This window comes from Streptomyces sp. CB02058 (genome assembly GCF_001905505.1).
Taxonomy (GTDB): Bacteria; Actinomycetota; Actinomycetes; order Streptomycetales; family Streptomycetaceae; genus Streptomyces.
In genome coordinates this window covers 1,129,903-1,186,512 of the sequence record NZ_LIPG01000001.1, presented here as the reverse complement: position 1 = coordinate 1,186,512, position 56,610 = coordinate 1,129,903, and the positions used below count along the sequence as shown (strand labels likewise).

The following is a 56,610-nucleotide window of genomic DNA, read 5'->3' as shown; positions in this document are numbered from 1 at the left end:
TCGGGAAGCGAGATGAGGCGCAGCCGGTGCAGGGCGGAAGCGGTCTTGATGTCCACGAGGGCACCTTCGATGGGAGGGGCGTGTCGGCTTGTGAACGCAGGCACAAGCACAGCCATTGTGGCATCGCGCCCGGCTCCTCCGGCCGGGGGGTCCGCGTCGGGCCCCCGTGGCACGTATCGGCGCATATCAGGGTCGTATCAGGGCCGGGATCGGCCGCCGGGCCCTGTCCGCGGGGCGGCGCTGCGGCTAACGTCGCACCGTGGCGATGTTCCGACTCCAAGGCAGCAAGACGCTCGCCGTCGACCTGACAGGCGATGCCGTCAAGGCGAAGAACGGCTCGATGGTCGCGTACGACGGCCAGATGGCCTTCAAGAAGATGTCCGGCGGCGGTGAGGGCCTGCGCGGCATGGTGACCCGCCGGCTGACCGGCGAGCAGATGGTGATGATGGAGGTGAAGGGGCAGGGCACCTGCTATTTCGCCGACCGTGCGAGCGAGATCAACCTCGTCTCGCTGCGCGGCGAGACGCTGTACGTCGAGGCCAGCAATCTGCTGGCCACCGACGCCGGGCTGCGCACCGGCACCTCCTTCACCGGCCTGCGCGGCGGGGCGAGCGGCAACGGCCTGTTCACCACGACCGTCGAGGGCACCGGCCAGGCGGCGATCATGTCGGACGGCTCGGCCGTGGTGCTGCGGGTGACACCCCAGTACCCGCTGAACGTCGACCCCGGCGCCTACATAGCCCACCAGGGCAGGCTTCAGCAGCACTTCCAGTCCGGGGTGAACTTCCGGACCCTCATGGGCGAGGGCTCCGGCGAGTCCTTCCAGATCCGCTTCGAGGGCGACGGGCTCGTCTATGTGCAGCCCAGCGAGCGGAACACCGTCGGGGGCGATGTCTGATGCCGTTCCGTGAGATCAACTCGAAGATGGTCGAGGCCCAGGTCGGGCCGGGCCAGAAGATGTACAGCCAGCGCGGCGCGATGCTCGCGTACCGCGGCGACGTCTCGTTCACCCCGAACATCCAGGGCGGACAGGGCGGCCTGGGGTCGATGATCGGGCGGCGGGTGGCCAACGAGGCGACCCCGCTGATGACGGTCGAAGGCAGCGGCACCGTGATGTTCGGCCACGGGGGCCACCACATCCAGGTGATCAACCTGGCCGGCGACACCCTCTACGTGGAGGCCGACCGGCTGCTCGCCTTCGACGGGACGCTCACCCAGGGCACGATGTTCATGGGCTCGCAGGGCGGGGTGATGGGCATGGTGCGCGGCCAGGTGACCGGGCAGGGCCTGTTCACGACGACGCTCAAGGGCCACGGCGCGGTGGCCGTGATGGCGCACGGCGGGGTGATCGAGCTCCCGATCACACCCGGCAGGCCGGTCCATGTGGACCCGCAGGCGTACGTCGCCCACCACGGCGAGGTGACCAACAAGCTGTCCACCGCGCTCGGCTGGCGCGACATGGTGGGGCGCGGTTCCGGCGAGGCGTTCCAGCTGGAGCTCAGCGGCAACGGAGCGGTGTACGTCCAGGCGTCGGAGGAGAAGCTGTGAGCACGCCGGTGATTTTCGACCCGATGACGCTGCCGTCGGACGACAACGTCAACGCGTACACCTTCTGCGTGGAGCTCAAGGGGAGCCAGTGGTTCCTCCAGAAGGGCAAGATGATCGCCTACTACGGGCAGATCGACTTCAACGGCATCGGGCACGGCCGCTTCGAGCGGCTGATCCGCACGAGCTTCCACTCCCCGCTGCACGCGAGCGACTGGGTGGTGGCCGAGGGCAGCGGGAAGATGCTCCTCGCGGACCGGGCCTTCGATGTGAACTCCTTCGACCTGGAGGAGGGCAATCTGACGATCCGGTCCGGCAATCTGCTGGCCTACCAGCCGACGCTGGCGCTGAAGCAGTCGATCGTGCCGGGCTTCCTGACCCTGATCGGTACGGGGAAGTTCGTCGCCGCGTCCAACGGCCCGGTGGTCTTCATGGAGCCGCCGCTGCGGGTGGACCCGCAGGCGCTGGTGGGCTGGGCGGACTGCCCCTCCCCGTGCCACCACTACGACCACGGCTACATGACGGGCGTGATGGGCGGGCTGCGCTCGCTGACCGGGATCGGCGGCACCTCCGGCGAGGAGCACCAGTTCGAGTTCGCCGGAGCCGGCACGGTGCTGCTCCAGTCGACCGAGCTGCTCATGCCGGAGCAGGCGACGGGCGCCGTCCCGAACCAGCCGGGGGTGCCCGGAGGCGGTCCCGGGGCCGGGGGTCAACACGGCTCCACACCCCGCATGCCTGGTCAGCTGGGGGACCTCCAACGACGCTTCGGACTGTGAACGGTAGTCTGCGGAGTGTGACACCCGGCCGTACGTGCGGGGTGTCACACTCCCTCACTTCGTCCGTCTTTCAACTTCTTAGGTAGAATTCATACATGGAGACCGAGACGGCCACCCGCTGGCTTACCGATGCCGAGCAGTGCGCCTGGCGCACCCACCTGGACGTCAGCAGGCTGCTGACACATCAGCTGGAGAAGGACCTCCAGCCGTTCGGACTGACCATGAACGACTACGAGATCCTCGTCAATCTCTCCGAGTCGGACGACCAGCGGATGCGGATGAGCGATCTCGCGGCCGCCACCCTTCAGTCCAAGAGCAGGCTCTCGCACCAGATCACCCGCATGGAGAACGCCGGGTTCGTACGGCGCCAGCACTGCGAGTCGGACCGGCGCGGACTGTTCGCCGTCCTCACGGACACCGGCGCGGAGACGATGCGCAAGGTGGCTCCGCACCATGTCGAGTCGGTCCGGAGGCACTTCATGGACCTGCTCTCCCCCGATCAGCTCGACGCGCTGCACTCGGCGCTGACCCCGATCGCGGACCATCTGCGCGGCCGGCGCGGCAAGCCGTAGCGGGCAAGGGCCTCAGCCCCGCCCGGGGTCCGTCCCGGACGGCACCGGCAGCCTCAGGGTGAAGCATGCCCCGCCTCCCGGCGCCGTGCCCACCGTGAGCGTCCCGCCGTGGCGGTCGGCGACGTCCCGGGCGATGGCCAGTCCCAGCCCGGCTCCGCCGTCGTCCCGGCCGCGCGCGTCGTCCAGCCGTACGAAGCGCTCGAAGACGCGCTCCCGCTCGGCCTCGGGCACACCGCTCCCGTCGTCGGTGACCTCCACGAGGACCGCACCCGCCTCCGCCCTCACCGAGACGGCGACCGAACGCTCCGCGTGACGCTCGGCGTTGTCCAGCAGATTGCCGACGACCCGCGCCAACTGCCCCCGCGATCCGGCCACTTCGAGCGCCCCGGTGTCCGCGACGGTCACCTCGGGCACGATCCGGTCCCCGGCCCGCTGGGAGACCTCCTCGCGCACCAGCGCCCCCAGATCGACCGCGGCGCTCCCCGGCCGCTCCCCCGCGTCCAGCCGGGCCAGCAGCAGCAGATCGGCGGCCAGCACCTGCAGCCGTACGGTGTCGGCGACCGCGCCGGGCACGTCCAGCAGCTCCGGGTGGGCCGCTCCCACCTCCAGCTGCGTGCGCAACGAGGCGATCGGGCTGCGCAGTTCGTGCGAGGCGTCGGCGACGAAGCGCCGCTGCCGGTCCACCGACGCCTCCAGCACCGTCAGGGTCTCGTTGGTCGTCCGGGCCAGCCGTGCGATCTCGTCGCGCGAGTCCGGCTCCGGCACCCGGCGGCCGAGGTCCTCGGACGCGGTGATCGCGGACAGCTCCCGCCGGATGCCCTCCACCGGGCGCAGCGCGCGCCCGGTGACCAGCCAGGTCACCCCGGCGACGACGAGCAGCATGAGCGGCAGCCCGGTCAGCATGGCGGTCCGTACGGTGTCCACGGCCTCCTGTTCGGCCGCGAGCGGGGCTCCCGCGTGGACGGTCAGGGTGACGTCGCGCGCCGTGGTGACCTCGACGGCGGCGAAGCGGTAGTCCCCGTGCTCCCCGTCGACGGTGGCCGTGCCGTTGGCGAAGTCCGGTGTCCCGGAGGAGACCTGGCTGCGGGCCGGGTCGTCGTCATCGTCGTCGCCGTGGTCGTCGTCGCCCGGGCTCGGCACCGGAGCGGAGGGGGCCGGCACCACCCCGGCCGCGCCCGTCCCCGTGATCGCCTCCAGCTCCTCGGACGCGGCCACCACGCGCCCCTCCTCGTCGGTCACCTGGACGGGATGGGTGTCCTCGTCGCCCATGTCCAGATCCGCGTAGGGCACCCCCAGGGCGATCTGTCCCGCCACCTCGCGGGCGGCGACCTCCGCCTCCAGGCCCGCCCGGTCCGTCAGATTGCCGCGCAGCACCGCCAGGACGGCCAGTCCCGCGGCGATCAGGGCGACGGCGACGACCAGCGTGGCGCCGATCGAGGCCCTGGCGCGTACGGACCTCACAGCGCCTCCAGCCGGTAGCCCGCGCCGCGTACCGTACGGATCGACGCGGCGCCGAGCTTGCGGCGCAGGGTGCTGATGTAGACCTCGACGATGTTCGGGTCGCCGTCGTACGCGAAGTCCCAGACGTGCTCGAGGATCTCCGCTTTGCTGACCACCTCGCCCGCGCGCCGCACGAGCTGTTCCAGTACGGCGAACTCCTTGGCCGTGAGCGTGATCTCGTCCTCGCCCCGGTGCACCCGGCGGGCGGCGGTGTCCATCCGCAGCGTGCCCGCGCTCAGCACCGGCGACGCGGAACCGCCCCGGCGGCGCAGCAGCGCCCGGATCCTGGCGACGAGCACGACGTACGAGAACGGTTTGGTCAGATAGTCGTCGGCGCCGGTGTCGAGGCCCTCCGCCTCGTCGTACTCCCCGTCCTTCGCGGTGAGCATCAGGATCGGCGTCTCGTGCCCGGCGGCGCGCAGGGCGGCGCAGACGCGGTAACCGTTCATCCCGGGGAGCATGATGTCGAGGACCACGAGGTCGTGGACGCCCTGGCCCGCGAGGTGCAGCCCCTCCAGACCGTCGTGCACGACATCGACGGCGAAGCCCTCGGCGGTGAGTCCCCTCGCCAGGGACGTCGCCAGACGCTTCTCGTCCTCCACGATCAACAGGCGCATGGGGACAGCTTCCCAAACCGAACCTGAAGAAGCCTTCAGCCGCCTTCAGCCTGCGTTCAGCATCGCCGGGCCAGTGTGGTTCCCGTCGCACCGCACATCCCATCGGGGAGGAACCACCATGAAGCGCAACATCGCCATCGCCGCCCTCACCGCGGCCGTACTCGTCGGCGGCGGACTCGTCACCACCGCCGCGTTCGCGGACTCCGACGGCGGGACGAAGGACGACCGGACGGCCGGGGCCGGACAGCCGGCGGGCGGCACCGGGGAGCAGCCTGCCGGAGGCACCACCGTCGACCAGGCCGTCGGCGCCGCGCTGAAGGCCGTCCCCGGCACGGTCACCGAGGCCGAGCTGGACGATGACGACGGCTCCCGTACGGTCTGGGAGCTCGACGTGTACGGCTCGGACAAGGTCTGGCACGACGTGACAGTCGACGCCGCGAACGGCACGGTGCTGTCCGACCGCGAGGACGACGGCAACGACGACCGCGACCGGTACGCGCCCCGTTCGGCGGACGTCTCCCTGGACGCGGCCGTGAAGGCGGCACTCGCCCAGCAGCCCGGCACGGTGACGTCCGTGGACCTGGACGACGACGATGACGACGACAGGCGCGGTGCGCCGCGCTGGGACGTCGACGTGACGGGCAAGGACGGCAAGCAGCACGAGCTGCGCGTGGACGCGAGGAGCGGCAAGGTCACCGTGGACCGCGACGACGACAGCGACGGTGACGACGACTGATCCGTCCCGTGGGGCCGGCGATCCCGGCCGCGGTCCTGTCCGGACTCCGCCTCAGGGCGCGAAGCCGGACAGGACCGTTCCGTCGTCGAAGGACAGGAAGAGGACGTCACCGGTGGCGAGCACCTCGGACCCGCTGGTCCTGGGACCGTCGAAGTACTTCGAGTCCGTCTCCCGCATGCCCTCCCCCGACGCGTCCACCTCGTAGGCGTCGACACTCGGCCCGCTGCCGAACAGCACGGTGTGGCCCGAGATCAGCACATCGCCGATCTCCATCTCCACGTCGTACTTCTCCACGGTGTTCCAGAGCTGCTCGCCGTCGGCGAGCGCGTAGGCGTACGCCTCCACCCCGGTCGACACCACGACGGTGCCGTCGCCCGAGAGCGCGGGCTTGACCCGGACCGGCACCCCCTCCGCTATCGTGCGGCGCTTCTTCGGGTCGGACAGGTCCAGCACCGTGAGCCCGTCCTCACCGGAGCAGAGCAGCTCCTTCTTCGTCAGCACCGGGTATCCGCAGCCGGTGTACCCGGCGGCGTCCCATGCCTGCGGCTTGCCCGTGTCCGGATCGAACACGTCGATGCCGCTGCCGACGGCCACCAGCCGGCCGCCTCCGGCCATCAGCGTGAAGTCGAACTCGGCGTACGGCCTTTGCCACTTCACGGGGCGGGTGGCCGTCAGCTGCTGGGCGACGAGCGTGCCGGCGCTGCCTCCCTCCCGCTGTGCGACGTAGTAGAGGACTCCGTCCGCGTACACGGGCCCCATCCCGATGTACCCGTCCGGCAGCGCCTTGCGCCACACCTCCTTGCCGGCCTCGACGCTCAGTCCGACGAGCGCGTCGCCCATGAACGCGTAGACGGTGCCCGCCTCGACGGCGGCGATCGAGTGGCCCGCCGTGCCGGGCGTCGCCCCGGAGGCCGGTTCCGGCACGTTCCACAGCTGCTCGCCGGAGGAGGCGTCCAGGGCGGTGACACCCGGGCCGCCCGAGCAGACGAGAACGGAGCCCGCCAGGACGCATCCGTTCTCGGCGACCTTCTTCCCCTGCTTCCAGGGCCGCCAGCCCGCCGGGCGGAAGTCCTCGTCCGCACCCCGGGTCCCGAAGTCACCCGTGCGCCCGGCATCCGCGTCGGGGACCACCACGCCCGGACCCCCGGCCCGGGACGCCGAGGGCCGCGGCGACGTGGCTCCGCCGCCCGCGGCCGGGGGGCTGCCGCCCTCACCGTCGAAGAGGCCCGGCAGCAGGACGACACCGAGGACCACACCGACCGCGCCGACCACCGCCGCGAGCACCGGCCACCAGCGGCGTGGCCGTCGCCCGGGGCCCCGGTCGGGGGCTGCGGGGACCTCGGTGGGCACGTACGCGGCCGGGTGGACCGGCCCGGGTGCGACCGTGGCCCCGGCCTCGTCGACACAGGCCGCGGCAGCCGCCGCGTGGGCGACGAGCTGCTGCTCCACCCCGGCGTTCCACGGGAACCGCTCGGGCAGGGCCTCCGGCATGAGCAGCCGGGCCAGCTCCGCGGGCTCCGGCCGGTCCTCGGGGCGGCTGCTGAGGCACTGCTCGATCACGCCGCGCAGCCCGGCCGGTACGGAGTCCAGTTCGGGCTCCCCGTTGGCGATCCGGAAGATCACCGCCGCCATGTCGGAGTCGTCGAACGGTCCGCGCCCGGTCGCGGCGTAGGCGAGCACGGCGCCCAGGCAGAACACGTCGGAGGCCGGGACCAGCGCCGTCGAGCCGTTGACGTGTTCCGGCGAGATGTAGCCGGGACTGCCGACCACCACCCCGGTCCGGGTCAGCTGGGTGGCCTCGAAGGCCTGGGCGATCCCGAAGTCGATGACCTTCGGCCCGTCGGCGCCCAGCAGGACGTTGCCCGGCTTGAGGTCGCGGTGCAGCACCCGGACGGCGTGCATGTCGGCGAGTGCCAGGGCGAGGCGCGAACCGGCGGCCCGGACCACGGCCTCGGGCAGCGGGCCGGTGCGGGAGACCGCTTCGGCGAGCGACGGGCCGGGGACGTACTCGGTGGCGAGCCAGGGCGTCGCCCCGGTGGCGTCCCCCGCCACGAGGGCCGCCGAGTGCGGGCTGCGCACGGCGCCGGCCGCCGCGATCTCCCTGCGGAAGCGGATCCGGAAGCCGTCGTCGAGGTCGAGCCCGGCGAGCACGGTCTTGAGGGCGACCAGTCCGGCGAGCGGGGCACCGGGAACCACCGGGGCGTCGTCCGCCCGTGCCAGGTACACCTCGCCCATGCCTCCCGCGCCGAGCAGCCCCAGGAGCCGGTACGGGCCGATGCGAGTGCGGCTTCCGGGGGGCAGGGGCCCGATCACGAGGAGCCCGGGCCGGGCAGTGCGACGGAGAGGACGGTGCCCTGGTGGTAGACGACGTGGACGGCACCCCCGGTGGGCAGGACCTCGGGCGGCAGGATCTCCTTGCTCATCAGGAGCCCCCATTCGAGCATGTCGTACTCCTCCTCGGCGACAGGTCCGGGCGCACCCGCGAGAGCGGTCCGGCGGACCGGGCCCGGCTCGGCTCCGCCGTTCAGCGCGACGCTGTACAGCGTCGTGGTGTCCGCCCAGACGAGGGTGTCCTCGATGATCACCGGAACCGACGCCGGGTTGGTCGGGGTCCCCGCGATCCTCTTGTCGAGCGGGTAGCGCCCCAGCACCTTGCCGCTGTCCCGCCTCATCAGGAGGATCTCCGGGCCTCCGGGATCGTCCTCCCAGGGAAGGGCGCCGCGCACGACGACAGCCACGTGATCGTCGACGGCCACCAGGGGCGCCTCGTTGGGTTCGACGGACGGCACGGAGAACTGTCCGTCGACCTCCAGGGAGCCCGCCTCGAGCCGGTTCAGCATGGCGTCACCGTCGTCGTACGAGCCGCAGAACACGAGGCGGGGACGCGCCAGCGCCCCCCGGCACCGGGTGTCCTCGTCGGTCATCCGGCCCAGTTCGGCCCCGTCCTTCGTCCGCAGAGCCCGCAGCCCCTCCTCGTTGCGGATGTAGAGCACCCCGTCCCCGACCGCGAGCGGCCAGAAGTTGTCCTGCTGCGCCTGGGCCAGCTCCTGGGCGACGAGGGGCTTCCGCCAGACCTGCTTGCCGGTCGCCAGGTCGAAGGCGGCGATCTCCGAACCGTCGGGCAGGTCACCGATGTTCGCGAACACCAGCCCGTCGGAGACGAGCGGAGCACTCTCCAGCAGGTACGCCCCGCCGGACCGGACGTCCCAGCGGGGCTTACCGGTCGGAGCATCCAGCGAGACGAGCCGGTTTCCGGTGGCGAAGTACACGGAATCGTCGTGGACGGCAGGCCGGGTGGATCCGCCGGGCATGAAGAACTGCCCGGTGGGGCTGATCCTCGCGTCGCCCTCCTCCTCGGCCGCCGCGTACTCCCACAGCCGCTTGCCGTCGGCTGCCGACACCGCCTCGTAGGAACCGTCCGTCAGACGGCACACCAGCACGTCCCGGCCCGCCGCGCAGCCGAGCGGTGTGCCGGTGAACGCGCCCTTCCAGGGCTTCCACCCGGTCGGGAGGACGTCGCGGCCGTAGGACACGGTGCCGGATCCGTCGGGCCCCCCGCCCGTGTCGACGCCCGCCACGATCCGGGCCGGTGTCCTCCCGCCCCCGGCGTCCCCTCCCCCGCCCCCGCCACCGTCGTCCCGCAGCCCCAGCAGAGCGCCCGTGACGACCCCGGCCAGGACGACGCCGGCCAGCGCCGCGCCGAAGAGAGCACGACGGCGGCGGGCGGGACGGGCGGGAGCGGCGGGCGGCGGCAGCCCGGGTCCCTGGGTGGGCAGCTGGTCGGCCGGCGTCCGGCTGCCCGTCGCCGCCTCGGTCGGGGTGTACCCGGGAAGCAGCGGCTCTCCCAGCGCCCGTACGGACGCCAGCTCACGCTCGTACTCTCCGATGTGGGCCGCGACCGGGTCCGGCCACCGCACCGAGCCCTCCGGGGCGAGGCGGGCGGCGAGGTCCGCGGGGGTGGGGCGGGCGGCGGGGTCGGCCACCAGGCAGTCCTGGAGCACCGCGCGCAGGGCGTCCGGTACGCCGTCGAGGTCCGCCTCGACGTACTTCACGCGGTACAGCACCGCGGCCACCGGACCGTCGCCGAACGGGTCACGGCCGGTGGCGGCGAAGCACAGGACGGACGCGAGGCAGAAGACGTCGGACGTCGGCGCCACACGTCCGCTGCCCGCCACGTGCTCCGGGGACATGAAGGCGGGGCTGCCGATCATCCGGCTGGTGGTCGTGAGCGGGGTGGCGCCCGCGCCCCGGGCGATCCCGAAGTCGATCAGACGGGGCCCGTCCGCGGCGAGCAGGACGTTGCCGGGCTTCACGTCCCGGTGCACCACACCGGCGGCGTGGACGGTCTCCAGAGCGCGGGCGAGCTCGGCCCCGAGCTTGCGGACCTCTTCCTCGTCCAGGGCGCCCGAACGGCGTACCGCGGCCGACAGGGTGGGGCCCGCGACATAGCCGGTGGCGAGCCAGGGCACGTCCGCGTCGGCGTCGGCGTCCAGGACCGGGGCGAGGGCGGGGCCGGTCACCGACCGGGCGACCTCGGTCTCGCGTCGGAAGCGCTGCCTGAACCCGGGGTCCTGGGCGACGTCGCGGCGGACCGTCTTGACCGCGACGGGAGCCGGGTGCCCGCCGGGCTCCCCGGAGTACTCACGGAGCCCGAGGAAGACCTCTCCCATGCCGCCCGCACCGAGCCTGGCCAGCACCGTGTAGGGCCCGATGTGTCTCGGCGAGTCCTCGCGCAGCGGCCCCAGCATGCATCCCCCCGATGTGCCCGGCTCCGGGTGCGCACCCCACACACCCTTCCGCCGCATGTTCTCACGCCCCGTCAGCCGCGGTTGGGGAGACGGCCGGACGGAGCGGCGCACCCCGCGCCCTCGGCCCGGAGGGGCGGGGTGCGCCGCCGCACGGTCCCCGGGCGGCCCGCACACCGCCCGGGGGCCGTCAGTTCCCGTTGGTGAGACCCGCGACCAGCTCGTCCGCCGCCGCGTACGGGTCGAGGCCGCCGGCCACGATCCGCTCGGCGAGGGAGTCCAGCCGGCGGTCGCCGTGCAGATCGGCGATCCGTTCCCGGAGCGCGGTGACGGCGATCGTCTCGACCTCGCGGGCGGCGCGCGCCGTGCGCCGCTCGTCCAGGACGCCGTGCTCCTCCATCCACGCCCGGTGCTTCTCGAGCGCCTCGACGACCTCGTCGATGCCCTCGCCCCGGGCGGCGACCGTCTTCACGATCGGCGGCCGCCAGTCGCCGGGCCCCCGGGACTCGCCCAGGCCCAGCATGTGGTTGAGCTCGCGGGCGGTGGCGTCCGCTCCGTCCCGGTCGGCCTTGTTCACGACGTAGACGTCGCCGATCTCCAGGATTCCGGCCTTCGCCGCCTGGATGCCGTCACCCATGCCGGGGGCGAGGAGGACGACGGAGGTGTCGGCCTGGGAGGCGATCTCCACCTCCGACTGGCCGACCCCGACCGTCTCCACCAGGATCACGTCGCAGCCCGCCGCGTCCAGCACCCGGATGGCCTGCGGCGCCGACCAGGCGAGCCCGCCCAGATGGCCGCGGGTGGCCATCGAGCGGATGTAGACGCCCGGGTCGGAGGCGTGCTCCGACATCCGGACCCGGTCCCCGAGGAGCGCGCCCCCGGAGAACGGCGACGACGGGTCGACGGCCAGCACCCCGACCCGCTTGCCGGCCTTGCGGTAGGCGGAGACCAGCGCCGAGGTGGAGGTGGACTTGCCGACACCCGGCGATCCGGTCAGGCCGACGACGTAGGCGCGGCCCGCCAGCGGTGCCAGGGCGGCCATCACCTCGCGCAGCTGCGGCGAGGCCCCCTCCACCAGGGAGATGAGCCGGGCCACCGCACGTGGCCTGCCTTCTCGTGCCTGCTCGACCAGGGTGGGGACGTCCACCTTCACGCTCGGCCTCCTCGCTCGCCCGTACCGACTACTTGCCCGGTACGCGGATGATCAACGCGTCGCCCTGACCGCCGCCGCCGCACAGCGCCGCCGCCCCGGTGCCGCCGCCGCGCCGCTTCAGCTCCAGCGCCAGGTGCAGCACCACACGGGCGCCGGACATGCCGATGGGGTGGCCGAGGGCGATCGCGCCACCGTTGACGTTGACCTTGTCGGAGGTGACGCCGAGGTCCTTCATCGACTGGACCGCGACGGCGGCGAAGGCCTCGTTGATCTCGATGAGGTCGAGGTCCTCGACGCCGATGCCCTCCTTCTTCAGGGCGTGCCGGATGGCGTTGGACGGCTGCGACTGGAGCGAGTTGTCCGGGCCCGCCACATTGCCGTGGGCGCCGATCTCGGCGATCCACTCCAGGCCCAGCTCCTCGGCCTTGGCCTTGCTCATGACGACGACGGCGGCGGCGCCGTCGGAGATCTGCGAGGAGGTGCCCGCCGTGATCGTGCCGTCCTTGGTGAAGGCAGGGCGCAGCTTCCCGAGGGACTCGGCGGTCGTCTCGGGGCGGATGCCCTCGTCCTTGGAGAAGAGGACCGGGTCGCCCTTGCGCTGCGGAATCTCGACCGGGGTGATCTCGGCCTCGAAGATCCCGTTCTTCTGGGCGGCGGCGGCGCGCTGGTGGGAGAGGGCGCCGATCTCGTCCTGCTCGGCGCGGGCCAGGCCGAGGCGGGTGTTGTGCTTCTCGGTGGACTCGCCCATCGGGATGTTCTCGTAGGCGTCGGTCAGGCCGTCGTACGCCATGGAGTCGAGCACCTCGACCGCGCCGTACTTGTATCCCTCACGGGACTTCGGCAGCAGGTGCGGGGCGTTGGTCATGGACTCCTGGCCGCCGGCCACCACGACGTCGAACTCGCCGGCGCGGATCAGCTGGTCCGCGAGCGCGATCGCGTCGAGACCCGAGAGGCACACCTTGTTGACGGTGAGCGCCGGGACGTTCAGCGGGATTCCGGCCTTGACAGCGGCCTGGCGTGCCGGGATCTGCCCTGCCCCGGCCTGGAGCACCTGGCCCATGATCACGTACTCGACCTGGTCGCCGCCGATGCCGGCCCGGTCCAGCGCTGCCTTGATGGCGACGCCTCCGAGGTCGGCCCCGGAGAAGCTCTTCAGCGAGCCGAGAAGCCGGCCCATGGGCGTCCTGGCGCCCGCGACGATCACTGAGGTGGTTCCGGTCGTTCCTGACATGAGGCGCAGCCCCTTGGTTTGGTTGTGAACGAGGGTTTACCTGAATGTACTGAGCGGTACGGCACCCGTCATCCGGCTGTCGGTGTGATCGCGCGCACGTTGCGTAACCATCGCCGGGGCGCTGCACTGGTTCCATGCTGACGCGAATCGACCACATCGGAATCGCCTGTTTCGACCTCGACAAGACGGTGGAGTTCTATCGCGCGACGTACGGCTTCGAGGTGTACCACTCGGAGATCAACGAGGAGCAGGGCGTCCGGGAGGCCATGCTGAAGATCAACGGCACCTCGGACGGCGGGGCTTCCTACCTCCAGCTGCTCGAACCGACCCGCGAGGATTCGGCCGTCGGCAAGTGGCTGGCAAAGAATGGTGAGGGCGTGCACCACATCGCCTTCGGGACCGCGAACGTCGACGCGGACGCCGCGGACATCCGCGAGAAGGGCGTCCGGGTGCTGTACGACGAGCCCAGGACGGGGTCCATGGGCTCCCGGATCACCTTCCTGCACCCCAAGGACTGCCACGGCGTCCTGACCGAACTGGTCACCTCGGCGACGGAGCACTGACCCGACCGATACCCGGCCCGGTAGAGTGGGCGGTTCCGGGCCGGGGCCGGGTCGGGGCCGTGCCGCGTCCTCGCCGTTGATCTGTCACCATTCCCCGGGGGACCGTTCGCCGGCGAGCGGTACTCGCATGGAGAATTGCGACCAGGGTTGGGGTCTCCCCCTGCTCAATGGGGCATCCCCTGCTCGACGACGTCGAGAGCTGGGGAAGAAGTTGAGAGCTCGGGGAAGGATGGGACCGCGCAGTGCGGGGCTACGAGAGCCAGCAGAGCCACCGAGCTGACGACGACCATCTCTCGCGGTTCGAAGCCGAGATGGACCGGCTGAGGACCGACCGGGAGAAGGCCGTCCAGCACGCCGAGGACCTCGGTTACCAGGTCGAGGTCTTGCGCGCCAAGCTGCACGAGGCGCGGCGCAATCTGGCGACCCGTCCCGCACACGACAGCGCGGACATCGGCTACCAGGCCGAACAGATGCTCCGGAACGCCCAGATCCAGGCCGACCAGCTGCGCAACGACGCGGAGCGCGAGCTGCGCGAGGCCAGGGCGCAGACGCAGCGCATCCTCCAGGAGCACGCGGAGCACCAGGCGCGTCTGCAGGCCGAGTTGCACAGCGAGGCGGTGCAGCGGCGCCAGCGGCTCGACCAGGAGCTGGCGGAGCGCCGGCAGACCGTCGAGTCCCACGTCAACGAGAACGTCGCCTGGGCCGAGCAGTTGCGGGCCAGGACCGAGTCCCAGGCCCGCCGTCTGCTGGACGAGTCGCGCACCGAGGCCGAGCAGTCGCTCTCCGCCGCCCGCGCCGAGGCCGCCAGGCTGGCCGACGAGACCCGCCGGCGCCTCAACTCCGAGGCCGAGTCGGCCCGTACCGAGGCCGAGGCGACCCTGCTGCGGGCCCGCCGGGACGCCGAACGGCTGCTGGAGGCCGCCTCCTCGCAGGCCCAGGAGGCGACCAGCCACGCCGAGCAGCTGCGCTCGACGGCCACCGCCGAGACCGATCAGACCCGGCAGCAGACGGCGGAGCTCAACCGCAACGCCGAGCAGCACATGCAGGAGGCCGAGACCCGGCTGCGCGAAGCCCGTCTGGAGGCCGAGAAGGTCCTCAGCGAGGCGAAGGAGGCCGCGGTCAAGCGGCTGGCCGGCGCCGAGTCGCAGAACGAGCAGCGCACCCGTACGGCCAAGTCCGAGATCGCCCGGCTGGTCGGCGAGGCCACCCAGCAGGCGGAGACGCTGAAGGAAGAGGCCGAGCAGGCGCTCACCGACGCCCGGGCCCAGGCCGAGCGGGTGGTCGCGGAGGCCGCCGAGAAGGCCCGCACGCTGGCCGCCGAGGACGCAGCGGCGCAGCTCGCGAAGGCGGCGCGCAGCGCCGAGGAGGTCCTGACCAAGGCCTCCGAGGACGCCAGGTCCACCACCAGGGCCGCCGGCGAGGAGGCCGACCGGATCCGCCGCGAGGCCGAGGCCGAGGCGGAGAAGCTGCGCGGCGAGGCCGCCGAGCAAGCCGACCAGCTCAAGGGCGCGGCCAAGGACGACACCAAGGAGTACCGGGCCAAGACGGTCGAGCTCCAGGAGGAGGCCCGCCGGCTCCGCGGCGAGGCCGAGCAGCTGCGCTCGGAGGCGGTCGCCGAGGGCGAGCGGATCCGTGGCGAGGCCCGCAGGGAGGCCGTCCAGCAGCTGGAGGAGGGCGCCCGTACCGCCGAGGAGCTGCTCACCAAGGCCAAGTCCGACGCCGAGGAGCTGCGGACCTCCGCGAGCACCGAGAGCGAGCGGGTCAGGACCGAGGCCGCCGAGCGCGCCGCCACCCTGCGCAAGCAGGCCGAGGAGGCGCTCGAACGCAGCCGCGCCGAGGCGGAGAAGCTGCGCGCCGAGGCCGAGGAGCAGGCGACCGCCCTGACCGCGGCGGCGGAGACCGCTGCCGAGGCCCTGCGCGAGGAGACCGAGCGCGGGATAGAGGCCCGGAAGACCGAGGCGGCCGACGAGCTGGCCCGGCTGCACACCGAGGCCGAGTCCCGGGTCACCGCCGCGGAGGAGGCGCTCGGCGAGGCGCGTACGGAGGCGGAGCGGATCCGCCGCGAGACGGGCGAGGAGTCCGAGCGGCTCCGCGCGGAGGCCGCCGAACGGCTCCGCACGCTCCAGGAGCAGGCCACGACGGAGGCCGAGCGGCTGCGCACCGAGGCCGCCGCCGACGCCGCGCAGTCCCGCGCCGAGGGCGAGTCCGTGGCCGTACGGCTGCGGAGCGAGGCCGCCGCCGAGGCGGAGCGGCTGAAGAACGAGGCGCAGGAGACCGCCGACCGGGTGCGTTCCGAGGCGGCTGCCGCCGCCGAGCGGGTCGGCGCCGAGGCGGCCGAGGCGCTGGCCGCCGCCCAGGAGGAGGCCAATCGCCGCCGCCGCGCCGCCGAGGAGGCGCTCGGTTCCGCGCGCGCCGAGGCGGAGCAGGAGCGCGAGCGCGCCCGCGAGCAGAGCGAGGAGCTCCTCGCGTCCGCCCGCAAGCGGGTCGAGGAGGCGCAGGCCGAGGCCCAGCGGCTGGTCGAGGAGGCGGAGAGCCGGGCTTCCGAGCTGGTCTCGGCCGCCGAGCAGACCGCGCAGCAGGTGCGGGACGCCGTCGCCGGGCTGCACGAGCAGGCCGAGGAGGAGATCACCGGTCTGCGGTCCGCCGCCGAGCACTCGGCGGAGCGGACGAAGACCGAGGCGCAGGAGGAGGCCGACCGGGTCAGGTCGGACGCCTACGCCGAGCGCGAGCGGGCCACCGAGGACGCCAACCGGGTCCGCCAGGTCGCGCACGAGGAGGCGGAGGCGGCGAAGTCGCTCGCCGAGCGGACCGTGTCCGAGGCGATCACGGAGTCGGAGAAGCTGCGCTCGGACACCTCCGAGTACAGCCAGCGGGTCCGTACGGAGGCGTCCGACGCCCTCGCGTCGGCGGAGCAGGACGCGGCCCGTGCCCGCGGCGAGGCCCGCGAGGACGCCAACCGGATCCGTTCCGAGGCGGCGGCGCAGGCCGACCGGCTCATGGCGGAGGCGACGACCGAGAGCGAGCGCGTCCGGGCCGAGGCCACCGAGCAGTCGGAACGCTTCGTCGGCGAGGCGACCGACGAGGCGGAGCGGCTGCGCGCGGAGGCGGCGCAGACCGTCGGTTCGGCCCAGGAGCACGCGACCCGCACCCGCGAGGAGGCGGCGCGGCTGCGTACCGACGCCGAGGCCGAGGCGGAGCAACTGCGCGCGGAGGCCCGCCAGGAGGCGGACCGGGTGCTGGACGAGGCGCGCGAGGCGGCGGCCAAGCGCCGTGCCGACGCCGCCGAACAGGCCGACCAGCTCGTGAACAAGGCCCAGGAGGAGGCGCTGCGCGCCGCCACCGAGGCCGAGGAGCAGGCCGACAGGATGGTCGGCGCCGCGCGCAACGAGGCGGTCCGGATCACCTCGGAAGCCACGGTCGAGGGCAACTCCCTGGTGGAGCGGGCCCGTACGGACGCGGACGAGCTGCTCGTCGGCGCCCGCCGGGACGCCACCGCCACCCGGGAGCGCGCGGAGGAGCTCAGGGTCCGGATCGAGAGCGAGATCGAGGAACTCCACCAGCGCGCCCGGCGCGAGACGTCCGAGCAGATGAAGACGGCGGGCGAGCGCGTCGACAAGCTGATGAAGGCGGCGACCGAACAGCGGGCAGAAGCCGAGGCGAAGGCCAAGGAGCTGCTTTCGGACGCGAATTCGGAGGCGAGCAAGGTCCGTATCGCCGCCGTGAAGCGCGCCGAGTCGCTGCTCAAGGAGGCCGAGACCAAGAAGGCCGAACTGACCCGCACGGCCGAGAAGCTGCGTTCCGACGCCGAGGCCGAGGCGAAGCAGATGGTCGACGAGGGCCGCCGCGAGCTGGACCTGCTGGTCCGCAGGCGTGAGGACATCAATACGGAGATCTCCCGTGTCCAGGACGTGCTCGAAGCGTTGGAATCTTTCGAGGCTCCGGGCGGGACGGGCAAGGCGTCGGGTGGCGGCGCCGGGGGCGTCAAGGCGGGAGCGTCGGCGGGTACCCGGTCGGGTGGCAAGACGTCGGACGGATAGCCGGACACGTGTTTCGCCATGAACATTCAACCCGTGGGGTCGCAAGCCCTGCGGGGGTCAGCCACTCAAAAGGGGTGTCATTCTCCATACCAAAGCGGCATCTTCACGTTGACACGCCGCTCCGGCCCCTAGGATTCCCTCTAACACCTCACCGGTCTCATTCGACAGGAACCCCATGAGCGACCCTTCCTCCCCCTTCGGCTTCGAGCTCGTGCGACGTGGATACGACCGCGGTCAGGTGGACGACCGCATTACCAAACTCGTCGCCGACCGTGACAGTGCTCTCGCACGCATCACTTCTCTGGAAAAGCGCATCGAGGAGCTCCACCTCGAAACGCAGAACGCCCAGGCCCAGGTGAACGACGCCGAGCCGTCGTACGCCGGGCTCGGTGCTCGCGTCGAGAAGATCCTCCGCCTCGCCGAGGAGGAGGCGAAGGACCTGCGTGAGGAGGCCCGCCGCGCGGCCGAGCAGCACCGCGAGCTGGCCGAGTCGGCCGCCCAGCAGGTGCGCAACGACGCGGAGACCTTCGCCGCGGAGCGCAAGGCGAAGGCCGAGGACGAGGGCGTCCGTATCGTCGAGAAGGCGAAGGGCGAGGCGGGCACGCTGCGCACCGAGGCCCAGAAGGACGCCCAGCAGAAGCGCGAGGAGGCCGACGCCCTCTTCGAGGAGACCCGCGCCAAGGCCGCCCAGGCCGCCGCGGACTTCGAGACGAACCTCGCCAAGCGCCGCGAGCAGTCGGAGCGCGACCTCGCGTCCCGTCAGGCGAAGGCCGAGAAGCGTCTCGCGGAGATCGAGCACCGCGCGGAGCAGCTCCGCCTGGAGGCCGAGAAGCTCCGTACGGACGCCGAGCGCCGCGCGCGTCAGACGGTGGAGACGGCCCAGCGCCAGTCCGAGGACATCGTGGCCGACGCGAACGCCAAGGCCGACCGGATCCGCAGCGAGTCGGAGCGCGAGCTGGCGGCGCTCACCAACCGCCGCGACTCGATCAACGCCCAGCTGACCAACGTCCGCGAGATGCTGGCCACGCTGACCGGTGCCGCGGTGGCCGCCGCCGGCTCCCCGGCGGAGGACGAGCCCGCCACCCGCGGGGTCCCGGCCCAGCAGACCCGCTGACGGCCGCGTACATCAGCTGTACCCCTTGCGCGCCCGGTTCCGCCCTGTGTGGTGGCGCCGGGCGTGCGGCCGTTCTAGCGTGAACGCATGATCGAGCTCGACGGCCTCACCAAACGCTTCGGCAACAAGGTTGCCGTCGACCATCTGTCATGCCGGGTCAGGCCCGGCATGGTGACGGGATTCCTCGGCCCCAACGGCGCGGGCAAGTCCACGACCATGCGGATGATGCTCGACCTCGACAACCCGACCAGCGGCACGGTGCGCATCGACGGCCGGCACTACCGGGAGCTCGACGAGCCGCTCAAGCACATCGGGGCGCTGCTGGACGCCAAGTCGATGCACGGCGGGCGCAGCGCGTACAACAACCTCCTGTGCCTCGCCCAGAGCAACCGCATCCCGGCGAGCCGGGTCGCCCACGTGCTCGACACGGTGGGTCTGACCGCGGTGGCCAGGAAGAAGTCCAAGGGCTTCTCCCTCGGTATGGGCCAGCGCCTCGGCATCGCGGCGGCCCTGCTGGGCGACCCCGAGATCCTGATGTTCGACGAACCCGTCAACGGGCTCGACCCCGAGGGCATCCACTGGATCCGGAATCTGATGAAGGCCCTCGCGGCGGAGGGCCGGACGATCTTCGTCTCCTCCCATCTGATGAGTGAGATGGCCCTGACCGCCGATCACCTGATCGTCATCGGGCAGGGCAAGCTGCTCGCCGACACCTCGATGGCCGACTTCATCCGCGAGAACTCCCGCAGTTTCGTGCGGATGCGCTCCCCGGAGCAGGAGCGCCTGCGCGACCTGCTGTACGCGGAGGGCGTCGTCGCGGTCGAGTCGGGCAACGGCATGCTGGAGATCGACGGCGAGACCCCGGAGCGGCTCGGTGAGCTCGCGGGCCGGCACGGGATCGTGCTGCACGAGCTGAGCGCCCAGCGGGCCTCCCTGGAGGAGGCGTTCATGCAGATGACGGCGGCCTCGGTGGAGTACCACGCGCACACCGACAGCGGGGCGGCCCCGCCCCCGGCGGTGGGTCCGCACTGGGGCGACCAGTGGAACCAGCGGTCGTCCGGGGCGGGCACTCCCGGCGCGGGCGCTCCCGGCGCAGGCACTCCGGGCACGGGCACTCCCGGCGCGGGCACTCCGGGCGCAGGCGCTCCCGGCGACGGTACGAAGGGGGCGTGAAGGCGATGGCATCGGTACCCGCGGTCCTGAACTCCGAGTGGACCAAGATCCGGACGGTCTCCTCGACCACCTGGACCCTGATCGCGGCGTTCGCCGTCACCGTCGCGATGGGCGCGGTGCTCAGCGCCGTGCTGAACAGCCAGTTCGACGACCTCTCCGAGGCCGAGCAGGCCACCTTCGACCCGACGTTCGTCGGCTTCTCCGGGATGATCCTGGGGCAGCTGGCCATGGTCGTCTTCGGCGTCCTGGTGGTGGGCACGGAGTACAGCTCCGGCATGATCCGCACCTCCCTCGCGGCGGTGCCGCAGCGCGGGACGTTCCTCTTCAGCAAGATCGCGGTGGCGGGCGTCCTCGCCCTGCTGGTCGGCCTCGCCACCAGCTTCGTGACCTTCTTCCTCAGCCAGTCCCTGCTGGGCGACCACAACACCGACATCGGCGCGGAGAACGTGCTGCGCGCGGTCTTCGGCGGTGGTGTCTACATGGGCCTGATCGCGGTCTTCTCCATGGGCGTGGCCTCGATGCTGCGCAGCTCCATGCTCTCGCTCGGCATCCTGATGCCGTTCTTCTTCCTCGTCTCGCAGATCCTCTCCGCGGTCCCGGGCGCCAAGAGCGTCGCCCGCTACTTCCCCGATCAGGCCGGGTCGAAGATCATGCAGGTGGTCCCCGACGCCATGAACAGCGACCCCGCCCCCTACGGCCCCTGGGCCGGGCTCGGGATCATGGCGCTGTGGGTGATCGCCGCCCTCGTCGGCGGCTTCCTCGTACTGAAGAAGCGCGACGCCTGAGGAAGCGCGACGCCCGAGGGGGCGCGACGCCCCGGGGAGCGTCCGGTACGTCTGTCCCGCGCGTCCGGCTTTGGCCGGAACCGCCGGCGCCTGGTTATCCTCCTAACTCTTACGGGGGCGTGCGGCCGGCGGCCTGGGCCCCGACGACAGACACGTCGATGGGGCTGGAGAATGATCGAGGCAGTCGGCCTGACCAAGCGCTACGGCGCGAAGACGGCCGTGCACAACCTTTCCTTCCAGGTGCGGCCCGGTGCGGTCACCGGGTTCCTCGGTCCCAACGGGTCGGGCAAGTCCACCACCATGCGGATGATGCTCGGTCTCGACCGGCCGACGTCGGGACATGTGACGATCGGCGGCCACGCCTTCCGCAGCCTCCCCAACGCGCCGCGCCAGGTGGGGGCGCTGCTCGACGCCAAGGCCGTGCACGGCGGGCGCAGCGCCCGCAACCATCTGCTCTCCCTGGCCCAGCTGGCCGGCATCCCGGCGGCGCGGGTGGACGAGGTCCTCGGTGTCGTGGGGCTCCAGGAGGTGGCGAAGCGGCGGTCCAAGGGCTTCTCCCTCGGCATGGGCCAGCGGCTCGGCATCGCGGCGGCCCTGCTGGGCGATCCGCAGGTGCTGCTCTTCGACGAGCCGGTCAACGGGCTCGACCCCGAGGGCATCCTCTGGGTCCGCAACCTGATGAAGCAGCTGGCCTCCGAGGGGCGCACGGTCTTCGTCTCCAGCCACCTGATGAGCGAGATGGCGCTCACCGCCGACCACCTCATCGTGATCGGCCGCGGGCAGCTGCTCTCCGACATGAGCGTCACCGACTTCATCTCGGCCAACTCCGCCGACTTCGCCCGGGTGCGCGTCCCCGCGGACCGGCCGGAGGCGCGGGAGAAGCTGACGGCCTCCCTGACGGAGGCGGGCGGCCGGGTCATGCCGGAGCCGGACGGAGCCTTGCGGATCACCGGGCTGGCACTCCCCCGGATCAGCGATCTGGCGCACGAGTCGGACGTACGGCTGTGGGAGCTCTCCCCGCACCAGGCGTCGCTGGAGGAGGCGTACATGCGGATGACTCAGGGCGCCGTGGACTACCGCTCGACGGCGGACGCCAAGGCGGGCCTCCAGGTGCCGCCGCCCGGCTACGGGCAGCCCGGATACGGGCAGCAGCCCGGTTTCGGGAGCGCCGGGCAGCCCCCGGAGGTCCCGCAGCAGGGCTGGTACGCCCCGCCGCCTCCGGGACAGAACCCGTACGCCGCCCCGGCGGCCCCGCCCGCACCGCTTCCGACCGAGCGCACCACCAGCGAGGACCCCCGATGACGACGCCTCCGCCGCTCCCGCAGACGCCGGGGGCCCCTCAGCAGCCGTACCAGCAGCCGCAGCAGGGCTGGGACGGCCGCCCCGGCCCGTACGCCTCCCCGATCCCCGTCCGCACGCCCGGTCTCGGTGACGCCATCGCGTCCGAGTGGACGAAGATCCGCTCCGTCCGCTCCACGATGTGGACCCTCGGTGTGATGATCGCGCTGCTGATCGGCATCGGCCTGCTCACCGCGTTCGCGGTGAGTGTGTCGGACTCCGACCTGGACGGCACCCCCGTGCTCAGCCTCGGCTTCTTCGGCGTGCTGCTCGGCTCGATCTGTGTGATCACCCTCGGCGTGCTGACCATCGCGTCCGAGTACGGCACCGGGCTGATCCGTACGACGCTCACCGCGTGCCCGAGCCGCAGCCGGATGCTGATCGCGAAGTCGGTGGTCTTCTTCCTGCTGGCCTTCACCATCACCACCGTGACCACCGGGATCGTCGGAGTGCTCCAGACCGCGATCCTGGACGGCGCCACGCCCGGCACCGCGTTCTGGGTGCGCTCCACGGTGGGCATCGGCCTCTACGTCGCGACGCTCGGACTGCTCGCGCTCGCGCTCGGCACGCTCATCCGGCACTCGGCGGGTGCCATCACGATCATGATCGCGCTGGTGCTGCTCCCGCTCGTCCTCGCGATGTTCATGTTCTCGCCGTCGCTGGCCGATGTGCAGAAGGCCCTCTTCGAGTACTCGATCCCCAACCAGCTGGGCGCGATGTACGACGCCTCGGTGACCAGCTCGGGCCCGACCGGCTGGGAGCCGCTCTGGATCATCCTCGGTGTGACCGCGGTGGCCATGGCCGGCGCCTTCGTGTCTCTGGACCGGCGGGACGTCTGAGCCCGGTCCGTCAGTAGCGCGGAGCGTTCCTGGACCGCTGCACCCTCGTGGTGCGGCGGTCCTTCGCGTTCCAGCAGGCCTTGTGCCAGTGCCTGCGGTCGTCGACCCCGCCGAACTCCGGCCAGGCGACGAGGTGCGGGACGCCGGAGGGGATCTCCTGGTCGCATCCGGGGCAGCGGTAGCGCTTGCCCACCGCGCTCGCGCCGCTCACCGGGCGCACCGACCACTCCTCGCCCTGCCAGCTCTCCGTGGCCCCGCCCCCGCCGTACCGCTCCGCCGCCTCTGATGCGTTGCCGGTGGGACTTTCGCCGCCTCGGGGGCGGTTGCGGCGCGGGGACACGGAACACCTCACGGGGCGTGTACGGGCAGTTCGTCCCGTCCAGCGTAGAGGCATCGGCCACCGGCCGGTGCCGGGCGTGGCGCGAGTGCACAGATGGGGCGGGTGGGTAACCGGAAAATCGCAACAACTTCTTCATGGACCGTGCCTTTGGCACGTGTCAGACGTTGTTGCCAGTGGGGGGACAGCCGCGTCGGCTGCAAGGAGGTAAGAGGCGATGCGCGTAGGAACGTTCGTACTGGCAGCCCAGTTTCCGGGTCAGGGCCAGGGTGAGGCCCTGCACAGGGCCGTCCGCTCCGCCGAGGTCGCGGAGGAGTCCGGGCTCGATTCCGTCTGGCTGGCCGAACATCATTTCGTGCCGTACGGGGTGTGTCCGTCCGCCGTGACCCTGGCCGGGCTCCTGCTCGGCCGCACCCGCAGAATCCGCGTGGGCACGGCGGTGAGCGTGCTGCCGACCCAGCACCCCGTCGCGCTCGGCGAGCAGGCCGCCCTGCTGCATCTGCTCAGCGGAGGCCGCTTCACGCTCGGCGTGGGCCGGGGCGGCCCCTGGGTCGACCTGGAGGTGTTCGGTGCCGGCCTCGACGCGTACGAGAAGGGCTTCCCCGAGTCCCTGGAACTGCTGCTCGACTGGCTCGGCAAGCCCCGGGTCGCGGGGCGCGGGGAGCGTTACGGCTTCCGCGAGGTGGCCGTCGTGCCCCGGGCCGACGAGCTCCTCGGGGACGGTCCGCCGGGCCCCGAGGTGATCGTCGCGTGCACCTCGCCGAAAAGCGTGAAACTCGCCGCTGGGAAGGGTTTGCCGATGCTCCTCGGGATGCATTGCGGCGACGAGGAGAAGGCCGACATGGTGGCGCTGTGGCGCTCGGCGGCCCGGGAGGCCGGTCAGCCGGCGGAGGTCGTGGAGCGGGTCGCACATGTGTCCGCGGGGGTGGCCCAGATCGCCGACCGCCCCGCCGACGCCGTGGAGACGCTCGTGAAGGCGATGCCGGGCTGGCTGCGGCAGGGGCTCGGCGCCCATGTGACGGTCGACGGCAGGCACCGGGTGATGCGCGATCCCGTCGCGTACACGGAGTTCCTCTGCGGCCTGCATCCGGTGGGCCCGCCGCGTTTCGCCGCCGACCGGCTGGCGGCCACGGCGGAGCGCACGGGCATCACCCGCTTCGCCCTCATGGTGGAGGGGTCGGGCGATCTCGCGGCGACGGAGACGAATGTGCAGCGGCTGGGCACGGAAATGCTGCCGTTGCTGGAGTGACGCGTTCACGCTGGTCGTCCTGGTGGTGCGGTGGTACGGGCGCCGCCGCCCCGGAGCCAGTTGCACCTCCCGCGGCCCGGGGCGGCGGCAGAAGCGTTCAGCAGTCCCGTAGTTCGGGCGACTGGTTGAGCAGCTGGCCTCTCACCGAGGTGAAGCGGGCCAGCCGGTCGTCGACCGAGGCGTCCAGCGGGAACACCGCGACGCGGTGGCAGTTCTGGAATGCCAGGCGCACTCCGAAGTGCCGCTGCAGCGCGCCGCGTATCGCATCACTCGCGAGCGCACGCAGCAGCTGACCACGTGCCTGCTCGTCCGGCGGGGGCGTCTGGTTGTCGGCGAACTCTCCGCCGTCCACCTTCAGCTGGGCCACCAGGGAGCTGATCATCTCCCATGCGTAGGGCAGGGAGGTCCGGACGCAGTCGACGAAGTCGGCTTCGTCGACCTCGCCTCGCTCGGCCTGTTCCAACAGCGCCGGTGAGACGTCGAGCGACATGGGTTCTCCTCTCGCGACCCCGGCAGGTGGCCGGGGCCTTACGGGCAGGGCAGGACGGCGACGCTGCGTACACAGGCGGCGACCTCCTGCTTCCACGGTAAGGGCGCAGTCCGGGCCGCACCAGGAGATTGGGAACACAACCGGCCAATCACGAACAGTCGCAAAGAGGGGCAAGCCCGATCGGTATACGTCAAGGGGCGTACGGGGTGCCAGGGACGGGAATCGCGTGGACCGGTGGTCGTCGAGTAGCGTTGCCGACCATGCGTCTCGTCATCGCCCGTTGCTCCGTCGACTACGCGGGCCGGCTCACCGCCCACCTGCCCTCCGCCCCCCGTCTGATCCTGGTGAAGGCGGACGGCAGCGTCTCGATCCACGCCGACGACCGGGCGTACAAACCGCTCAACTGGATGTCTCCGCCGTGCACCCTGAAGGAGGGTGCCGACGAGAACGAAGGCATCTGGACCGTGGTGAACAAAGCGGGCGAGAAACTGATCATCACGATGGAGGAGATCCTCCACGACTCGTCCCACGAGCTGGGCGTGGACCCGGGGCTCATCAAGGACGGGGTGGAGGCGCACCTCCAGGAGCTGCTGGCCGACCGCATCGAGACGATGGGCGAGGGCTACACCCTGATCCGCCGTGAGTACCCGACCGCGATCGGCCCGGTCGACATCCTGTGCAGGGACGCCGACGGCGCGACGGTGGCCGTGGAGCTGAAGCGGCGGGGTGACATCGACGGCGTGGAGCAGCTGACCCGCTATCTGGAGCTGCTGAACCGCGATCCGCATCTGGCGCCGGTGCGGGGCGTGTTCGCCGCGCAGGAGATCAAGCCGCAGGCCCGGGTGCTCGCGACGGACCGCGGGATCGGCTGCCTGGTCCTCGACTACGACGCGATGCGCGGCATCGAGGACGACAAGCTGCGGCTGTTCTGACCCCGGGGCGCAGGCCCCCTGACGCCGTACCGGCCCGGAGCGCGGGCCGGTGCGGCGTTCTCGCGTTCAGGCCGTCGTGGGCGAGGCGGGGGCGTCCTGGGTGGCCGACGCGGTGACGGTCTCGGCCGGTCCGCTCGCGGAGTTGGAGGTCTCCGGCTCCGTGGGCTCCGGTTCCGTCGGGGTGGGCGACGGCGACTCCGGGTCGGTGGGTGTGTCCGTCGGGGGCGTGGGCGGCGTGGTCGGCGGGGTCGTCGGCGGCCTCGTCGGCTTCTTCGTCGGCGAGGGGGAGCCGGACGTGGGCCGGTCGCTCGGGCTGCCGCTGGAGGGGGTGCCCGACGGGCTCGTGCCGGGGTCGGAGGCGCCCGGGGACGGGGTGCCGCCGGCCGACGGGCTCGCCGAGCCGGAGGGGCCCGGGGACTGGGAGCTGCCGGGGGTGCCGTCGTCGGATGCGGTGTCCTCGGCCGGCTCGTCCGCGGAGAGGCCGTTCTCGCTGTCGTCCTCGTTCGCCGACTGCTCGGTGGTGACGTTCTGCCCCTCCGGCTCCTCGCTCCCCGAGGTGGCGCCCAGGGTCACCACCGTGCCGAGGACGGCCGCCAGCAGCGCACCGGCCCCCACGGCGACGATGTTGCGCCGGGCGCCGCCGATGATGCCCGCACGCACACCCTGCTTGCCTGCGGGCATCGGGCCCTGACGGGTGATCAGGGTGGCGGAGGTCTCGTTCACGCGCGGGAAGGGCGGCATGACCGCCGGTACGCCGCCGGGCGGGGAGGCTGACTCGTCGTGCCTCGGTGCGGGCCCCTCCTCGCCGGCCGGGGTGCTCAGCACGGGCTCGCCGGAGCGGTCGGCGACGAGGGCCAGCGCCCTGCGTCCCGCCACCGCGCCGGGCTTGTCGGCGAGCGCGCCGCGCATGCCGACGGACGCCTCCAGCTCGGCCCTGGCCCGGTCCAGATGGCCGGTGCAGAGTGCGAGGACACCCAGCTCATGGTGGAAGTACGCCTCTTCGGCCACCTCACCGGCGATCCGGGCCGCCTCCTGGCCGGCCCTGAGCACCTTCTCCCAGGCGCCCCACTGCAGGCCCGCCGCGAAGGCGGGGGCCGCGCTGCGGGCCAGCAGGACGGCCGCGCTGGCCTGGCCCGCCTGGTCGCCGGGGACGAGGCGCGCCATGGACGCGAGGAGGGCGTCGGCCTCGGCGACGGCGCGCTCCGGGGTGACGGAGGGGTGCCCGGCCCACCATGCGTAGTGCTGGGCGGCGCTGCGGGCGTGCGCGTCGGCGCTCTCGCCGTATCCGCTCGCCTCCAGCTGGGCCAGCGCCCCGGCGGCCAGCCGGTAGCGGGGGCCGGCCGGGGAGAGCAGCCCGCTGCGCGCGAGCTCCCCCAGTGCGGCGTCGGCGTGGGTGTCGCCCACGAGGGCCGGCAGATGCGCCTGGTGCGGCACCTCGCCGCCGAGCGCGACGGCGAAGCGCAGGGTCTCGCGGGCGGCCTCGGTCAGCCGGGAGGCGAGCAGGGCGGCGGGCGCCGCGCCGTCGCCGAGGCTGGGCAGGGGCAGCTCCAGCGGCTCGGCCGTGCCGAAGGGCGCGTCGTCGGGGTCCTGGTCGTAGTCGTCGGACACGGCCTGGCCGGCGCGCAGCTCGTCGCGCTGGCGCAGCAGGGCGCCCGCCTGGACGAAGCGCAGGGGCAGTCCCTGGGACTCGAACCAGAGGTCTCCCGCCCAGTTCGCCTCCTCGTCGGTGAGCGCGCGCTCCACGACGTGCTCCAGGAGCTCGATCGAGGCGCTGCGGCCGAGGCCGGTGAGGAAGACCTCCTCGACGGCGGATTCGGCGGCGGGCGCGGGCACGTCGGCGGTCGCCCCGAAGAGGAACGCGCACTCGGGCGTCGCGTCCAGGAGTTCCTGGAGGGCGGCGCCGCCGAGCTCCAGGTCGTCGACGACGACGACGGCCCCGATGCCGTGGACGAGCGCGAGGAGCCCTTCGCGGTCGGGGCGGTGCAGCGGAGCGCTGAAGACGGTCTCGAAGAGCCCGTACAGCAGCTCGGTGACGCCGCGCTTGTAGCCGGAGAGGCGCACGACCCCGTCGGGCGCCAGATCCGCGCAGTCGGCGGCGACGGCGTCCAGGAGGGCCGTGCGGCCGGACCCGGCGGGGCCGGTCAGGCACACCGAGCGTCCGCGGGCGAGCAGCCGCACCAGCCGCTCACGCTCCTCCTGGCGCTCCATCAGGGGCAGCGGAGCCGGGGGCGCCCCCGGCGGGACGGGCGGCGCTCCGGCGCGCTCACGGTCCGCGCGCTGCGCGGCGGTGTGCCGCACGGGTGTCCCGGGCTGCTCCCCCGGTCTGCAGGGTTCGATCTCGCTGCCGTCGACCGGGTTGACGGTGAGCAGGAAGTCGCCCGATATCAGCTGCACCGTGCGGGACTGCTGCGGTGTCTGGTGCCCGAAGTCGGGCGTCAGAGGATCGCGGGACTGACGACGCCGGCCGGCGTCGTCACCGGCCCGGTCGTTGCCGTGGCCGTACTCATCCGGTCCCGGGTTGATCGGGTCCATCGTCAAAGCCCCCCAGACGCGCAGCGCGCGGTTGCCCCCTCCGGCCTCGCACGCCCGTCGTCGCTCCCGGTCCGGTGTCCGCCAGTGGGTCCTTGTCTATCGGCAGACGGCCGAACCCTAAACCTTCGCACAGTATCTACGAACCAGTGGGGGGCCGCGCCGCCCACGACGTCACATTCTCGTGAGGATTGTGCGCGTATCTCCCCTCGGCGGCGCCTCCGGCGCGGGAGTGCCCTCAGACCCTGGGCAGGGAGTCCGCGGCGATTCCCCCCTCGATGGCCAGGATCCTGTGGAGCCTCGTCGCCACCAGCAGGCGCTGCATCTGCGGAGGCACTCCGCGCAGCACCAGCCTCCGGCCCGCCCGGCCGGCTCTGCGGTGCGCCCCCATGATCACGCCGAGGCCGGTGGCGTCCCACGAGTCCAGCTCGGTCAGGTTCAGCACGAGGTCGCCGGCTCCGTCGTCGACGGCGGAGTGCAGAACCGTACGGGCGTCCGCCGCGCTACGGACGTCGAGGCGGCCCCCGACGACCAGCTCGGCGTGGTCGCCCCTGATGTGCATATGCGCTCCCCGGATTTACCCCGTAGATAGGTCGGTCTGTCTGGAATTCTCTTGTCGTCTCTGCCACAACTGACTGCCGCAGCGGCAGGGAAGTTGCCGTCTGTAAGCGAACCGATACCGAATTCACCCCGAGGAGTGAAGTGGCTCCGGCTGTGCGTGGGGAACCGTGCGCTGTGCGGCAACGGATCCCCGGTGCCCCGGGTCTGACTGACGGCACATCAGACAGTCCCGGGGCCCGGTGGTGATCAGTAGGTGTAGAAGCCCTGCCCGCTCTTGCGGCCGATGTCACCTGCGTCGACCATCCGGCGCATCAGCTCGGGGGCGGCGAACTTCTCGTCCTGGGACTCGGTGTAGATGTTGCCGGTGGCGTGCAGGAGGATGTCGACGCCGGTCATGTCGGCCGTGGCGAGGGGACCCATGGCGTGGCCGAAGCCCAGCTTGCACGCGGTGTCGATGTCCTCGGCCGAGGCGACGCCCGACTCGTACAGCTTGGCGGCCTCGACGACGAGCGCCGAGATCAGCCGGGTGGTGACGAAGCCCGCGACGTCGCGGTTGACGACGATGCAGGTCTTGCCGACCGACTCGGCGAACTCCCTCGCGGTGGCGAGGGTTTCGTCGCTCGTCTTGTAGCCGCGCACCAGCTCGCAGAGCTGCATCATCGGGACCGGCGAGAAGAAGTGGACACCGACGACCCGCTCCGGGCGCTCCGTCACGGCCGCGATCTTGGTGATCGGGATGGCGGAGGTGTTGGAGGCGAGGACGGCGTCCTCCCGTACGACCTTGTCGAGCGTACGGAAGATCTCGTGCTTGACCTCGAGCTTCTCGAAGACGGCCTCGACGACGACATCGGCGTCCGCCACGGCGTCCAGGTCGGTGGTCGTGGTGATCCGGGCGAGCGCGGCCTCGGCGTCGGCCGCCTCCAGCTTGCCCTTGGCGACGAACTTGCCGTAGCTGGCCTCGATGCCCGCACGCCCCCGGGCCAGGGCCTCGTCGGTCACATCGCGCAGCACGACGTCCCAGCCCGCCTGGGCGGAGACCTGCGCGATACCGGACCCCATGAGTCCGGCGCCGATGACGGCGAGCTTCCTGGCCACGATTCGCACCCCAATGCATTGTCAGTCGTTCACATGCTCTCCGGCGGAGATTAGTACCCGTGAGGGGCCCTGAGGCCGCGAAGAGATGCGCGTCACGTCTCACATGACGGACATCACACCGTCCGCTGTCACGCGGCGGCGCGCCGCGCGTAGTTGAGGACCTTCTCGCCGAGGAGGTCCTCAATGCCGTCGAGCAGGGCGAGCGCGTCGCGGGAGACCTCGTCCGGCTTGCGGCCCGCCACCATCTCGCCGCCGATGTACGCCATCAGGGTGCTGTGCACCCAGGAGAGCTGACCGGCCACCAGATCCGGGGCCGGGTCACCGGGGTCCGCCCCGGACTCCGCCCTCATGGTCGCCTCCAGGTGGAGCTGGGCCTCCTGCTGGATGTGCCAGAGGCGGGCCTTGAGGCCGTCGGCGCCCTCGATGACCCTCATGAAGGCCGCGTACCCCTCCATGAGGCCGACCGTGGGCGAGACGCCCTCCACCTGGATGCGCAGCTCGCGCAGCACGGCGTCGGCGGCGGACTCCCCCGCCGCGCGGCCCCGGACGTACCGGGAGAGCCGGTCGACGATGCCGCTGCCGCGGTCCAGGAAGAGGTCCTCCTTGGCGGGGAAGTAGTTGTACACGGTGTTGACCGAGACGTCCGCGGCCTGTGCGATCTCGGCGATCGTGACCGCGTCGAAGCCCCTCTCCACGAAGAGCCCGGTGGCCACGTCCGACAGATGCTGCCTGGTCTGACGCTTCTTCCGCTCCCTGAGTCCCTCGGTCATGGCCTCATCGTACGCACCCGGTGGGGTCTCTGTAATTTTGGAGTCATTGCAATTTTGGGGTGACTCTGTTTTTCTGGGGCCATGGCCATCATCAGCACGTCCGGGCTCGCCCGGACCTTCACGACCAAGGCGGGGCCCGTCCACGCCGTGCGCTCGGTCGACCTGACCGTCCCGCCCGGCGAGATCGTCGGTCTCCTCGGCCCCAACGGCGCGGGCAAGACCACCACCCTGCGGATGCTCACCACGCTGCTCGCCCCCACCGCCGGCGCTGCCACCGTCGCCGGCCACGACCTGACGGCGGACCCCGCGGGGGTCCGCGAGAACTGCGGTTACGTCGCCCAGTCCGGCGGGGTGGATCCGCACGTCACGGTGCGGGAGGAGCTCGTCACCCAGGGGCGGCTGTACCGGCTGAGCAAGGCCGAGGCGATCGCGCGGACGGCCGAACTGGCCGCGCGCCTCGGCCTCGACGGCCTGCTCGACCGCAGGACGGCCGCGCTCTCCGGCGGGCAGCGGCGCCGCCTCGACATCGCGATGGGCCTCACCCACCGCCCACCCCTGCTCTTCCTCGACGAGCCGACGACCGGACTCGACCCGGGCAGCCGGGAGGACCTGTGGGACCTGGTCCGGGGGCTGCGGGACGACTTCGGCACGACGGTCGTGCTCACCACCCACTACCTCGACGAGGCCGACGTCCTCGCGGACCGGCTGGTCGTCATCGACGGCGGCCTGGTCGTCGCCGAGGGCACGCCGGCCGCGCTGAAGACTGCACACGCCGGCTCGCCGGACGCCTCGCTGCACGACACCTTCCTCGCGATCACCGGGCGCACCCCGGCCGCCGCCGAGGCCGACCCCGTCACCGTCTAGGACCCCGATGCTTCTCCACGACACCTCGCTGATCTTCGGCCGGTACCTCCGGCAGACCCTGCGCTCGCGGTTCCAGATCTTCTTCGGAATCCTGATGCCCCTGCTCTACCTGCTCTTCTTCGGCCCGCTCCTCACAGAGCTCCCCCTGGGCTCCACGGGTGACTCCTGGCAGGTCCTGGTGCCCGGACTGCTGCTCCAACTGGGCCTCTTCGGCGCCTCGTTCGCCGGCTTCTCCATCATCGTCGAGAAGTCCACGGGGGTGGTGGAACGCATGCGTGTGACCCCCGTGAGCCGACTGGCACTCCTGCTGGGACGGGTCCTGCGGGACGCCCTGCTGTTCATGTTCCAGGCCGTGCTGCTGGTGCTCGCCGCGCTGGTCATGGGGCTGCGCGCGCCGTTGGCCGGAGTGCTCATCGGCTTCGCCTTCGTGGGCCTGCTCACGGTCTCCCTGGCCTCGCTGTCGTACGCGCTGGCCATGAAGGTGCGTACGCCGCAGGAGTTCGGGCCGGTGATCAACTCGCTCACCATGCCGGCCATGCTGCTCTCCGGGCTGATGCTGCCGATGACGCTCGGCCCCGCCTGGCTGGACGTGCTGTCGCACCTCACTCCGTTCCGCTACCTGGTGGACGCGGCGCGGGACGCGTACGTCGGCTCGTACGCCACGGCGCACATGCTGTACGGGGCCTCGGTGGCCCTCGCCTTCGCCCTTCTGGCGGTGACGGCCGGCACACGCGTCTTCCGGCGGGCCGGAGCGTAACTAGGCTGGGCCCATGGTCAATCTGACGCGCATCTACACCCGTACCGGCGACAAGGGCACCACCGCCCTCGGCGACATGAGCCGGACCGCCAAGACCGATCTGCGGATCTCGGCCTACGCCGACGCCAACGAGGCCAATGCCGTCATCGGCACAGCCATCGCCCTGGGGAACCTCTCCGAGGACGTCGTGAAGGTCCTCGTCCGTGTGCAGAACGACCTGTTCGACGTGGGCGCGGACCTGTCCACGCCGGTGGCGGAGAACCCGCAGTACCCGCCGCTGCGGGTGGAGCAGAGTTACGTCGACAAGCTGGAGGCGGACTGCGACACCTTCCTGGAGGAGCTGGAGAAGCTGCGCAGCTTCATCCTTCCGGGCGGCACTCCGGGCGCGGCACTGCTGCACCAGGCCTGCACGGTCGTCCGCCGCGCCGAGCGGTCCACCTGGGCGGCGCTGGAGGTCCACGGCGAGGTCATGAACGCGCTGACGGCGACCTACCTGAACCGCCTTTCCGACCTCCTGTTCATCCTCGCGAGGACGGCGAACAAGGAGGTCGGGGACGTGCTGTGGGTGCCGGGCGGCGAGCGCTGAGTCAGCGTCCGGCGCCGACGCGGCCCTTCGGCTCCTGCTTGGGGAAGAGCGTGTAGGACCCGGCGATGACCAGATTGATCCCGATCACCCAGAGCATCTTCTGCTGCCACATCCGCAGCGAGCCGATGTCCCCGTCCCCGCCGACGTACCATACCGCCGCCTGGAGCAGGGCCATGGCCGTCACCGCGGCCAGGGTCCACCGGGCGGCGGTGCGCCACTCGTGGACGGCCCGCGCCCTCCCGTACTTCGGGGGCCTCACCGGCGGGGGGCCGCCCGCGAAGCGGTGGGCGACCCTGGCGTCGACCCACCTGATGGTGGAGTGGCCGAGTCCCACGGTGAAGCCGATGTAGACGGCCGCCAGACCGTGCTTCCAGTCCGGCTCGGCGCCGTTCTTCAGGTCGATGGCCGTCACCACCAGCAGGACGACCTCCAGCAGGGGCTCGCACAGCAGCACGGCCGCGCCCAGCCGGGGCTTCCTGGCGACGTAGCGCAGCGCGAGTCCGGCGGCCAGCAGCACCCAGAAGCCGATTTCGCAGAGCACGATCAGCGTGACGATCACGGCACTTCTCCTTCCGGTCCCTTCCAGGCTCTCGCCCGCGGGGCGCCGGATCGTCGTCGGCAGTGACGAAACGTGACTGCATCCTTCGATGTACCCACGCCTCACTCCGCGTACGGACGTGGCGCGGGCCGGGGCCGTGTTGGATGGAAGGGTGTTCTCCCCTGCGCGCCCGCATCGCGACGACGTCCTGCTCGCGGTCATCGGCCTGTCCGGCGGTGTGATCCTTTGGCTGATCGGCATCCACATCCAGAACGGCCGGCTCTTCGACGCCCCCTGGGTGTCCCTGCTGCCGCTCGTGGTGATGTCGGCCCTCGAACTGCTGCGGCGCACCGCCCCGCTCACCGCCCTGACGGCAGGCACCCTCGCGCTGGTGGCCGACCAGTTCACGGTGGGCAGCCTCGCGACCCTGCTGATGTTCACCGACCTCGTGTACGCCGCGGTGCTGTACGGCACACCCGCCGCCTCGCGCCGCATTCCGGTGATCACTCTGCTCGTCACGGTCGCCACGACGGTCGGCTTCATCGCTTGGGCCCCGTCGGCGGACGCCGTGCTCATCGGGATCGTCGTCGGCATGGTCTCCTTCGGGCCCGCGCTCACCGGCGCGAGTGTCCGCAACCACCGCGAGGCCGCCGTGGCGGCCCGGCTGAGCGCCGACCGGACCGTCCTGCTCGCCGAGATGGACCGCGTCCAGGCGGTGACCGCCGAGCGGTCCCGGATGGCCCGCGAGCTGCACGACATGGTCGCCAACCACCTCTCCGCCATTGCCATCCACTCCACCGCCGCGCTCTCCATCGACGAGCCGGACACCTCCCGCGACGCCCTCAAGGTGATCCGGCAGAACAGCGTGGACGGCCTGGCGGAGATGCGCCGGCTGATCGGGCTGCTGCGGGAGGGCGGCGCGGCCGGCCCGCCGGGCCCGGTGCCGACTCTCGCCTCGCTGGACGCCCTCGTGGAGCAGGCGGGCTCGAACTCCGCGTCCAGCGGGCTCACCGTCGCCCTGGACGACGGCCGCGAGGAGTCCGGGCCGCTGCCGGCACCGGTGGAACTGGCGGCGTACCGGATCGTCCAGGAGTCGCTGACGAACGCGCTGAAGCACGCGGCGCCGGGCCCCGTGACCGTACGGCTGCGGCGCTCGCGCGCGCTGCTGACGGTGGAGGTGAGCAGTGTGTCCGGCGACCGGCCGGGGCCGCGCGCACCCGGTTCGGGGGCCGGTCTGGTGGGGATGCGGGAACGGGTCGCGCTGCTGGGCGGGGTCATCGAGGCGGGGCCGGCGGACGGCGACGACGGCGGGAAGATCTGGCGGGTGCGGGCCGAACTGCCCGTCGAGGAAAGGGCGTAGGGGACATGACGATTCGGGTGCTGGTGGCCGAGGACCAGTCGGCCGTGCGCGCGGGGCTGGTGCTGATCCTGCGCAGCGCGCCGGACGTCGAGGTCGTGGGCGAGGCCGGCGACGGCGAGGAGGCCGTGCGTCTGGCGCGTGAACTGCGCCCGGATCTGGTGCTGATGGATGTGCAGATGCCCCGGCTCGACGGGGTGTCCGCGACGCGGCAGGTGGTGGCGGAGCGGCTGGCCGACGTGCTGGTGCTGACGACCTTCGATCTGGACGAGTACGTCTTCGGAGCCCTCCGCGCCGGCGCCTCGGGCTTCCTGCTGAAGAACACCGACGCCCGCGATCTGCTCGACGCCGTACGGACGGTGGCGCGCGGCGAGGGGCTGATCGCCCCCGCGGTGACGCGGCGGCTCATCGCGGAGTTCGCGGGGTCCACCGCGCGCCGGGCTGACGGGCCGGGCCGCGAGGTGCTGGACGCGCTGACCCGCCGGGAGCGGGAGGTCCTGGGTTGTCTCGGCGAGGGGCTGTCGAACGCGGAGGTCGCGGGGCGGCTCTCCATGGCGGAGGCGACGGTGAAGACGCACGTCAGCAGGGTGCTCGCGAAGCTCGGGCTGCGGAGCCGGGTGCAAGCGGCGGTGCTCGCACAGGAGTTGGGGCTCTGACGGAAACGGGGCCCAGGGACGGGCGCCCTGCGGCGATCTTTGGTCTGGACCTCTTGACGATTGGTCCAGACCTTCCTAATCTCACCGAACACACTGCGGTGAGTACGCCATGACAAAGCGGGCTCAGGGCGACGCAGGGTTTGCAGTCCACGGACCACCCCCCGTTTGCCGGACCTCACCCGAGGAGCACCGTTGAGCACTGACAACCCCGTACGCCGTTCCCGCCTCAGATGGAGACGCGAATCCGGCACGGCCACGAGATCGAGAACGGTCGCCGGCCTCACGGCCCTGCTGCTGCCGCTGGCCGCGATGGTCGGCCTCGCCTCCCCCGCCGAGGCCGCGACCTCGGCGACCGCCACGTACGTCAAGAAGTCCGACTGGGGCACCGGCTTCGAGGGCCAGTGGACGGTCAAGAACACCGGCACCACCTCGCTCTCCTCCTGGACGATCGAGTGGGACTTCCCCTCCGGCACCGCGGTCGGCTCCGCCTGGGACGCCTCCGTGACCAGCTCCGGAACCCACTGGACGGCCAAGAACCTCAGCTGGAACGGCACGGTCGCCCCTGGAGCCAGCATCAGCTTCGGCTTCAACGGCACCGGCTCCGGCTCCCCCAGCGGCTGCAAGCTGAACGGCGCCTCCTGTGACGGCGGCCCCACCGTCCCCGGTGACTCCGCCCCGTCCAAGCCCGGCACCCCCACCGCGAGCAACGTCACGGACACCTCGGCGAAGCTGAGCTGGAGCGCCGCCACGGACGACAAGGGCATCAAGAACTACGACGTCCTGCGCGACGGCGCCGTAGTCGCCACGGTCACCACGACGACGTACACCGACACCGGTCTCACCAAGGGCACCGACTACTCCTACACGGTGCAGGCCCGTGACACCGCCGACCAGACCGGTCCGGTCAGCACCTCGGTCGCGGTGCGCACCACCGGCACCACCGACCCGGGAACCCCCGGCACCGGCGACAAGATCAACCTCGGCTACTTCACCGAGTGGGGCGTCTACGGGCGCAACTACCACGTGAAGAACCTCGTGACCTCGGGCTCCGCCGCGAAGATCACGCACATCAACTACGCGTTCGGCAACGTCCAGAACGGCAAGTGCACCATCGGCGACTCGTACGCCGACTACGACAAGGCCTACACCGCCGACCAGTCGGTCGACGGCGTCGCCGACACGTGGGACCAGCCCCTGCGCGGCAACTTCAACCAGCTGCGCAAGCTGAAGGCCAAGTACCCCCACATCAAGGTCCTCTGGTCCTTCGGCGGCTGGACCTGGTCCGGCGGCTTCCCGCAGGCGGCCCAGAACCCGGCGGCCTTCGCCCAGTCCTGCTACGACCTGGTCGAGGACCCGCGCTGGGCCGATGTCTTCGACGGCATCGACATCGACTGGGAGTACCCGAACGCCTGCGGTCTCACCTGTGACACCAGCGGCCCGGCCGCACTGAAGAACGTGGCCTCGGCCCTGCGCTCGAAGTTCGGGACGGGCAACCTGGTCACCGCCGCGATCACCGCGGACGGCTCCACCGGCGGCAAGATCGACGCGGCCGACTACGCCGGCGCGGCCCAGTCCATGAACTGGTACAACGTGATGACGTACGACTTCTTCGGTGCCTGGGCGGCCAAGGGCCCGACGGCCCCGCACTCCCCGCTGAACTCGTACTCCGGCATCCCGCAGGAGGGCTTCAACTCCGCGGCGGCGATCGCCAAGCTGAAGGCCCAGGGCGTCCCGGCCTCCAAGCTGCTCCTCGGTATCGGTTTCTACGGCCGCGGCTGGACCGGCGTCACCCAGTCCGCCCCCGGCGGCACGGCGACCGGTGCCGCGACGGGCACGTACGAGGCGGGCATCGAGGACTACAAGGTCCTGAAGAACAGCTGCCCCGCCACCGGCACGATCGCCGGCACCGCCTACGCCCACTGCGGCACCAACTGGTGGAGCTACGACACCCCGGCGACGATCACGTCCAAGATGGCCTGGGCGAACAGCCAGGGCCTGGGTGGGGCGTTCTTCTGGGAGTTCAGCGGTGACACCGCGAACGGTGAACTCGTGAGCGCGATGGACAGCGGCCTCAACTAGCCCGTCCAGGACGGCTGCCCCCCACGAGGCGGCCGCCACACCCCGGAAAAGCGCCGGGGAGACAGGACCGCCCCCTGTCTCCCCGGTTTTCGCGTTCCGGCCCCCTGGGGACGTGGTGGGTTCCTATAGGTTCGATCACGTCCTGCCGAAAGGCGGACCCGGAACCGTCGAAGGAGCTCATGTGGCATCCGTCCACCGCACGACCATGGCACCCACCAAGCTGGAACTGCTCGCCGGATGGCTCCCGCGGCAGAGCTGGTACGTGGGCGACGCCGGGGCACCGGAGCTCACCGTGGCCGGGGGCTTCCGTCTGGACGATCCGGAGGGGGAGGTCGGGATCGAGATCATGATCGTGGTGGACACCTCCGCCCAGCGGCCGGTGGCCTACCTGGTGCCCATGAGCTACCGGGGTGCCGCCGCGGAAGCCATCCCCGGCACGGCCCTGATCGGCACCTCCGAGCACGGTGTGCTCGGGACCCGGTGGATCTACGACGGTGTGCGGGACCCGGTTGCCCTGGAACAGCTGCGCGCGCTCCTGAGCGGTGAGGCGACTCCGCAGCACCGGAGCGAGAGCGACACCCCCGACCCCTCGGTCGCCGTGCACCCGGCCGGGCCCGAGGACGGGGCGGACGTACGGGTCAACCGGATCCTGCGGCATGCCGCGACCGCGGAGGGCTCGCCCGCGGGCATCGTCGCGGGATGGACCTGGCCCGACGGAACGACCGCCCGGGGCGTGGTCGCCACCTCCGCCTCACGGTAGGCAGCCACGCGGACGGCAGAGGCCCCCCGGACTCCGGTCCGAGGGGCCTCGACAGCGACAGCCTCTGTTCAGGCCACATTGGCCCTCCCCCAGACTCCGTCCGGGGGCACCCCCAACCAGCGAGAACCCTCATTTAAGCAACATTGACTCTCCCCCAGACTCCGTCCGGGGGCACCCCCAACCAGCGAGAGCCCTCATTTAAGCAACATTGACTCGCTGGCCGGGCGGTGCCGCCTCCAGCCAGGCGAGGAAACCGGTCAGGGCGTCCTCGCTCATCGCCAGCTCCAGGCGTGTCCCCCGGTGGAGACAGCCGAGCACGACGGAGTCGGACAGGAGCGCCAGCTCCTCCTCGCCCTCGGGCAGCCGGCGGGCGACCACCTCGATGGCGGCACGCTCCAGCCCTCGGCGGGGACGGGGCGAATAGGAGAAGACCCGGAACCAGTCGACGCGGTCACCGCTGTAGCGGGCGACGCCGTACACCCAGCCCTTGCCCGACGGGTCCGGTTCCTCGGAGACGTCCCAGCGCAGGCTGCAGTCGAACGTTCCGCCCGAGCGCTGGATCAGCCGCCTGCGGAGGCCGAAGACGAACAGACCCACCGCGACCAGTACGACGACCAGACCGCCAACCCACAGAGCGAGGACCATCTCCACCGACCTCCTCGCATCGTCGAGTAACGGATACCGAACCGAGCCGAACAGAACTGCACCTGCATCGCCTCAGCCGCGACACGGTCTGGATCGCTCCAGCTCGGGCCGCGGCTGAGTTAAAACTCCTCGTGTGGGACGCTCAGTGCGCCGCCACCGCACGCAGTCGCACATCGGCGCGCCGCTCGGCGGCGGCGTCCGTGTCCGACTTCGCGCGCTCCAGCGCACGCTCGGCGCGCTGGACGTCGATCTCGTCAGCAAGCTCGGCGATCTCCGCAAGCAGAGAGAGCTTGTTGTCCGCGAACGAGATGAAACCGCCGTGCACAGCGGCGACGACAGTCCCGCCGTCGCTCGTACGGATCGTCACGGGGCCCGATTCCAGCACACCCAGAAGCGGCTGGTGACCGGGCATGACGCCGATGTCGCCGGACGTGGTACGTGCGACAACGAGGGTGGCCTCGCCGGACCAGACACTGCGGTCCGCGGCGACCAGCTCGACATGCAGCTCAGCAGCCAAGGGTGGCTCCTCGGGTCACCACCCGGCGGTCGTGCCGGGTGTCGGTTCAATTCTACGGGGCGTGGTGAGGGGGGTGGGACACACCCACCCCCCTCGGTGAGCCGGAGGCTCAGGAGACGCCGAGCTCCTTGGCGTTGGCCTTGAGGTCCTCGATGCCACCGCACATGAAGAACGCCTGCTCGGGGAAGTGGTCGTACTCCCCGTCACAGATCGCGTTGAACGCGGCGATCGACTCGTCGAGCGGGACGTCCGAACCGTCCAGGCCGGTGAACTGCTTGGCGGCGTGGGTGTTCTGCGACAGGAAGCGCTCGACGCGACGGGCACGGTGGACAACGAGCTTGTCCTCCTCGCCCAGCTCGTCGATACCGAGGATCGCGATGATGTCCTGGAGGTCCTTGTACTTCTGCAGGATCCCCTTGACGCGGCTGGCCGTGTCGTAGTGGTCCTGCGCGATGTAACGCGGGTCCAGGATGCGGGACGTGGAGTCCAGCGGGTCCACGGCCGGGTAGATGCCCTTCTCGGAGATCGGACGGGAGAGAACCGTCGTCGCGTCGAGGTGGGCGAACGTGGTGGCCGGGGCCGGGTCGGTCAGGTCGTCCGCGGGGACGTAGATCGCCTGCATCGAGGTGATCGAGTGACCACGCGTCGAGGTGATGCGCTCCTGGAGCACACCCATCTCGTCGGCCAGGGTCGGCTGGTAACCCACCGCGGACGGCATGCGGCCGAGCAGCGTGGAGACCTCGGAGCCGGCCTGCGTGAAGCGGAAGATGTTGTCGATGAAGAGCAGCACGTCCTGCTTCTGCACATCGCGGAAGTACTCCGCCATGGTCAGGGCGGACAGCGCGACCCGGAGACGGGTGCCCGGCGGCTCGTCCATCTGGCCGAAGACCAGCGCGGTCTTGTCCAGGACGCCCGAGTCGGTCATCTCGTCGATGAGGTCGTTGCCCTCACGGGTGCGCTCGCCGACACCGGCGAACACCGACACACCGTCGTGCAGCTTCGCCACACGCATGATCATTTCCTGGATGAGGACCGTCTTGCCGACGCCCGCACCACCGAACAGACCGATCTTGCCGCCCTTGACGTACGGGGTCAGCAGGTCGACGACCTTCAGGCCGGTCTCGAACATCTCGGTCTTGGACTCGAGCTGGTCGAAGGCCGGGGCCTTGCGGTGGATCGGCCAGCGCTCGGTGATCTGCGCCTCGGCCTCCGGCTCGTTCAGGATCTGACCGAGGGTGTTGAACACCTTGCCCTTGGTGATGTCACCGACCGGGACGGTGATACCCGCGCCCGTGTCGGTCACCGGGGCCTGGCGGACCACGCCGTCGGTGGGCTGCATCGAGATCGCGCGGACCATGCCGTCGCCCAGGTGCTGGGCGACCTCGAGGGTCAGCGTCTTACGAGCGCCGGCCTCGGCCGGGTCGTCGACGTCGATGTGCAGGGCGTTGTAGATCTCCGGCATCGCGTCGACGGGGAACTCCACGTCGACGACCGGGCCGATGACCCGGGCGACGCGGCCCGTGGCAGCGGCCGTCTCAACTGTCGTCGTCATTACTTGTCACTCCCCGCGGACGCGTCGGCCAGCGCACCTGCACCGCCGACGATCTCGCTGATTTCCTGGGTGATTTCGGCCTGGCGGGCCGCGTTGGCAAGCCGGGAGAGGCTCTTGATCAGTTCCCCGGCGTTGTCGGTCGCCGACTTCATCGCACGACGGCGGGCGGCGTGCTCGGAAGCGGCGGCCTGCAGCAGTGCGTTGTAGATACGGCTCTCGACGTAGCGCGGCAGAAGGGCGTCGAGGACGTCCTCCGCCGACGGCTCGAAGTCGAACAGCGGAAGGATCTCACCCTTCTCGGTGCTCTCCTCCTCGCCCTTCTCGAGCGACAGCGGCAGCATCCGGCCGTCGACCGCGTTCTGCGTCATCATCGACACGAATTCCGTGAAGACGATGTGCAGCTCGTCGACACCGCCCTCCGCCGTGTCCTTCTGGATGGACGCGATGAGGGGCTCGGCGATCTTCTTGGCATCCGAGTACTCGGGGCTGTCGGTGAAGCCGGTCCACGACTCCGAGACCTTGCGCTCACGGAAGCCGTAGTACGCGACGCCCTTGCGGCCGACGATGTACGTGTCGACCTCCTTGCCCTCGGCCGCCAGCCGCTCCCGGAGCCGCTCCGCCGCCTTGATGGCGTTGGAGGAGTAGCCGCCGGCCAGACCGCGGTCGCTCGTGAGGAGCAGGACCGCCGCCCGGGCCGGGGCCTCGGCCTCGGTGGTGAGCGGATGGTTGGTGTTCGAGCCGGTCGCCACCGCGGTCACCGCACGGGTGAGCTCGGTCGCGTACGGCATCGACGCCGCCACCTTGCGCTGCGCCTTGACGATGCGCGAGGCGGCGATCATCTCCATCGCCTTGGTGATCTTCTTGGTCGCGGTGACGGCTTGGATGCGGCGCTTGTAAACGCGAAGCTGAGCGCCCATCGATCAGCCCTCGCCCAGGAGCTTGCCGTCCGAGGTCTCGAACTGCTGCTTGAAGGCGGCGATCGCGTCGGCGATCGACTGCAGCGTGTCGTCGGACATCTTGCCGCCCTCGGCGATGCTGGTCAGGAGGTCCTTGCGCTCACGGCGCAGGAACTCCAGCAGCTCGCTCTCGAAGCGACGGATGTCCTCGACCGGGACGTCGTCCATCTTGCCCGTGGTGCCGGCCCAGACGGAGACGACCTGCTCCTCCATCGGGAACGGGGCGTACTGCGGCTGCTTCAGCAGCTCGACCATGCGCTTACCGCGCTCCAGCGACGCCTTGGAGGCCGCGTCCAGGTCGGAACCGAAGGCGGCGAACGCCTCCAGCTCACGGAACTGGGCGAGGTCCACACGAAGACGGCCGGAGACCTGCTTCATGGCCTTGTGCTGGGCGGAACCACCGACTCGGGAGACCGAGATACCGACGTTGAGCGCCGGACGCTGACCCGCGTTGAACAGGTCGGACTCCAGGAAGCACTGGCCGTCGGTGATGGAGATGACGTTGGTCGGGATGAACGCCGACACGTCGTTCGCCTTGGTCTCGACGATCGGGAGGCCCGTCATCGAACCGGCGCCCATGTCGTCGGAGAGCTTGGCGCAGCGCTCCAGCAGACGCGAGTGCAGGTAGAAGACGTCGCCCGGGTAGGCCTCGCGGCCCGGCGGACGGCGCAGCAGAAGCGACACGGCGCGGTAGGCGTCGGCCTGCTTCGAGAGGTCGTCGAAGATGATGAGGACGTGCTTGCCGTCGTACATCCAGTGCTGGCCGATGGCCGAACCGGTGTACGGCGCCAGGTACTTGAAGCCGGCCGGGTCGGACGCCGGGGCGGCGACGATGGTCGTGTACTCGAGCGCGCCGGCCTCTTCGAGGGCACCGCGCACGGAGGCGATGGTGGAGCCCTTCTGACCGATGGCGACGTAGATGCAGCGCACCTGCTTGTTCACGTCGCCCGAGCGCCAGTTGTCGCGCTGGTTGATGATCGTGTCGACGGCCAGAGCGGTCTTACCCGTCTGACGGTCGCCGATGATCAGCTGACGCTGGCCGCGGCCGATCGGCACCATGGCGTCGACGGCCTTGTAGCCGGTCTGCATCGGCTCGTGCACCGACTTGCGGACCATGACGCCAGGGGCCTGCAGCTCGAGGGCGCGACGGCCTTCGGTCGCGATCTCGCCGAGACCGTCGATCGGGTTGCCGAGCGGGTCGACGACACGGCCGAGGTAGCCCTCGCCGACGCCGACGGAGAGCACCTCACCGGTGCGCTGCACCGGCTGGCCCTCCTCGATTCCGCTGAACTCGCCGAGGACGATCGCACCGATCTCGCGCTCCTCGAGGTTGAGGGCGAGACCGAGGGTGCCGTCCTCGAACTTCAGCAGCTCGTTCGCCATGGCGGAGGGCAGGCCCTCCACCTTCGCGATGCCGTCGCCGGCAACGCTGACCGTCCCGACCTCCTCGCGCGAGGCCGCGTCCGGCTGGTACGACTGGACAAAGTTATCCAGTGCGTCCCGGATCTCCTCCGGCCGGATCGTAAGCTCCGCCATCTGGGGTTCCCTGCTCTCCTTGTTGGGCCCGAAGTTTCTCAAAGGGGTCTGGGGGCGACCCCCAGGAATCTTCTGCAATTTCTGCACGGCCCAACCGGGCCGCAATTCTTGCTCGTTCAGTTGGTGCGGTGTGGGCGCTGCGCGCCGTCAGCCGGCCATCCTGCGGGTGACCTCTTCGAGGCGCTCCGCGATCGTGCCGTTGATGACCTCGTCACCGACGCGCACCGAGATCCCACCGAGGACCTCGGGGTCCACGTCCAGGTTCAGGTGCATCTGCCGGCCGTAGATCTTCGCCAGGGCGGCGCCGAGGCGCTGCTTCTGGCGATCGGACAGCGGCACCGCCGAGGTGACGACGGCGACCATGCGGTCCCGGCGCTCCGCGGCGAGCCTGGACAGGGAGTCGAGTCCCGCTTCCAGGCTACGTCCTCGGGGCTGCGTCACGAGGCGTGAGATCACACGCTCGGTGACGGGCTGGACCTTGCCGCCGAGCAGGCTGCGGAGCAGCTCGCTCTTGGCGGAGGCCGTGGCCGACTTGCTGGTCAGGGCCGACCGCAGTGCCACGTCGGAGGCGACGATCCGGCCGAACCGGAACAGCTCGTCCTCGACGTCGTCGAGCACACCCGCGCGCTGGGCGGCGGTGAGGTCGGCGGTGTTCGCCAGCTCCTCGGCCGCGTCGACCAGGTCACGCGACTGCGACCAGCGGGACCGGACCATGCCGGAGACCAGGTCCACGGCTTCGCCGCCCACCTGTCCGCTCAGCAGTCGTCCGGCCAGCTCGGCCTTGGCCTCGCCGCCCTGCGACGGATCGGTGAGGACCCGGCGCAGCGACACCTCGCGGTGGAGCAGCGCGGTGACGGCTGCCAGCTCCTCGGCGAGCTTCGCCGCGTCGACCGACGTGGAGTCGGTCAGTGCGTCGAGGCGCTCGCGTGCGGCGGCCAGCGCCTCGCGGCTCGCTCCGTTCATCGGACGGCCTCAGCCTTCGCCTCGAGCTCGTCGAGGAAACGGTCGACGGTGCCGCTCTGCCGGGCGTGGTCCTCGAGGGACTCGCCGACGAGCTTGCCGGCCAGGGCGGTGGCGAGGGAGCCCACGTCCTGACGCAGCGCCGAGGCAGCGGCCTTGCGGTCCGCCTCGATCTGGGCGTGGCCTGCGGCGATGATCTCCTCGCGCTGCCGCTGACCTTCCGCCCTCATCTCCTGGATGATGACGGCACCCTGCTCCTGCGCCTCCTGGCGCAGACGGGCGGCCTCGTGGCGGGCCTCGGCGAGCTGAGCCTTGTACTGCTCAAGAACGCTCTGGGCCTCGGTCTGGGCCGCATCGGCCTTCTCGATTCCGCCTTCGATGGCCTCGCGGCGCTCTTCCAGAACCTTGTTGATGTTCGGGAGGAGCTTCTTGGCGAGGAAACCGAAGACGATGGCGAAGGCGATCAGGCCGATGACGATCTCGGGGATCGCCGGAAGCAGCGGGTTCTGGATCTCTTCCTCGGCCGCCAGCTGTAGGGCGTTCACATCAATGCCTTTCGTCGCATCGGGCAGTCGGAATGCCGCGACTTAGTCGACCGGGTAGACGAAGGGCATGACGAGACCGATCAGGGCGAGCGCCTCACAGAGGACGAAGCCGAGGATCTGGTTCGAGCGGATCAGGCCGGCAGCTTCGGGCTGACGGGCGAGCGCCTGCGTGCCGTTACCGAAGATGATGCCGACGCCGACGCCGGGGCCGATCGCGGCGAGGCCGTAGCCGATGGAACCGAGGTTGCCCGTGATGTTGACGGCGGCGAGGGTCTCAAGAGCGGACATGCCGTTTCTTCCTTCTCTTTCAGAACCGGTGGGGGTTGGCCACCGGACGACTATCGGGGGTGGTGCCGGGTGCTGCTCAGTGGTTCTCTGCGAGAGCGCCCTGAATGTAGTTGCAGGCCAGAAGGACGAACACATAGGCCTGCAGCGCCTGGATGAACAGCTCGAAGGCGGTCATCAGGATGGTCATCACGAACGACACACCGGCGTAGGCGATGCCGATGCCGTTCAGCAGGTACCAGCTGGCGATCGTGAAGATCAGCAGCAGCACGTGACCGGCGAACATGTTCGCGAACAGTCGCACGGCGTGCGTGAAGGGCCGGATCAGCAGGTTCGACATGATCTCGATGAGCATGACGAAGGGCAGGGCCGGGCCGATCGACGGGTCGTAGCCGGAGATGTTCTTCCAGCCGCCGACGAAGCCGTGCCGCTTGAAGGTCAGGCTGACCCAGAGGATGTAGACGATCGCGGCCAGCGCCACCGGGAATCCGATGACCGAGACCACCGGGAACTGGGCGAACGGAATGATCGCCCAGAGGTTCATGATCCAGATGAAGAAGAACAGCGAGACCATGAGGGGCACGTACTTCTTGCCCTCGCGCTTGCCGAGCGTCTCGTACACCACGCCGGTGCGGATGAAGTCGTAACCCGCCTCGGCGACCATCTGGAGCTTTCCGGGCACGACCTTCGGCTTGTTGAAAGCCGCCCAGAAGAAGCCGACGACGACAACGGTGCTCAGGACCGCCAGCAGCATCGGCTTGTTGAACTCGATGCCGCCGATGGTGAACATCGGCTCGAAAACAAAGGAGTGCAGGCCAGGAGCCGGGAAGCCGCATCCGTCGAAGATGTGGCAGTCGGTCTCGAAGGCGAGCACCGTCGTCGGGTCAGCACTCACCGCGGGCTCCTTCAGCGTGGCGCATAGGTACGGCAACCTCGTTGTGTCGGCGCGGCAGGCAGCCGCTGGTCGGCACTGGACTGGTCTTACGGATGGGGGGCGGCTCAGGCATTACGCCTCGCGATGAAGCAGGCGCCGATTTTGATGCCCGCGCCCGCAGTGCCGCAGTTGGCACCGGACGATAGCAGGGTCTCGAACGCTCGCTTATCCCGGCCCTACCCCTCACGTCGTGGACCCCATGTTCTCGGGCTTCTTGCCCGCGGACGAGTCCGGTTCGACGTAAAGGATCTTGGCTTTCATGTGCACGCGGATCTGGGCCGCGACCCAGGAGAGCGTCGCGACCATCACCCCGGCGGCGAAAGCCCTGGGATTGAACAGCGTCGTGTCCTTGAACGCGGCGACGAAGACGAACAGCAGCAGCAGTTCGGTCGTGTAGAGCAACAGGCCCATGGACTGGAACAGATGCGGCAGGGACTTCGCGGTGCGCTGCAGGACGCCGAGCCCGATTCCCATGAAGAGAATCACCACCAGCGTCCCGACCGTCGCGCCGACCGCTCCCTTGCCGCCCGCGAGCGCAGCGCTGACGGCGACGGTGACGACACCGACGGCGGCAGTGGGCACGGCGGTGTGAAGGAGAGTCCGGACGTCGTTGGACGGCATGGCGGTTACTCCGCGTTGCAGGGGATGGGGCAGTGGTCGTCAGGGACGAGCGTAGGCCCGGTCCGAGTCGATGCCTCGGGCCAAAGGACCGTGCTACTCAGGTCCTTCGGCTCCTCACCGGGCTTCGTGAACGGTATCACAAACTATTTGATGAGGTCTTTACTCAGAACGTGTGCCAGCTGTCACACACGAGAGTTAATCCGCGCGTGTGTGCAGAACGTCACGGGCGTCTGTCTGGTATGGGGGATTCTGTACGGTCGCCGCTAACGCGACGAGTCGGCGTGATCCCGATCCGTGAACCGCGAACGGGGGCCGATCGCTGTCGCTCCGTTGACACCGGAGACGCCCACGGCTACAGGGGCCCGTTCGGGAGCCGGGGAGGCCATCTGCGCGCCCTCGGAAGCGTGTTGGGCCTCCGGGGCGTCACCCTCCGGCACGCGGCGCCGGTAGCGCGGCGGCACGAAGGACTCCGCCCAGTGCGGTGCGCGCGGGGTGAAGCGCGGCATCAGCAGCAGGACCAGGCCGACGGCGCTGAGCCCCACGATCACCAGCACGATCCAGAGGGACGCGGAGTGCACGGAGTAGCCGACGGCGCCGAAGGCGATCAGCGCGGACCAGAAGTACATGATCAGCACGGACCTGCTGTGCGAGTGCCCGATCTCCAGCAGCCGGTGGTGCAGGTGACCGCGGTCGGCCGCGAACGGCGACTGGCCGTTCCAGGTGCGCCGCACGATGGCCAGCACGAGGTCGGCGGCCGGGATGGCGATGATCGTCAGCGGCAGCAGCAGCGGCATGAAGACGGGCAGGGCCGCGTGGGTCGCCGCCCGCTCGCTGCCTCCCTCGAAGATCTTCATCGTGTCGGGGTCGACCTGGCCGGTGATCGAGATGGCGCCGGCGGCCAGCACGAGACCGATGAGCATCGAGCCCGAGTCGCCCATGAAGATCCGCGCCGGGTGCATGTTGTGCGGCAGGAAGCCGAGGCACATGCCCATGAGGATCGCGGCGAAGAGCGTAGCGGGGGCCGCCGCCTCGATGCCGTACCCGTACCAGAGGCGGTAGGTGTAGAGGAAGAACGCCGCGGCGGCGATGCAGACCATGCCGGCCGCGAGACCGTCCAGGCCGTCGACGAAGTTGACCGCGTTGATGGTGATCACGACGAGGGCGACCGTGAGGAGCGTGCCCTGCCACTGGGTGAGCGCGACCGTGCCGATGCCGGGGATGGGCAGCCACAGGATCGTCAGACCCTGGATGACCATGACGGCGGCGGCGATCATCTGTCCGCCGAGCTTGATCAGGGCGTCGATCTCGAACTTGTCGTCCAGGACGCCGATCAGCCAGATCAGGGCGGCTCCGGAGAGCAGCGCCCTGGGTTCGTTGGAGAGTTCGAAGACCCCGTTCAGGTTGAACAGGTGGTCCGCGACGATCAGCCCCGCGCACAGTCCGCCGAACATGGCGATGCCACCGAGCCGAGGTGTCGGTTCCCGGTGTACGTCACGCGCCCGGATCGCGGGCATCGCCCCGATCACGATGGCGAACTTCCGCACCGGTCCGGTCAGCAGATAGGTCACTGCGGCCGTGACACAGAGCGTCAGCAGGTAATCACGCACGGGCTGCCCCACAGATTTCGCCGGCCATCTCAGCCCCACACCCTAGTCTCATGGGCAAGGACATCGAGCCACGGGTGTTTGGTTCCACATGCCTGGCCCCCACCGCCTACCCCGGATACGGCGGATTCCGCTCGGCCAGTTTCCGTACCTCCGCCCGCAGCCGGCCCGTGTGGCCCTCCGCGCGCACGGCGGCGCCGAACAGCCCGGCGATCCGCAGCATGTCGTCCTCGTCCATGCCCTGGGTGGTGACGGCCGCGGTGCCGAGCCTGATGCCGCGCGCGTCACCGTACGGCAGGGCGCAGGTGTCCAGGACCATTCCGGCGGCCATGAGCCGCTCGCGGGCGGCGCGGCCGTCGACACCGAGGGGGCCGGGGTCGGCGACGACGATGTGGGTGTCGGTGCCGCCCGTGGTGATCTCGAAGCTCTCGGACTCCAGTGCGGCGGCGAGCACCCGGGCGTGGGCGACGGCGCGGTGGGCGTAGACCGCGTAGGAGGGCGCGGCGGCCTCCCCGAAGGCGACCGCCTTCGCCGCGATCGTGTGCATCTGGGCGCCGCCCTGGGTGAAGGGGAACACCGCGCGGTCGATGCGCTCGGCGAGCTCGACACCGCAGAGGATCATCCCGCCGCGCGGCCCGCGCAGCACCTTGTGCGTCGTGGCGCACACCACGTCGGCGTACGGGACGGGGCTGGGCGCCGCTCCCCCGGCGATGAGTCCCATGGGGTGGGCGGCGTCCGCGATCAGATAGGCGCCCACCTCGTCGGCGATGGCCCGGAACTGCTCGTAGTCCGGGTGGCGGGGGTACGAGATCGAGCCGCACACGATCGCCTTGGGACGCCGCGCCCGGGCGAGTGCGCGCACCTGGGCGTAGTCGATGAGTCCGCTGTCGGGGTCGACGCCGTACCCGGCGAAATCGAACCAGCGTCCGGAGAAGTTGCCCGGGGCGCCGTGGGTCAGATGTCCGCCGTACGGAAGGCCCATGGCCAGCACGGTGTCTCCGGGCCGCAGCAGCGCGGCGTAGGCGGCGAGCACGGCGGAGGAGCCGGAGTGCGGCTGGACGTTGGCGTGCTCGGCGCCGAAGAGCGCCGTCGCCCGCCGGACGGCCACGCGTTCGGCCGCGTCCGCCTGTTCGCAGCCGCCGTGGTGACGGGCCCCGGGGTAACCCTCGGCGTACTTGTTGGCCAGCGGGGAGCCGAGTGCGGCGAGCACGGCGGGCGAGGTGAAGTTCTCGGCGGCGATGAGCTGGAGGGTGCTCGCCTGCCGGCCCGCCTCGGCCAGCAGGATGCCCCCGATCTCGGGGTCCTCGCGGAGCAGGGCGCCGGAGTCCTGCGGCATGGCGGCCCGGGACGGGGAGTGCGGCGCGGCGGCGGGCGCGGCGGGAGTGGTGACCGGCATCTGACGGCTCCGGACCTGAGGGTGGGGGGTGCGTGGCGTCAGATCCAATGTAGGCCCGCCCCGGGCCGCCTGCCCGCTGCCGTGCGGCCCTCTACGCCGGTCGGCGCACCTCAGTGCGGGGCGCGTACTCCGGTCAGCGCGGTCATGACCGGATCGAGCGCCTGGCTGATCTCGTCGCCGATGGAACGGAAGAACGTGATCGGGGCGCCGTACGGGTCGTAGACCTCGTCCGCCTCGGCGGTGGGGGCCAGCAGCCAGCCGCGCAGGGCCGCCGCGGCGCGCACCAGCGCGCGGGCGCGTTCGACGACGCCCTCCTCGCGGGCGTCCGGCAGGGTGGCGGGGTCTATGGCCCGTACCAGCCGTGTGAACTCCTTGAGGGTGAAGGTCCGCAGGCCGGCCGAGTGGCCCATGGAGATCACCTGGGCGCGGTGGTCGCGGGTGGCGGTGAGCACGAGGTCCGCGCGGATCACGTGCTCGTCGAGGAGCTCGCGGCCCACGAAGCCGGTGGCGTCCGCGCCGAAGTCGGCGAGGACGACCTCGGCGTTGGCCTCCATGGGCGCGCCCTCGTGTCCCCAGGTGCCCGCGCTCTCCACGATCAGGCCGCCGCTGAGCGGATCGCCGAGGCGGTCCACCAGGGCATGGCGGGTCAGCCGCTCGGTGATGGGCGAGCGGCAGACGTTGCCGGTGCTGACGTGGAGGATGCGGAAGGTGTCGTGCTGCCCCGCTATGCCACGCCCCTCAGGGGCGGTCAATTGGCCACCTCGAGGTCGGGTACCACCTTGCGGAGTTCCTCGACCGAGAGGGCGCCGGCCCGCAGCAGGACCGGGACCTTGCCGGTGACGTCGACGATCGAGGACGGGACGATCCCGGGGGTCGGGCCGCCGTCGAGGTAGACGGACACGCTGTCGCCGAGCATCTCCTGCGCGGCGTCGCAGTCCTCGGGCGAGGGGTGTCCGGTGAGGTTGGCGCTGGAGACGGCCATCGGACCGGTCTCCGTGAGGAGCTCGATGGCGACCGGGTGCAGGGGCATCCGGACGGCGACGGTGCCGCGGGTGTCGCCGAGGTCCCACTGGAGCGACGGCTGGTGCCGGGCGACGAGCGTGAGGGCGCCGGGCCAGAACGCGTCGACGAGCTCCCACGCCTGCTCGGAGAAGTCGGTGACCAGGCCGTGCAGGGTGTTCGGGGAGCCGATCAGCACGGGCGTCGGCATGTTGCGGCCGCGGCCCTTGGCGTCGAGGAGGTCGGCGACGCCCTCCGCGCTGAAGGCGTCCGCACCGATCCCGTAGACGGTGTCGGTGGGCAGCACGACCAGTTCGCCGCGGCGGACGGCGGACGCGGCTTCACGCAGGCCGGTCGTACGGTCGGTCGCGTCGTTGCAGTCGTATCGCCGTGCCATCAGCCGGCCTCCTCGGACGTGTACGGGTTTGACGGGTGGGAATCGTGCGGTGCCGGTGCGCCGGTGGTCACGGCATGGCCTTGCGGGCCGTCGCGAAGCGGGGCCTGTTGTTCAGGTCGGGGTGGTCGGCCGCGTCGGCCCAGCCACGCTCCTCGGTGAAGATCCACGGCACCTGGCCGCCCTGGGTGTCGGCGTGCTCGATGACGACGAGCCCGCCGGGGCGGAGCAGACGGTGAGCGGTGCGCTCGATGCCGCGGATGGTGTCGAGGCCGTCCTCGCCGGAGAACAGCGCCATCTGCGGGTCGTGGTCGCGGGCCTCGGGCGCGACGTACTCCCACTCGGTGAGCGGGATGTACGGCGGATTGGAGATCACCAGGTCGACCTGGCCGTCGAGCTCCGGAAGGGCGCTCAGGGCGTCTCCCTTGTGGATGGTGACCCTGGACCCCTCGGCGTTCTTCCGGGTCCACCTCAGGGCGTCCTCGGACAGCTCCACGCCGTGCACGCGCGAGCGCGGCACCTCCTGCGCCATGGCGAGCGCGATCGCGCCCGATCCGGTACAGAGGTCGACGATCAGCGGTTCGACGACGTCCATCGCGCGGACGGCGTCTATCGCCCAGCCGACGACCGACTCGGTCTCGGGCCTGGGCACGAAGACGCCGGGGCCCACCTGGAGCTCCAGGTAGCGGAAGAAGGCACGGCCGGTGATGTGCTGGAGCGGCTCGCGGTTCTCGCGGCGGGCGATCGTCTCCCAGTAGCGGGCGTCGAAGTCGGCGTCCGGCACGTGGTGCAGTTCGCCCCGCTTGACGTCGTGCACGAACGCGGCGAGTTCCTCGGCGTCGAATCGCGGTGAGGGGACACCGGCGTCGGCCAGCCGCTGGGTGGCCTGGGCCACCTCGGCGAGCAGCAGGTTCATCGCGGTTCTCCGTACGGGTTCACGAGCGGGGCGGGGCGGTTGTGCTCATGCGGCGGCGAGCTTGGCGGCGGAGTCGGCGTCGACGCATGCCTGGATGACGGCGTCGAGGTCACCGTCGAGCACCTGGTCCAAGTTGTACGCCTTGAAGCCGACGCGGTGGTCCGAGATCCGGTTTTCCGGGAAGTTGTACGTCCGGATCTTCTCGGAACGGTCCACGGTGCGCACCTGGCTGCGGCGCACGTCGGAGGCTTCCTGCTCGGCGGCTTCCTGGGCGGCGGCCAGCAGCCGGGACCGCAGGATGCGCATGGCCTGCTCCTTGTTCTGGAGCTGGCTCTTCTCGTTCTGGCAGGAGGCGACGACGCCGGTCGGCAGGTGCGTGATGCGGACGGCGGAGTCCGTGGTGTTGACGGACTGCCCGCCGGGGCCCGAGGAGCGGTAGACGTCGATACGGAGATCGTTGGCGTGGATCTCGACGTCGACCTCCTCCGCCTCGGGGGTGACGAGCACACCGGCGGCCGAGGTGTGGATGCGGCCCTGGGACTCGGTGGAGGGCACGCGCTGCACACGGTGCACGCCGCCCTCGTACTTCATCCGCGCCCAGACGCCCTGGCCGGGCTCGGTGGCGCCGTTGCCGCCCTTGGTCTTCACGGCGACCTGGACGTCCTTGTAGCCGCCGAGCTCGGACTCGGTGGAGTCGATGATCTCGGTCTTCCAGCCGACGCGCTCGGCGTAGCGCAGATACATGCGCAGGAGGTCGCCGGCGAAGAGGGCGGACTCGTCGCCGCCCGCGCCCGCCTTGATCTCCAGGAGCACGTCCTTGTCGTCGCTGGGGTCGCGCGGGACCAGGAGGAGGCGGAGCTTCTCGGTGATCTCCTCGCGCTGCTTCTCCAGGACCTTGACCTCGGCGGCGAAGTCCGGGTCGTCGGCGGCGAATTCGCGGGCCGTCCCGATGTCGTCGCCGGTCTGCTTCCAGGTCCGGTACGTGGAGACGATCGGGGTCAGCTCCGCGTAGCGCTTGTTGAGCTTGCGCGCGTTGGCCTGGTCGGCGTGGACCGACGGGTCGGCGAGCTTCTTCTCGAGATCGGCGTGCTCGCCGATCAGTTCCTCGACCGCCTCGAACATCTTCGGGCTCCTGGTTTCTGCGTCATACGTCTGCGGGCCTGCTGGACGGTGCGCTGCCGGTACGCGCCGAGGGGGCGCGTCCGGCCGCGCAGCCGGAAAAAACGCCGGCCCCCGGCGCCCCCCGCTGGAGGGCGCCGGGAACCGGCGCAGTGGCTCGCTACTTGCTGGCGGAGCCGGCAGCCTTGCCGAAGCGGGCCTCGAAGCGGGCCACGCGGCCGCCGGTGTCGAGGATCTTCTGCTTGCCCGTGTAGAACGGGTGGCACTCGGAGCAGACGTCGGCGCGGATGGCGCCGCCCTCAAGGGTGCTCCGGGTGGTGAACGACGCACCGCAGGTGCAGCTGACCTGCGTCTCGACGTACTGGGGGTGGATGTCGCGCTTCAAGGTGTCTCCTAGATTCGGGAGGGCTCCGGGTCGTTCGCGCGGATTGCGCGTCCGTGAACCGGGGCCGACGTACCAGTCTGCCAGGACCGGCCGTATCTCCCAAAACGAGGACCCTGCCCCGCATATTCCCGTGTGTTCCGGGGAACGCTCCGCGACCGGCCGGTCACATGAGGTGTCCCGCTACCGCACGACCTTCCCCGCGTCGCCCTTGTCGCCCGCCGAGTCGGCGGTGGCGGACTCCGGGATGGCCTTGTCCTGCTTGAGCGCCGCCCACACCTGGCTGCCGGCCTTCTTCTGGGGCAGCACGCGGTTGGGGTCCTGCGGGTCGTACTGGACGGGCAGGGTGACCATGTCGACGTGCGAGGAGCCGAGGCCCTTGAGCCCGTTCGCGAAACCGGTGAGCTTGCTGACGGAGGCCAGCTCGGAGTCGGTGGTGACGGCCTTGGTCGCGGCGTCCGCGAGGCCGAAGAGGGTCTTCGGCTCGGAGAACACCCCGACGCTCTTCGCCTGGTCCATCAGCGCCTTCACGAACGCCTGCTGGAGCTGGATGCGGCCCAGGTCGCTGCCGTCGCCGACGCTCTCACGCGTACGGACGAGGCCGAGCGACTGCTCGCCGTTCAGGGTGTGTGTGCCGGGCTTCAGGGCGAGATGGCTGTTGGGGTCGTCGATCGCCTGCGAGGTGGTGATCTTCACGCCGCCCAGCTCGTCGATGAGCTTCTTGAAGCCGGTGAAGTCGACCTCGACGTAGTGGTCCATGCGGATGCCGGACATGGCCTCGACGGTCTTCACCGCGCAGGCGGGCCCGCCGACGGCGTAGGCCGTGTTGAACATCGCCTGCCGCGCGCCTTCGACCTGTTCACCGGTCGTGTCGCTCGTGCAGGCGGGCCGCTGGACGAGGGTGTCCCTCGGGACGGAGACCACGCTCGCGGACGTGTGGCCCTTGTTGACGTGGACGACCATCGCGGTGTCCGACCGCGCGGAGCCCTGGTCGTCGCCGTACTTCGCGTTGGCGCCGGAGCGGGAGTCCGATCCGAGCACGAGGATGTCCTGCGAACCGTCGTCCACGTCGTCGGGGCGCTCGGTGCCGAGGGCCGCGTCGATGTCGACGCCCTTCAGGTTCCCGTTGAGCGTGAAGTAGGCGTAACCGAGCCCGGACCCTCCGACGACCACCAGGGCGGCGGCGCCCCACAGGGCGATCCTCTTGATCCGGCGCCCCCGCGAGGGCTTCCTCCGGCGGCTGCCGGTACCGCGTATTCGGCCGGTGCTCCTGCTCTGCTCGCTCATGCGCTCCCTCTTCCGCTTCTCGCTGCGACCCCCTGCCGTGGTGCACGGGCGTGGTCCGGCGCCCCTGGGCGGGACGGCCGGAGCAGCGAGAAGCGTTGCACAACGAGCTGAGGCCCCCGTCCGCGGACGGGGGCCTCAGAACGAGCGGGTGAGCGGGCCGGCAACCCGGCGCTCACCAGGCAATTCAGCCGATTGTGTAGTAGCTGTTCCAGCCGGTGCCGAGCTTCACCTGTGTGGCAAAGATCTCCGAGGTGCCCACGCCGGTGCCCTTGAGGAGGTACAGCGCTCCGGCGGGGGTGCGGGCCACGAGGTCGGACTTGGCGTCGCCGTTGACGTCACCGGGCGTGACCAGCAGGTCGTAGGCGGACCAGTTGCTGCGGACCTTGACCGGGGTCTCGAACGGGGCGGTGGACTTGCCGGTGCCCTTGGCGAGGTAGAGGTCGTTGGTGCCGCCGCGGCGCAGGAGCAGGTCGTTCTTGCCGTCGTAGGTGAAGTCACCGTGACCGCGGACCTGGTTGTAGACCTGGTAGCCGGTCGCCGCCTTGACCGCGGTGTTGAACTTCCCGTTGCCGTAGCTCGGGTACACCATGAGGTCGCCGGTGGAGGTGACGGCCAGGACGTCGCCCTTGCCGTCGTTGTTCACGTCGCCGGGGGCGACGATCGCGCGCACGGTCTTCCAGCCGCTGAACATCTTCGTCTTCGCGTACGTCGAGCTGCTCGCGGAGCGGTGCAGCCAGTACACGTCGCCCGTCGAGGACTGGCGGGCGATGAGGTCCTCGTAACCGTCGCGGTTGAGGTCCGTCTGGATGATGAGGTTGTACGCGCTGTACGAGCCCGCGAAGGCCTTGCGCGCGGCGAGCGCCTCACCGGTGGAGTTGGCGGTGTACGCGGTCGAGCCGGTGGTCCGGGCGAACAGGTCGGCCCGGTGGTCGCCGCTGAAGCTGGTGTCGTCGATCCGCGGCTGGATCGAGCGGTAGTACGTGGCGACCTTGGTGTAGGCGTCGTACGTGCCCGCGATGTTGCAGGCCTCGGTCTGGCTGGCCGGACCCCACGAGGTGATGCCGATGACACGGCCGCTGACGAACATCGGGCTGCCCGAGTCGCCGGGGCAGGTGGCCTGGCCCGTGGAGTCGTTCCCGGTGCCGCCGACGCCCGCGCAGATCATGTGGCCGGGCTTGTAGGCGCCCGGGAGGTTGACCGCGGTGTCGAGGTTCTCGGAGCACTCGGCGTCCGAGCGCAGCGGCTGCTCCAGGCGCAGGAGGGTGTCCGACAGCGGGGAGAAGTCCCAGTCGGAACCCGTCATGCCCCAGCCGTACGTGGTGGCCACGGTGCCCGCGGTGTAACGGGCGTTGTCGCCGTAGGAGGCGGGCTGGGCAGGGGTGTACGACAGCGGCTTGGAGAGCGTCAGAAGCGCGATGTCGTTGTCGATCGCCTCGGCGTTGTACGAACCCGCGAAATAGGAGCGGGTGATGCCCACCGCGGTGCCCTCGTCATTCGGGCCGCCCGCCAGCTTGGCCGTTCCGGCGAGCACGAGGCCCTGCCCGGTCATGTTCAGCGCCTTGCCGTTCTCGTCCGTCACGCAATGTGCGGCCGTCATCACCTTGTTGGGCGCGACGAGTGTTCCGCCACAGGTGAAGTAGAACAGACCGTCGTTGTCGTACTCGAAGAGGATCTGCAC

54 protein-coding genes (2 of these 54 cut by a window edge) are annotated in these 56,610 nt (G+C 70.9%); 21 read left to right on the top strand and 33 right to left on the bottom strand.

Annotated elements, in window-relative coordinates:
- Positions 1–56, bottom strand: the 5' portion of a protein-coding gene (locus AMK10_RS05575) for a DUF3817 domain-containing protein (protein WP_073745315.1). The gene continues 295 nt to the left of window position 1, outside the view; only the first 56 of its 351 coding nucleotides appear in the window; its start codon is at positions 54–56; the stop codon falls past the left edge of the window.
- Between the two features lie 209 nt (positions 57–265).
- On the opposite strand from AMK10_RS05575, the gene AMK10_RS05570 reads away from it, so the two are divergent.
- The 4 genes from AMK10_RS05570 to AMK10_RS05555 all read left to right on the top strand — a co-directional run bounded on the left by AMK10_RS05570 (position 266) and on the right by AMK10_RS05555 (position 2,893).
- On the top strand, positions 266–898 hold the full coding sequence (locus AMK10_RS05570) for an AIM24 family protein (protein ID WP_073745314.1): 633 nt from the start codon (positions 266–268) through the stop codon (positions 896–898).
- On the top strand, positions 898–1,548 hold the full coding sequence (locus tag AMK10_RS05565) for an AIM24 family protein (protein WP_073745313.1): 651 nt from the start codon (positions 898–900) through the stop codon (positions 1,546–1,548). Before AMK10_RS05570 ends, AMK10_RS05565 begins: the two co-directional genes overlap by 1 nt.
- Complete coding sequence (locus AMK10_RS05560) at positions 1,545–2,321, top strand: AIM24 family protein (protein ID WP_073745312.1); 777 nt, start codon at positions 1,545–1,547, stop codon at positions 2,319–2,321. Before AMK10_RS05565 ends, AMK10_RS05560 begins: the two co-directional genes overlap by 4 nt.
- 95 nt (positions 2,322–2,416) lie before the next feature.
- Positions 2,417–2,893, top strand: a complete 477-nt coding sequence (locus tag AMK10_RS05555) for a MarR family winged helix-turn-helix transcriptional regulator (RefSeq protein ID WP_073745311.1) — start codon at positions 2,417–2,419, stop codon at positions 2,891–2,893.
- A 12-nt stretch (positions 2,894–2,905) separates the two neighbouring features.
- On the opposite strand, the gene AMK10_RS05550 is transcribed toward AMK10_RS05555, so the two are convergent.
- Together AMK10_RS05550 and AMK10_RS05545 are read right to left on the bottom strand one after the other, a co-directional pair.
- Positions 2,906–4,354, bottom strand: coding sequence for a sensor histidine kinase (locus tag AMK10_RS05550; RefSeq protein ID WP_073745310.1), 1,449 nt, complete (start codon positions 4,352–4,354; stop codon positions 2,906–2,908).
- A complete protein-coding gene (locus AMK10_RS05545; RefSeq protein WP_073745309.1) occupies positions 4,351–5,010 on the bottom strand; it encodes a response regulator transcription factor in 660 nt (219 codons plus the stop codon). The genes AMK10_RS05550 and AMK10_RS05545 overlap by 4 nt, the downstream gene beginning before the upstream one ends.
- Before the next feature lie 118 nt (positions 5,011–5,128).
- Here AMK10_RS05545 and AMK10_RS05540 point away from each other — a divergent pair, with 118 nt between their 5' ends.
- The gene (locus AMK10_RS05540; RefSeq protein WP_073745308.1) at positions 5,129–5,746 is read left to right on the top strand and encodes a PepSY domain-containing protein; all 618 of its coding nucleotides are present in this window, start codon (positions 5,129–5,131) and stop codon (positions 5,744–5,746) included.
- 51 nt (positions 5,747–5,797) lie between these two features.
- Here AMK10_RS05540 and AMK10_RS05535 read toward each other — a convergent pair whose 3' ends face one another.
- The 4 genes from AMK10_RS05535 to AMK10_RS05520 all read right to left on the bottom strand — a co-directional run bounded on the left by AMK10_RS05535 (position 5,798) and on the right by AMK10_RS05520 (position 12,875).
- Positions 5,798–8,059, bottom strand: coding sequence for a protein kinase domain-containing protein (locus tag AMK10_RS05535; protein WP_073745307.1), 2,262 nt, complete (start codon positions 8,057–8,059; stop codon positions 5,798–5,800).
- Positions 8,056–10,494 carry a serine/threonine-protein kinase gene (locus tag AMK10_RS05530; protein WP_073745306.1) on the bottom strand — a complete coding sequence of 813 codons (2,439 nt, stop codon included), beginning with the start codon at positions 10,492–10,494 and terminating at the stop codon, positions 8,056–8,058. Before AMK10_RS05530 ends, AMK10_RS05535 begins: the two co-directional genes overlap by 4 nt.
- Positions 10,495–10,681: 187 nt before the next feature.
- The gene (gene meaB, locus AMK10_RS05525) at positions 10,682–11,644 is read right to left on the bottom strand and encodes a methylmalonyl Co-A mutase-associated GTPase MeaB (protein WP_073745305.1); all 963 of its coding nucleotides are present in this window, start codon (positions 11,642–11,644) and stop codon (positions 10,682–10,684) included.
- A gap of 28 nt (positions 11,645–11,672) precedes the next feature.
- Positions 11,673–12,875 (bottom strand): acetyl-CoA C-acetyltransferase, encoded by a 1,203-nt coding sequence (locus AMK10_RS05520; RefSeq protein WP_073745304.1) that lies wholly within the window; start codon positions 12,873–12,875, stop codon positions 11,673–11,675.
- A 134-nt stretch (positions 12,876–13,009) separates the two neighbouring features.
- On the opposite strand from AMK10_RS05520, the gene mce reads away from it, so the two are divergent.
- The 7 genes from mce to AMK10_RS05485 all read left to right on the top strand — a co-directional run bounded on the left by mce (position 13,010) and on the right by AMK10_RS05485 (position 22,724).
- Positions 13,010–13,438 (top strand): methylmalonyl-CoA epimerase, encoded by a 429-nt coding sequence (mce, locus tag AMK10_RS05515; protein WP_073745303.1) that lies wholly within the window; start codon positions 13,010–13,012, stop codon positions 13,436–13,438.
- Positions 13,439–13,680: 242 nt separating this feature from the next.
- Entirely contained in the window at positions 13,681–17,475 is a 3,795-nt protein-coding gene (gene scy, locus AMK10_RS05510; protein ID WP_073745300.1) for a polarized growth protein Scy, read from the top strand.
- Between the two features lie 175 nt (positions 17,476–17,650).
- Complete coding sequence (locus AMK10_RS05505) at positions 17,651–18,589, top strand: cellulose-binding protein (protein ID WP_073745298.1); 939 nt, start codon at positions 17,651–17,653, stop codon at positions 18,587–18,589.
- Positions 18,590–18,676: 87 nt separating this feature from the next.
- Positions 18,677–19,762, top strand: a complete 1,086-nt coding sequence (locus AMK10_RS05500) for an ABC transporter ATP-binding protein (RefSeq protein WP_073745296.1) — start codon at positions 18,677–18,679, stop codon at positions 19,760–19,762.
- Between the two features lie 5 nt (positions 19,763–19,767).
- The gene (locus AMK10_RS05495) at positions 19,768–20,547 is read left to right on the top strand and encodes an ABC transporter permease subunit (protein WP_073746081.1); all 780 of its coding nucleotides are present in this window, start codon (positions 19,768–19,770) and stop codon (positions 20,545–20,547) included.
- A 171-nt stretch (positions 20,548–20,718) separates the two neighbouring features.
- Positions 20,719–21,849, top strand: coding sequence for an ABC transporter ATP-binding protein (locus tag AMK10_RS05490; protein ID WP_073745293.1), 1,131 nt, complete (start codon positions 20,719–20,721; stop codon positions 21,847–21,849).
- Positions 21,846–22,724, top strand: a complete 879-nt coding sequence (locus tag AMK10_RS05485; RefSeq protein ID WP_073745291.1) for an ABC transporter permease subunit — start codon at positions 21,846–21,848, stop codon at positions 22,722–22,724. The genes AMK10_RS05490 and AMK10_RS05485 overlap by 4 nt, the downstream gene beginning before the upstream one ends.
- Before the next feature lie 10 nt (positions 22,725–22,734).
- Here the strand turns inward: AMK10_RS05485 and AMK10_RS05480 are convergent, their stop codons facing one another.
- A complete protein-coding gene (locus AMK10_RS05480; RefSeq protein ID WP_073745289.1) occupies positions 22,735–23,064 on the bottom strand; it encodes an ATP/GTP-binding protein in 330 nt (109 codons plus the stop codon).
- A 214-nt stretch (positions 23,065–23,278) separates the two neighbouring features.
- On the opposite strand from AMK10_RS05480, the gene AMK10_RS05475 reads away from it, so the two are divergent.
- Positions 23,279–24,310 (top strand): LLM class flavin-dependent oxidoreductase, encoded by a 1,032-nt coding sequence (locus AMK10_RS05475; RefSeq protein ID WP_073745287.1) that lies wholly within the window; start codon positions 23,279–23,281, stop codon positions 24,308–24,310.
- A 97-nt stretch (positions 24,311–24,407) separates the two neighbouring features.
- Here AMK10_RS05475 and AMK10_RS05470 read toward each other — a convergent pair whose 3' ends face one another.
- Entirely contained in the window at positions 24,408–24,800 is a 393-nt protein-coding gene (locus AMK10_RS05470) for an SCO5389 family protein (RefSeq protein WP_073745285.1), read from the bottom strand.
- A gap of 260 nt (positions 24,801–25,060) precedes the next feature.
- On the opposite strand from AMK10_RS05470, the gene nucS reads away from it, so the two are divergent.
- Complete coding sequence (nucS, locus tag AMK10_RS05465; protein WP_073745283.1) at positions 25,061–25,732, top strand: endonuclease NucS; 672 nt, start codon at positions 25,061–25,063, stop codon at positions 25,730–25,732.
- A gap of 66 nt (positions 25,733–25,798) precedes the next feature.
- Here the strand turns inward: nucS and AMK10_RS05460 are convergent, their stop codons facing one another.
- The 4 genes from AMK10_RS05460 to AMK10_RS05445 all read right to left on the bottom strand — a co-directional run bounded on the left by AMK10_RS05460 (position 25,799) and on the right by AMK10_RS05445 (position 30,687).
- Complete coding sequence (locus tag AMK10_RS05460) at positions 25,799–28,264, bottom strand: ATP-binding protein (protein ID WP_073746079.1); 2,466 nt, start codon at positions 28,262–28,264, stop codon at positions 25,799–25,801.
- A gap of 235 nt (positions 28,265–28,499) precedes the next feature.
- Positions 28,500–28,823, bottom strand: coding sequence for an STAS domain-containing protein (locus AMK10_RS05455; RefSeq protein ID WP_073745281.1), 324 nt, complete (start codon positions 28,821–28,823; stop codon positions 28,500–28,502).
- 245 nt (positions 28,824–29,068) lie between these two features.
- Positions 29,069–29,917, bottom strand: coding sequence for a 3-hydroxyacyl-CoA dehydrogenase family protein (locus tag AMK10_RS05450; RefSeq protein ID WP_073746077.1), 849 nt, complete (start codon positions 29,915–29,917; stop codon positions 29,069–29,071).
- Between the two features lie 128 nt (positions 29,918–30,045).
- Positions 30,046–30,687, bottom strand: a complete 642-nt coding sequence (locus AMK10_RS05445; protein ID WP_073745279.1) for a TetR/AcrR family transcriptional regulator — start codon at positions 30,685–30,687, stop codon at positions 30,046–30,048.
- Between the two features lie 81 nt (positions 30,688–30,768).
- On the opposite strand from AMK10_RS05445, the gene AMK10_RS05440 reads away from it, so the two are divergent.
- Genes AMK10_RS05440 through AMK10_RS05430 form a run of 3 tightly spaced genes read left to right on the top strand, consistent with a single transcriptional unit; the run spans position 30,769 to position 32,894 of the window.
- A complete protein-coding gene (locus AMK10_RS05440) occupies positions 30,769–31,551 on the top strand; it encodes an ABC transporter ATP-binding protein (protein ID WP_073745277.1) in 783 nt (260 codons plus the stop codon).
- Between the two features lie 7 nt (positions 31,552–31,558).
- A complete protein-coding gene (locus AMK10_RS05435; RefSeq protein ID WP_073745275.1) occupies positions 31,559–32,308 on the top strand; it encodes an ABC transporter permease in 750 nt (249 codons plus the stop codon).
- Positions 32,309–32,321: 13 nt separating this feature from the next.
- On the top strand, positions 32,322–32,894 hold the full coding sequence (locus AMK10_RS05430) for a cob(I)yrinic acid a,c-diamide adenosyltransferase (RefSeq protein WP_073745273.1): 573 nt from the start codon (positions 32,322–32,324) through the stop codon (positions 32,892–32,894).
- Between the two features lies 1 nt (position 32,895).
- On the opposite strand, the gene AMK10_RS05425 is transcribed toward AMK10_RS05430, so the two are convergent.
- A complete protein-coding gene (locus AMK10_RS05425) occupies positions 32,896–33,453 on the bottom strand; it encodes a hypothetical protein (protein WP_073745271.1) in 558 nt (185 codons plus the stop codon).
- Between the two features lie 151 nt (positions 33,454–33,604).
- Between AMK10_RS05425 and AMK10_RS05420 the strand changes: the two genes are divergently transcribed.
- The 4 genes from AMK10_RS05420 (at position 33,605) to AMK10_RS05405 (ending at position 38,284) form a co-directional block, all read left to right on the top strand.
- Positions 33,605–34,792, top strand: a complete 1,188-nt coding sequence (locus tag AMK10_RS05420) for a sensor histidine kinase (protein ID WP_073745269.1) — start codon at positions 33,605–33,607, stop codon at positions 34,790–34,792.
- A 5-nt stretch (positions 34,793–34,797) separates the two neighbouring features.
- Positions 34,798–35,445 (top strand): response regulator, encoded by a 648-nt coding sequence (locus AMK10_RS05415; protein ID WP_073745267.1) that lies wholly within the window; start codon positions 34,798–34,800, stop codon positions 35,443–35,445.
- A gap of 192 nt (positions 35,446–35,637) precedes the next feature.
- Positions 35,638–37,524, top strand: coding sequence for a glycoside hydrolase family 18 chitinase (locus tag AMK10_RS05410; RefSeq protein WP_073745265.1), 1,887 nt, complete (start codon positions 35,638–35,640; stop codon positions 37,522–37,524).
- Between the two features lie 181 nt (positions 37,525–37,705).
- Positions 37,706–38,284 (top strand): maltokinase N-terminal cap-like domain-containing protein, encoded by a 579-nt coding sequence (locus tag AMK10_RS05405; protein WP_073745263.1) that lies wholly within the window; start codon positions 37,706–37,708, stop codon positions 38,282–38,284.
- A 198-nt stretch (positions 38,285–38,482) separates the two neighbouring features.
- On the opposite strand, the gene AMK10_RS05400 is transcribed toward AMK10_RS05405, so the two are convergent.
- The 19 genes from AMK10_RS05400 to AMK10_RS05310 form a co-directional block, all read right to left on the bottom strand.
- Entirely contained in the window at positions 38,483–38,929 is a 447-nt protein-coding gene (locus AMK10_RS05400) for a DUF2550 domain-containing protein (RefSeq protein ID WP_073745261.1), read from the bottom strand.
- A gap of 142 nt (positions 38,930–39,071) precedes the next feature.
- Entirely contained in the window at positions 39,072–39,446 is a 375-nt protein-coding gene (locus tag AMK10_RS05395) for a F0F1 ATP synthase subunit epsilon (protein ID WP_069170672.1), read from the bottom strand.
- Positions 39,447–39,555: 109 nt separating this feature from the next.
- A complete protein-coding gene (gene atpD / locus AMK10_RS05390) occupies positions 39,556–40,998 on the bottom strand; it encodes a F0F1 ATP synthase subunit beta (RefSeq protein ID WP_073745259.1) in 1,443 nt (480 codons plus the stop codon).
- Positions 40,998–41,915, bottom strand: coding sequence for a F0F1 ATP synthase subunit gamma (locus AMK10_RS05385; RefSeq protein ID WP_073745257.1), 918 nt, complete (start codon positions 41,913–41,915; stop codon positions 40,998–41,000). The genes atpD and AMK10_RS05385 overlap by 1 nt, the downstream gene beginning before the upstream one ends.
- Before the next feature lie 3 nt (positions 41,916–41,918).
- Positions 41,919–43,490: a F0F1 ATP synthase subunit alpha gene (gene atpA, locus AMK10_RS05380; RefSeq protein ID WP_073745255.1), complete on the bottom strand. Its 1,572-nt coding sequence runs from the start codon at positions 43,488–43,490 to the stop codon at positions 41,919–41,921.
- Positions 43,491–43,637: 147 nt separating this feature from the next.
- Positions 43,638–44,453: a F0F1 ATP synthase subunit delta gene (locus AMK10_RS05375; RefSeq protein ID WP_073745253.1), complete on the bottom strand. Its 816-nt coding sequence runs from the start codon at positions 44,451–44,453 to the stop codon at positions 43,638–43,640.
- On the bottom strand, positions 44,450–44,995 hold the full coding sequence (locus AMK10_RS05370) for a F0F1 ATP synthase subunit B (RefSeq protein ID WP_073745251.1): 546 nt from the start codon (positions 44,993–44,995) through the stop codon (positions 44,450–44,452). The genes AMK10_RS05375 and AMK10_RS05370 overlap by 4 nt, the downstream gene beginning before the upstream one ends.
- A gap of 42 nt (positions 44,996–45,037) precedes the next feature.
- Positions 45,038–45,283: an ATP synthase F0 subunit C gene (gene atpE / locus AMK10_RS05365; protein WP_014048348.1), complete on the bottom strand. Its 246-nt coding sequence runs from the start codon at positions 45,281–45,283 to the stop codon at positions 45,038–45,040.
- Between the two features lie 76 nt (positions 45,284–45,359).
- Entirely contained in the window at positions 45,360–46,175 is an 816-nt protein-coding gene (atpB, locus tag AMK10_RS05360) for a F0F1 ATP synthase subunit A (RefSeq protein ID WP_073745249.1), read from the bottom strand.
- 222 nt (positions 46,176–46,397) lie between these two features.
- Positions 46,398–46,835 (bottom strand): hypothetical protein, encoded by a 438-nt coding sequence (locus tag AMK10_RS05355; RefSeq protein WP_073745247.1) that lies wholly within the window; start codon positions 46,833–46,835, stop codon positions 46,398–46,400.
- A 263-nt stretch (positions 46,836–47,098) separates the two neighbouring features.
- Entirely contained in the window at positions 47,099–48,454 is a 1,356-nt protein-coding gene (locus AMK10_RS05350) for an MraY family glycosyltransferase (RefSeq protein ID WP_198959628.1), read from the bottom strand.
- A 94-nt stretch (positions 48,455–48,548) separates the two neighbouring features.
- Positions 48,549–49,835: a serine hydroxymethyltransferase gene (gene glyA / locus AMK10_RS05345; protein WP_073745243.1), complete on the bottom strand. Its 1,287-nt coding sequence runs from the start codon at positions 49,833–49,835 to the stop codon at positions 48,549–48,551.
- A 110-nt stretch (positions 49,836–49,945) separates the two neighbouring features.
- The gene (locus AMK10_RS05340; RefSeq protein ID WP_073745241.1) at positions 49,946–50,587 is read right to left on the bottom strand and encodes an arsenate reductase/protein-tyrosine-phosphatase family protein; all 642 of its coding nucleotides are present in this window, start codon (positions 50,585–50,587) and stop codon (positions 49,946–49,948) included.
- Positions 50,584–51,231 (bottom strand): L-threonylcarbamoyladenylate synthase, encoded by a 648-nt coding sequence (locus AMK10_RS05335; protein WP_073745238.1) that lies wholly within the window; start codon positions 51,229–51,231, stop codon positions 50,584–50,586. Before AMK10_RS05335 ends, AMK10_RS05340 begins: the two co-directional genes overlap by 4 nt.
- A 67-nt stretch (positions 51,232–51,298) precedes the next feature.
- Positions 51,299–52,144 (bottom strand): peptide chain release factor N(5)-glutamine methyltransferase, encoded by an 846-nt coding sequence (gene prmC / locus AMK10_RS05330; protein WP_073745236.1) that lies wholly within the window; start codon positions 52,142–52,144, stop codon positions 51,299–51,301.
- A gap of 45 nt (positions 52,145–52,189) precedes the next feature.
- Positions 52,190–53,266: a peptide chain release factor 1 gene (gene prfA / locus AMK10_RS05325; RefSeq protein WP_073745234.1), complete on the bottom strand. Its 1,077-nt coding sequence runs from the start codon at positions 53,264–53,266 to the stop codon at positions 52,190–52,192.
- 157 nt (positions 53,267–53,423) lie between these two features.
- Complete coding sequence (gene rpmE / locus AMK10_RS05320; protein WP_073745232.1) at positions 53,424–53,648, bottom strand: 50S ribosomal protein L31; 225 nt, start codon at positions 53,646–53,648, stop codon at positions 53,424–53,426.
- 180 nt (positions 53,649–53,828) lie between these two features.
- A complete protein-coding gene (locus AMK10_RS05315; protein WP_073745230.1) occupies positions 53,829–54,932 on the bottom strand; it encodes an LCP family protein in 1,104 nt (367 codons plus the stop codon).
- 184 nt (positions 54,933–55,116) lie between these two features.
- A protein-coding gene (locus AMK10_RS05310) for a trypsin-like serine protease (protein WP_079180611.1) crosses the window boundary here: on the bottom strand, positions 55,117–56,610 show its 3' portion. It continues 228 nt past the right edge of the window; the window shows 1,494 of its 1,722 coding nt (coding positions 229–1,722); its start codon lies beyond the right edge, outside the window; its stop codon occupies positions 55,117–55,119.

What these genes read in the sequence shown, in the direction of transcription:
- AMK10_RS05570 (WP_073745314.1), top strand. Translation starts at nt 266, where the DNA reads ATGTTCCGACTCCAAGGCAGCAAGACGCTCGCCGTCGACCTGACAGGC.
- AMK10_RS05565 (WP_073745313.1), top strand. Translation starts at nt 898, where the DNA reads ATGCCGTTCCGTGAGATCAACTCGAAGATGGTCGAGGCCCAGGTCGGG.
- AMK10_RS05555 (WP_073745311.1), top strand. Translation starts at nt 2,417, where the DNA reads ATGGAGACCGAGACGGCCACCCGCTGGCTTACCGATGCCGAGCAGTGC.
- AMK10_RS05545 (WP_073745309.1), bottom strand. Translation starts at nt 5,010, where the DNA reads ATGCGCCTGTTGATCGTGGAGGACGAGAAGCGTCTGGCGACGTCCCTG.
- AMK10_RS05540 (WP_073745308.1), top strand. Translation starts at nt 5,129, where the DNA reads ATGAAGCGCAACATCGCCATCGCCGCCCTCACCGCGGCCGTACTCGTC.
- AMK10_RS05530 (WP_073745306.1), bottom strand. Translation starts at nt 10,494, where the DNA reads ATGCTGGGGCCGCTGCGCGAGGACTCGCCGAGACACATCGGGCCCTAC.
- AMK10_RS05520 (WP_073745304.1), bottom strand. Translation starts at nt 12,875, where the DNA reads ATGTCAGGAACGACCGGAACCACCTCAGTGATCGTCGCGGGCGCCAGG.
- mce (WP_073745303.1), top strand. Translation starts at nt 13,010, where the DNA reads ATGCTGACGCGAATCGACCACATCGGAATCGCCTGTTTCGACCTCGAC.
- AMK10_RS05505 (WP_073745298.1), top strand. Translation starts at nt 17,651, where the DNA reads ATGAGCGACCCTTCCTCCCCCTTCGGCTTCGAGCTCGTGCGACGTGGA.
- AMK10_RS05500 (WP_073745296.1), top strand. Translation starts at nt 18,677, where the DNA reads ATGATCGAGCTCGACGGCCTCACCAAACGCTTCGGCAACAAGGTTGCC.
- AMK10_RS05495 (WP_073746081.1), top strand. Translation starts at nt 19,768, where the DNA reads ATGGCATCGGTACCCGCGGTCCTGAACTCCGAGTGGACCAAGATCCGG.
- AMK10_RS05490 (WP_073745293.1), top strand. Translation starts at nt 20,719, where the DNA reads ATGATCGAGGCAGTCGGCCTGACCAAGCGCTACGGCGCGAAGACGGCC.
- AMK10_RS05485 (WP_073745291.1), top strand. Translation starts at nt 21,846, where the DNA reads ATGACGACGCCTCCGCCGCTCCCGCAGACGCCGGGGGCCCCTCAGCAG.
- AMK10_RS05475 (WP_073745287.1), top strand. Translation starts at nt 23,279, where the DNA reads ATGCGCGTAGGAACGTTCGTACTGGCAGCCCAGTTTCCGGGTCAGGGC.
- AMK10_RS05470 (WP_073745285.1), bottom strand. Translation starts at nt 24,800, where the DNA reads ATGTCGCTCGACGTCTCACCGGCGCTGTTGGAACAGGCCGAGCGAGGC.
- nucS (WP_073745283.1), top strand. Translation starts at nt 25,061, where the DNA reads ATGCGTCTCGTCATCGCCCGTTGCTCCGTCGACTACGCGGGCCGGCTC.
- AMK10_RS05460 (WP_073746079.1), bottom strand. Translation starts at nt 28,264, where the DNA reads ATGGACCCGATCAACCCGGGACCGGATGAGTACGGCCACGGCAACGAC.
- AMK10_RS05455 (WP_073745281.1), bottom strand. Translation starts at nt 28,823, where the DNA reads ATGCACATCAGGGGCGACCACGCCGAGCTGGTCGTCGGGGGCCGCCTC.
- AMK10_RS05445 (WP_073745279.1), bottom strand. Translation starts at nt 30,687, where the DNA reads ATGACCGAGGGACTCAGGGAGCGGAAGAAGCGTCAGACCAGGCAGCAT.
- AMK10_RS05440 (WP_073745277.1), top strand. Translation starts at nt 30,769, where the DNA reads ATGGCCATCATCAGCACGTCCGGGCTCGCCCGGACCTTCACGACCAAG.
- AMK10_RS05435 (WP_073745275.1), top strand. Translation starts at nt 31,559, where the DNA reads ATGCTTCTCCACGACACCTCGCTGATCTTCGGCCGGTACCTCCGGCAG.
- AMK10_RS05430 (WP_073745273.1), top strand. Translation starts at nt 32,322, where the DNA reads ATGGTCAATCTGACGCGCATCTACACCCGTACCGGCGACAAGGGCACC.
- AMK10_RS05415 (WP_073745267.1), top strand. Translation starts at nt 34,798, where the DNA reads ATGACGATTCGGGTGCTGGTGGCCGAGGACCAGTCGGCCGTGCGCGCG.
- AMK10_RS05400 (WP_073745261.1), bottom strand. Translation starts at nt 38,929, where the DNA reads ATGGTCCTCGCTCTGTGGGTTGGCGGTCTGGTCGTCGTACTGGTCGCG.
- atpD (WP_073745259.1), bottom strand. Translation starts at nt 40,998, where the DNA reads ATGACGACGACAGTTGAGACGGCCGCTGCCACGGGCCGCGTCGCCCGG.
- AMK10_RS05385 (WP_073745257.1), bottom strand. Translation starts at nt 41,915, where the DNA reads ATGGGCGCTCAGCTTCGCGTTTACAAGCGCCGCATCCAAGCCGTCACC.
- atpA (WP_073745255.1), bottom strand. Translation starts at nt 43,490, where the DNA reads ATGGCGGAGCTTACGATCCGGCCGGAGGAGATCCGGGACGCACTGGAT.
- AMK10_RS05375 (WP_073745253.1), bottom strand. Translation starts at nt 44,453, where the DNA reads ATGAACGGAGCGAGCCGCGAGGCGCTGGCCGCCGCACGCGAGCGCCTC.
- atpE (WP_014048348.1), bottom strand. Translation starts at nt 45,283, where the DNA reads ATGTCCGCTCTTGAGACCCTCGCCGCCGTCAACATCACGGGCAACCTC.
- AMK10_RS05355 (WP_073745247.1), bottom strand. Translation starts at nt 46,835, where the DNA reads ATGCCGTCCAACGACGTCCGGACTCTCCTTCACACCGCCGTGCCCACT.
- glyA (WP_073745243.1), bottom strand. Translation starts at nt 49,835, where the DNA reads ATGCCGGTCACCACTCCCGCCGCGCCCGCCGCCGCGCCGCACTCCCCG.
- AMK10_RS05335 (WP_073745238.1), bottom strand. Translation starts at nt 51,231, where the DNA reads ATGGCACGGCGATACGACTGCAACGACGCGACCGACCGTACGACCGGC.
- prmC (WP_073745236.1), bottom strand. Translation starts at nt 52,144, where the DNA reads ATGAACCTGCTGCTCGCCGAGGTGGCCCAGGCCACCCAGCGGCTGGCC.
- prfA (WP_073745234.1), bottom strand. Translation starts at nt 53,266, where the DNA reads ATGTTCGAGGCGGTCGAGGAACTGATCGGCGAGCACGCCGATCTCGAG.
- AMK10_RS05315 (WP_073745230.1), bottom strand. Translation starts at nt 54,932, where the DNA reads ATGAGCGAGCAGAGCAGGAGCACCGGCCGAATACGCGGTACCGGCAGC.